The sequence below is a fragment of the Bartonella sp. AU15XJBT genome (assembly GCF_028618615.1).
Classification (GTDB): domain Bacteria; phylum Pseudomonadota; class Alphaproteobacteria; order Rhizobiales; family Rhizobiaceae; genus Bartonella.
Genome location: NZ_JAQITG010000007.1, coordinates 57,672 through 109,222 on the forward strand (window position 1 = coordinate 57,672; position 51,551 = coordinate 109,222).

The window sequence follows — 51,551 nt, forward strand, 5'->3', positions numbered from 1 at the left end:
GCGCGCATTATTGGTTCTGCTTTTCCTTTTTCAATGAGTTTAACTTTGGAGAATGCGGTGCGTGAAGCGACCATTGATGCAATGCATTGCAAGGCAAAGGAGGTGGTGGTTCTTTTGTCACCGGCTTGTGCAAGTTATGACCAATTTAAAAATTATGAGGTGCGGGGCGAAGCATTTGTCTCTTTGGTGATGCAGTTACAATAAAAAGAAACATCAATTATAAAAAAATATTTTTGCGTTAAGACTCCAGAATCTTTTTTTGTGTAATTTAGTTTTTAAAGTGTTTGTTAAACAGGTTGGGGAACCTTATCACTTTGAGATAATTTATAAAACGGATAAGGTGGATATAAATGATTACGCGTGCAGATAGAGACCCCATTGCGAATTGGTGGTGGACGATTGATCGCTCTATCTTTGCAGCTTGTTTAATTTTAATGGGAATTGGCATTATGCTGTCCTTTGCAGCCAGCCCCACTATTGCAAAAAAAATCGGAATTGCTGATAGTTTTTATTTTGTTCGGTGGCATATCATTTTTAGCATTTCAGCTTTTTTTATGATGGTTACCATTTCTTTTTTTTCGCTTCCTAATATTCGTCGTTTATGTGCTCTTTTGCTCATTGTAACGCTTGCTCTTATGGTTGTAACCTTATTTTGGGGTCCTGAATTAAAGGGAGCACGGCGGTGGATTTTGCTCTTTGGTTTTTCTGTACAAGCTTCAGAGTTTATGAAGCCAGCTTTTGTGGTGATGTCCGCTTGGCTTTTTTCAGAACAGATACGCAGGAGGGGAATTCCGGGTTACATGTTAGCAACTCTACTTTATGCCATTTGTTGTGTTCTTCTGGTGTTACAACCTGATATTGGACAAACAATTTTAATAAGTGCAACATGGGGGGGGCTGTTTTTTATTGCTGGCGTGTCTCTTACGGTTATTTTTTTCTTTCTCATTTTAGGCGTTGTAGGAATTGTTTTAGCTTATCTTTTTCTGCCTCATGTGCGTGATCGTATCAATGGTTTTTTGACAGGAGAAGGAGATACCTTTCAAGTGGATGTAGGACGTGAGGCTATTTTGAATGGTGGTTGGTTTGGACAAGGTCCCGGAGAGGGAACAGTAAAACGTATCATTCCTGATAGCCATACAGATTTTGTATTTTCTGTTGCTGCTGAAGAATATGGTATTATCCTTTGTTTGTTAATTATGATGCTTTTTGGCTTTATCGTTATGCGTTCGTTGTATATAGCTATGAATACACGTGATTCCTTTATACGTCTTGGTATTACGGGTATAGCCATGATGATAGGCTTTCAATCAGCTATTAATATGGCCGTTAATCTTCACTTAATCCCTCCCAAAGGCATGACATTGCCGTTTATTTCTTATGGTGGTTCATCAATGGTGGCAATTGCATTTTCAATGGGAATTTTACTCAGTTTAACACGCCGTTGGCCAGAAGCACGTCTTTCAGCTTTTTCTTCTTCTGTTTTGGATACCTCTTCATGAATGATAAAAAAGTTATTATTTTGGCGGCAGGTGGTACAGGTGGACATCTTTTTCCTGCTGAAGCACTTGCCGTTGAATTAAGACGGCGTGGATATGATGTCCATTTGATAACAGATGAAAGAGCGCGATCTTTTGTACGCAGCTTTGATGAAGAGCATACACATATCGTTTCATCAGCAACATTTACACGACGCCATCCTTTTGCTTTGATAAAAACGTTGTGGTCTTTGCTCAGGGGTATGGGACAATCGTTGGCGTTATTTTATAAATTACGTCCTGTTCTGGTTGGTGGTTTTGGCGGGTATCCGAGTTTTCCTCCTCTTTTTATTGCGGCCTTAATGCGGCGTGTAACATTTATTCATGAGCAAAATGCTGTTATGGGACGTGCCAATCGGGTGTTGGCGATTTTTGTGCGTGCCATCGCTGGCGGTTTGTTGTCGCCACATGGCGCTTATGCTCATAAAACGCTTTTGACGGGGAATCCTGTGCGTGAGGCTGTGTTGAAGGCGGCCAAAATTCCTTATCATTCTCCAGTGGGGGAAGAGCCATTTAATTTTTTAATTTTTGGGGGTAGCCAAGGGGCTTCTTTTTTTTCACATATTGTTCCAGAAGCGATTGCTTTACTCGATGATCAAAACCGTAGACGCTTACGAATTGTACAGCAAGTTCGTGGTGAAGCTGGAGAGTTAATCAAAACCTATCGTAATATGGGCGTACAAGCTGAGGTCGCTCCTTTCTTTGATGATATAGCTGAACGTATGGCACATGCTCATTTTATCTTGTCGCGTGCTGGGGCTTCATCGGTTTGTGAGATAGCGGTGATTGGTAGACCTGCTTTGCTTATTCCTTATCCCTATGCTTTGGATCATGATCAGGCAGCCAATGCTGCCCTTCTTGCACGTGTGGGTGGTGCGCAAATTATATCAGAAAAGGATTTGAACGCACAAAGGCTTGCTGCTCTTTTAAAGCAGGCTTGTTGTGCACCCCATTTATTGGAAAAACAAGCGCTTGCTGCAAAAAAAGTTGGGCAACCTCATGCAACTTGTTGCCTTGCTGATATGGCTGAAGCCTTAATTGCGGGGCGATTGTTGTCAGATATAAAAGAGGAGCTTTTTGATGAAAATGCCACTTGATATAGGCGTTATCCATTTTATTGGAATCGGGGGGATCGGCATGAGTGGAATTGCTGAGGTTTTTTATAATCTTGGCTATAAAGTTCAAGGGTCCGATCAAGTTGAGAGTGCAAATGTTGAACGTTTGCGGAGAAAAGGAATTAACATTCATATTGGTCATTGTGCTGAAAATTTAGGGAATGCAGAGGTTGTTGTTTTTTCTACTGCCGTTAAAAAAACAAATCCTGAGTATATTGCTGCAAAAGAAAGACATTTGCCGCTTGTTAGACGTGCTGAAATGCTTGCGGAGCTGATGCGATTTCGGCGTGCAATTGCGGTGGGTGGTACACATGGTAAAACAACGACCACCTCAATGGTTGCAGCGCTTCTTGATGCTGGTCGTTTTGATCCTGTGGTGATTAATGGTGGTATTATTAATGCTTATGGTACGAATTCTCGTACAGGTGAGGGCGATTGGATGATTGTTGAAGCCGATGAAAGCGATGGTACATTTTTAAAGCTGCCTGCTGATATTGCTGTTATTACCAATATTGATGCTGAGCATTTGGATCATTATGGAAGTTTTGATGCTGTCCGCGCAGCTTTTCGGCAATTCGTAGAAAATGTTCCTTTTTATGGCTTTGCTGTTTTGTGTCTTGATCATCCAGAGGTTCAATCATTGGCGGGTCGTATTGATGATCGTTGGGTGATTACTTATGGTGCAAATCCACAAGCGGATGTTCGTTTTCTTAATCTTTCGATGGATGGTCAAAAAACGCATTTTGATGTTCTTGTTCGTTCACGCAAGACAGGAAGAAAGATTGAGTTGAAAAATTTGCTTTTGCCCATGGCAGGACAGCATAATGTTGCCAATGCAACAGCAGCGATCGCTATTGCGCATGAACTTGGCATTTCAAATGAATTGATAAAGAAGGGCTTAGCGGAATTTGGTGGCGTAAAACGGCGTTTTACGCGAACAGGAAGTTGGCGTGGCATTGAAATATTTGATGATTATGGACATCACCCTGTTGAAATAAAGGCTGTTTTGCGTGCGGCACGTGAGAGTGCAAAAGGGCGTGTCATTGCAATTGCACAACCCCATCGTTATTCGCGTTTGTATCATTTATTTGATGATTTTGCTGCTTGTTTTAATGATGCAGATACAGTGTTGATTACCCCCGTTTATGCGGCTGGTGAAGAGCCTATCGTAGGGTTTGGTTCGCAAGAATTGGTAGAGCATATTAAAATGGCTGGTCATCGTGATGTGCGCTTGATACATGGCCTGGAAGATGTTGTGTCTCTTGTCTCAAAATTTGCTCAGGCAGAGGATTATGTTGTTTTTCTTGGTGCTGGCAATATCACACAATGGGCTTGTGCGTTGCCTCATCAGTTGTCGGGGCTTGATGGTCATGATGAATTTTCAGCACATTGATGGTGAGGCGCTATTGGCGCAATTGCAACCGCTGTTGGGTAATGTCAGAGGCAAGCTTACCCCTAATGTTGAGATGCGTAAGGTGACATGGTTTCGCACGGGCGGGTTGGCAGAGCTTTTTTATCAGCCTGTTGATGAAGAAGATTTGGCTCTCTTTCTTCAAAATTTGCCTGAATGTGTTCCTATAACAATTGTAGGTATCGGTTCTAATCTTCTGGTGCGTGATGGCGGCGTTCCTGGGATTGTGATTCGTCTTTCGCCAAAAAATTTTGGGCAAGTGCAGCAAGTTTCTTCAAAAGGCTTTTTAGTTGGTGCTGGTACGGCGGATAAACATTTAGCGGCTGCCGCTTTAAAGGCAGAAATTGCAGGGTTTCATTTTTATCATGGTGTTCCTGGTGGTCTTGGCGGGGCTCTCAAAATGAATGCGGGTGCGAATGGTGTTGAAACCGCAGCGCGTGTTGTTGAGGTCTATGCGCTGGATCGCAAAGGACAACGTCATATCTTGAGTTTGAAAGATATGCATTATTCCTATCGCCATTGTGATATTCCTAAAGATTTTATTTTTACGGCTGCTTTATTGGAAGGGGAACCCGGTAATAAAGAGGCTATTCGTGCTGCTATGGATGAAGTTGCCCTCCACAGAGAAACAGTGCAACCTATTCGCGAAAAGACAGGGGGGTCAACTTTCAAAAATCCTGCGAATACATCCGCATGGCGCGTGATTGATGAAGCTGGGTGTCGTGGTTTACGGATTGGTGGTGCTCAAATGAGTGAAATGCACTGTAATTTTATGATTAATACAGGGCAAGCAACAGGATATGATCTTGAAGCATTGGGAGAAACAGTGCGTGCGCGTGTTTTTGCACATTCAGCTCACCTTTTACAATGGGAAATAGAGCGTATTGGTCAATTTGAGCAAGGTCGAAGTGTCTCTCCTTTTGATCCATTTCATTGATTTATTGTTCACTAAAAAAGTATCAATAAAAAATTGAGTCATTTCAAATAGATAATAAAAAAATACCATTAAGAATCAATAAATTAACAAAGAATCTCTTGCATCAGGCTTTTGAGTCTGATTCATTATGCAAAATGCTAGGTTATTGATTCGCAAGGATAAACCTTGTTTTTCCTGTATGTGGTGCTGATGTCCTTTATATAGACTACATATAGTATGCGAAAGAGGGTGATTTATTATGAAAGATAAACATATAGCTGTGTTAATGGGAGGTTTTTCTTCTGAACGGTCTATTAGTTTATCTTCAGGGGCGGCTTGTGCTGATGTTCTTGAGGAGCTGGGGTATCGCGTGAGCCGCGTGGACGTTGATGCTCATATTGCTTCTGTTCTTGAACAGTTGCAGCCCGATATTGCCTTCAATGCATTGCATGGTCCATTTGGTGAAGATGGTCGGATTCAGGGAATTCTTGAATATTTAAAAATTCCTTATACCCATTCTGGCGTGATGGCATCCGCTTTGGCTATGGATAAGGGACGTGCAAAAATTATTGTTGCAAGTGTTGGGGTTTGTGTTGCTCCTTCTCGTATTATGAACCGCTTTGCTGTTGGACAAACGCATCCCATGGAGCCTCCTTATGTCATTAAACCTGTGTGTGAAGGCTCAAGTTTTGGTGTTGTCATTGTTCAGGAAAATGAAGTTGCACCGCCGCATAATATTGGGGGAGCTGAGTGGGGATATGCCGATGAGGTGATGGTTGAAAAATATATTCCTGGTCGTGAATTGACTTGTGCTGTTTTGGGTAATGAAGTTCTTGATGTATGTGAAATTCTTCCCGATCAACACTTTCCATTCTACGATTATGACTCAAAATATAAAATGGGGGGGTCTATTCACATTTGTCCTGCACAACTTTCACTAAATATTTACCAAAGTGTGCAAAGAATGTCCTTAGCAGCCCATCAGGCGATAGGGTGTCGAGGTGTTAGCCGTTCTGATTTTCGTTTCGATGAGAAAACAGGAGAATTGGTTTGGCTTGAAATTAATACGCAACCCGGTATGACATCGACGTCTCTTCTTCCTGATATTGCAAAAGCGAGCGGCCGTACTTACGGTGATATTGTTCAATGGATGGTGGAGGACGCATCATGTATGCGTTGAATGTTAATAAAACAAATGTTCCGATGGAGGTGCTTTCAGTGCCGACTTTGCCACGTCTTTATCGTCGTTTTCTTCGGTTTATGTTTGAGTTTGTTTTTGTCAATATTCATATTCCACGTCATTTCGGATCTTTTGCTGTTGTCTGGTTTTTCTTTGTTACGGCTTTTTATGGACTTTCATCAAGTGGTCAGATGGCTGTGATTGTAAACACGATCATATTGGATAGTGGTTTTGTGGTCGTCGATGTCGATATAAGCGGTAATAAGCGCTTAGCAAAGCAGGATATTTTTAAAATTTTACAACTTGATGTTGCACCCTCTATATTCACTTTTGATGTTGAAAGAGCCCGCTCTCTTTTGGAAAAACTGGCTTGGGTTCAATCGGCGAATGTTCAGAAGATTTATCCTAATAGAATGCGCATTTCCATCGTGGAGCGTGAACCTTATGCTATTTGGCAACATGATAGCGTAATGGATATTGTTGATCATACGGGGCGTGTCATTGTGCCCTTTAAAGGGGAGATTATTCGGGATTTGCCTCTTGTGGTTGGGCAGGGTGCGCAAAATGCAGCTAAAGGATTTATTGAAGCACTTTCAGTCTATCGGCAAGTGTATGATCGTGTTCGTGCTTTTGTGCGGGTGGGTGATCGGCGTTGGGATCTGGTTTTGGATAATGGAATGCGCGTTATGCTTCCTGAAAATGGTGCCCTTGAAAGGCTTTCTTCTCTTGTTTCGTCCGGTACAATGCAAGATCTTTTATCGCGCGATATCTTTAGTATTGATTTACGTCTTGCTGATCGAATTACTGTTTCTTTATCCGATGAAACGTTGGAGCGTTATAATGCTGATGTCGCAGAAGAAGAACGTATTTTAAAGGCGCGAAAGGCAGGAAACCCATGATGTTGCTCAGATCACATCATCGGGGGGGGCGTAAGACACGTTTTTTAACGGTTCTTGATGTCGGCTCAAGTAAGATTGTTTGTCTTATTGCTTGTTTGCATCCTTTAAAGCATGCACACTATTTACATGGACGTACACATTCTATGGAAATTCTAGGCTTTGGAGTACAGCGTTCACGCGGTATTAAATCTGGTGTTATCATGGATATGTTTGCAGCAGAACAATCAATAAGATTGGCTGTTGATGCGGCAGAAAAAATGGCTGGTTTGGTGGTGGATTCAGTGATTGTGAATTTTTCCTCAAGTCGATTACAAAGTGCTTTGATTCATGGAAAGGTTCATTTGAATGGTCGTGAAGTCACCAAGCGTGATATGCGTATGGCCTTTTCAGATGTTTCGCGTAAAGCTTTTGATGCTGAACGTCATGTTATGCACTCAGTTCCAGTTTCTTATGTATTGGATGGAGATAAAGGAATTTCTGATCCTGTTGGAATGGCAGGCGAAATATTTGGTGTCGACGTGCATGTGGTAACAGCAGAAACAGCCTCTTTGCGTAATTTAGAAACTTGTATTAATCGTGCACATTTGAGTGTTGAAGCAATGGTTGCTACTCCCTTTGCAAGTGGCCTTGCTGTCTTGATGAATGATGAGGCGCATTTGGGGGCTGCATGTATTGATTTTGGTGGTGGAACAACAACATTTTCAGTGTTTTTTGAGGGGAAATTTGTCCATGCGGATGCTCTTGCTGTTGGGGGGCATCATGTCACTCTTGATGTTGCGCGTGGATTTTCTATGTCTCTAACAGAGGCCGAACGCTTAAAAGTTGTTTATGGTTCAGCACTTTTAACAAGCGCTGATGAGCGGCAAATGATTAATGTTGCGGAAATTGGGAATGAAAAACGTGAAACTCAATATCCTCGCGCGGTTCTTGGGCGCATCATTCGTGCGCGTGTTGAAGAAATTTTAGAAATGGTCCGTGATTGTTTAAATCGTTCTGGTTTTGGTCACATCATTGGTAAGCGTGTTATTTTGACTGGGGGAGCAAGCCAGTTAACAGGATTGCCGGAAATGGCACGTACTATATTAGGAAGAAATGTTCGTATCGGGCGGCCTTTAGGTATTTCGAGGCTTCCTTCTCTTGCAAAAGGGGCGGCGTTTACATCTGCTGTTGGGTTGTTAATTTATCCGCAATTGGTAGGGTTTGAAGAAAAAACAATGCAGGTGGCAGGAAATCATTTATCGATGGGCACGCGTGGGTATTTTCAGCGTGTTGGTCAGTGGTTGCGTGAGAGTTTTTAGTTAAGTCTAGTTGGATAAATTTCATCGCTTTGGCTTGCGGTGTCTTATGAGAAGGAAAAGAAAATGACGATTAATCTGCATCGGCCAGATATCGCGGAATTGAAGCCACGCATTACCGTTTTTGGTGTTGGAGGTGGTGGCGGGAATGCCGTGAATAATATGATTAATGCTGGTCTTCAGGGAGTTGACTTTGTTGTTGCAAATACGGATGCACAAGCTTTGGCTATGTCAAAGGCTGAACGTGTTATCCAGCTTGGTGCAGCTGTGACAGAAGGTTTGGGTGCTGGGGCTTTACCAGAAGTTGGACAAGCGGCGGCAGAGGAATGTATTGATGAAATTATCGATCATCTTGCAGACTCTCATATGGTTTTTATTACTGCTGGTATGGGCGGAGGAACTGGAACAGGGGCTGCTCCCGTTGTTGCTCGCGCAGCGCGTGAAAAGGGTATTTTGACCGTTGGTGTTGTGACAAAGCCATTTCAGTTTGAAGGGGCTCGTCGTATGAAAACGGCAGAGGCTGGTATTGAAGAATTACAAAAGTCTGTCGATACATTGATTGTTATTCCCAATCAAAATCTTTTCCGTATTGCAAATGATAAGACAACATTTGCTGATGCTTTTGCTATGGCTGACCAAGTGCTTTATTCTGGTGTTGCTTCTATTACGGATTTGATGATTAAAGAGGGCTTGATTAACCTCGATTTTGCTGATGTTCGTTCTGTTATGCACGAAATGGGTCGAGCCATGATGGGGACGGGTGAAGCATCTGGTGAAGGGCGTGCTTTGGCGGCTGCTGAAGCTGCTATTGCCAACCCATTGTTGGATGATACCTCTATGCGTGGAGCACGTGGTTTATTGATTTCTATTACGGGGGGGCGTGATATGACTCTCTTTGAAGTTGATGAAGCTGCTAATCGTATTCGTGAAGAAGTGGATGCTGATGCGAATGTGATCTTTGGGGCTATTGATGATGAGTCATTGGAAGGTGTTATTCGTGTGTCCGTGGTTGCCACCGGTATTGATCGTGAGGTTAATGATGTGGTTCAGTCCTCTCAGCCTCAGCTTCAAAGGCCAACCTCTTCAATACGCAAGAGTGATCCTGGAACGCCACACAGCTCTTTTCATGTTCAGTCATCGCCCTTGCGTTCTGAATCAATGGTGGAAGTCATCGAATCACTTGAAATAGAAAAGAGAAAGCCAGCAGGAGAACAGTTTCGTCCCAAAAGTCAAATTTTTGCACAGCCTGTAGAAGCAATGACGACACGAAGTGCAACAAAAACTGTTGCTTATGGTTCAAATACTATGCAGGATCAGATATCAAATGGTCCACGTATGCAAGTAAGCCGTGGTTCTCAACAAGCTACTATGACGGCTCCTGTGAGTATGGAGGCAACAGCGCATGTTCTTGATGAGATGACAGGAATCGTGAAGCAAAAAGAAAAGCCAGTGCAACCAAAACAAATGCAACAGATGCAAGCACGTGCTCCAATGCGTATGCCTGAGTTAAAGGATTTTCCTCCTGTTGCTCATGCACAAAGTCAAAGAACATCTGTGACTGATCAAAATCCTCGTAATCTTTGGCAGCGTTTGAAACAGAGCTTGACACATCGTGAGGAAGCAGAGCCAGAAGCAAGGTTAGAACCTGCTGTGAGATCGTCACAGCAGCAAGAGTCTCACGTTTACAATAAAAATTCTCAGGCGCTTTCTCAAGATGCTTCTGTTTATGTTCCACGCCGTTCTGGTGAGTTGCATCCTCAGGTACCACAAGAACAGCGTACTTTTATTAGTGAAGAAGATCAGTTAGAAATACCGGCGTTTTTACGTCGTCAGGTGAATTAATTGATAAAAAATGAGGAAAAGTAAGGAATTTTACGATTTTTTTTACGATGAGTCAGAAATTATGAAGTAAAATACGCTATTATTTTGAATAAAATACTTTGTTTTTTAAAACCGCTTATATTAAGCGGTTTTTTTATTATTATTTACTATGAATATTTTTTTAATGGTTTTATAAATTTTGTTAAAAGATGTAAAAGAAATGCAATAAAATAATATGATGAACTTGGTGCCAAAATATCAGTCTACTCTTAAAAAAGCAGTGACATTTAAGGGGATTGGCGTTCACAGTGGCTGTTTGTCAGTGGTAAAGGTCTGTCCAGCCGATGTTGGGTGTGGTATTCTTTTTAAGCGTTGTAGATTAGACGGAACAGAGAAAATATTTCAAGCCCATGCATCACAAATCGGAGAAACTGAGTTATCAACCATGCTTGGAGATGGAGAGGTAAGGGTTGAAACAATTGAACATTTGATGGCAGCCATTGCTGCTTATAATTTGGATAATCTTGTCATTGAAGTGTCGCATAACGAGATCCCTATTTTAGATGGTTCTGCAGGGCAATATTGCCAAGCTTTTGAAGATGCTGGCATTGTCCAGCAAAATGCATACCGTTCTTATTTCATTATAAAAAAACCGTTGCGGGTTGAAGGAGTTCATGGTTTTGCAGAGCTTTTGCCATTTGATGGGCGTCGTTTTGATGTAACGATCTCTTTTCCTTCTTCTGCTATTGGTAAACAACATTTTAGTTTTGATCTTACTACACGAGGATTTCGAGATGATTTGTCCCGTGCACGTACTTTTGGTTTTCTCAAAGACGTGGAAAAGTTACGGGCTTTGGGAAAGGCGAGAGGCGCTTCTTTGGAAAATTCTCTTGTTATTAGCCTTAATGACAAAATTTTAAATTCCGATGGTCCTTATTGGGAAAATGAATGTGTTCGGCACAAGATGCTTGATGCGATTGGTGATACTGCTTTGCTCGGGGGCCCTTTTATCGGATTATTTCGTTCTTATTGTAGTGGACATAGAATTAATGCACAATTGGTGAAAGCTGTGTTGGCAGACGAATCATATTATGAAAAAAGCTCTTTAGAGAAAGAATAAAAGAAAATTGACAAGACTTTTTGGTCGTTTATTTGATTTTTAAGGGGATGATTGACCTAAACTGCTAAATTGGTTATGTGCATTTAAAAGTGATATGGTATAAAAACTTTTAACAAATTGTTTTTTCTACAAGGTGATATTCTCTGGAGGCCGGAAAAACTATGAAAAAATCTTATGTGTGCATTAGAAATATGGCATATAAAAAATCTAATATTGTGCGCAAGATATTGGGGGTGGTGCTTTTGGGAAGCACTTGTATGTTAGCGGGATGTCTCTTTAAAGAGAAAAATACCCTTGATCCATCTGCTTATGTTTTGAAAATAGATCCCCCCGATGTTCTCTATAACCAGGGGCTTGCTAGCCTTGAGAGTGGGCGGCTTGGGGATGCAGCGAAGAAGTTTTTGAAGATTGAAAAACAGTACGCTTATACAGATTGGGGCCGTAAATCTTTAGTCATGGGTGCTTTTACAAATTATCGACTCGGAAAGTATGATGATTCAATTAGTATGGCTCAACGCTATATTACTCTTTATCCAGGGTCTACTGACTCGGCTTATGCGTACTATATTATTGGTCTTTCTTCTTTCCGTCGGATTCCTGACGTTACGCGTGATCAACGTGATACAAAACGTGCTATTGCTGCGATGCAGCTCCTTATAGAGCGTTATCCGAATTCTGAATATGTCAAAGATGCTAAGGATAAAATACGTTTCGGGCGCGAACAGCTGGCTGGTAAAGAAATGCAGATTGGCCGTTATTATGAAGAGGGGCGGCGTTATCTTGCTGCAAGTAGACGGTTTCGTACCGTTGTTGAAGAGTATTCTGATACAAATCAAATTGAAGAAGCGCTTTTCCGTTTAACGGAAGTTAATCTTGCTCTTGGTTTAACAGCGGAAGCACAGACGGCAGCAGCTATTTTAGGACGTAATTATCCCAAAAGTGAATGGTATAAATTTTCTTATAATCTCTTACAGAAGAATAAAATATCGCCACATGAGCATAAATCTTCTTGGATCTCAAATGCTTTAGGTAGTGATAAGAAGAGAGCACGTTGATTCTCTATGCTGGTACAGCTTTCGATTCATAATATTGTTTTGATCGAAACGCTCGATATTCATTTTACGGCGGGATTGACGGTTTTAACTGGTGAAACAGGGGCGGGAAAGTCTATTCTCCTTGATGCTTTGTCCCTTGCTCTTGGAGGACGGGGGGATGCTTCGCTTGTGCGTCATGGTACTGAACGCGGGCAAGTTACAGCTGTTTTTGATGTCCCTATTTCACATCCTGCGCGTCAGCTTATTCGTGAGAATGGTCTTGATGAGGAAGGCGATATCATTTTACGGCGTGTGCAATCGAGTGATGGGCGGAGTCGTGTTTTTATCAATGATCAGGTGGCGAGTGTTGCATTGATGCGGAGTGTTGGCCGTCAGTTGGTTGAAATCCATGGACAGCATGATGATCGTGCGCTTGTTGATGTTGCTACACATCGCCAACTATTAGATGCTTTTGGCGGGCTTGAAGATGAAGTAGAAAATTTGCGCCAGTGTTATCGGGTATGGCATGAATGTGAAGAGCGTTTGCAAAAACAGCGTTTTAAAGTGGAAAATGCAATGCGTGAGATGGACTATCTTCGTGCGTGTGTGCAAGAACTTGAAAAGCTTGATTTTCAAGTTGGTGAAGAGGAGGCTCTTTCTCTTCGCCGAGCTGATATGCTTAAATTAGAAAAAATAGCGACGGATATTAAAGAAGCGGATGATCTTTTAAGTGGTCAAAAATCGCCAATTCCGGTGCTTTCTAATTTGGTGAGGCGTTTGGAGCGGAAAACTCCTGAGGCAGAAGAACTCATTGCACCAGTCGTGAAGTCTATTGATGAGGCATTGTGTGCACTTGCGACAGCACAGGAAGGGATTGAGGCGGCAATGCGGGCATTGGATTTTGAACCTGATGAATTGGAACGGATAGAAGAACGTCTTTTTACTCTTCGGGGGTTTGCTCGTAAATATCAAGTCTCTGCGGATGAATTGGTTCAGTTGCGCGATAAAATGGATGCTGAACTTACTGATTTTGAGGAGGCTCAGAACACGTTAACACGTTTTGAAGATGAGGCAAGGGAGGCACAGAAAAATTATGATACATTGGCAGAAGTCTTAACGATAAAGCGTCGAGAAACAGCAAAGCATTTATCTGAAAGTGTTATGGCTGAGTTGCCGGCATTAAAATTAGAAAAGGCAGAATTTATTGTTGAAATGCAGACTGATGTTGAAAGGCGAAGTGCAGAGGGGTGTGATCGTATTGAATATTGGGTGCGGACCAATCCTGGAACACGGGCTGGACCTATGCTGAGTGTTGCTTCTGGTGGTGAATTGTCTCGTTTTTTATTGGCATTAAAGGTTGTGTTATCTGATCGAGGATCTGCTCCCACACTGATTTTTGATGAAATTGATACAGGCGTTGGGGGCGCTGTTGCGGCGGCTATTGGACAACGGTTGCAACGTTTGTCAGAACATGTTCAGGTTTTTGCAATTACGCATGCACCGCAGGTTGCATCGAAAGCGCATAGTCATTTTCTTATTTCAAAGATTGAAAGTGATGATAAAGGACGCTTTGTTACGGCTATTCATAAAATGGAAGAGCATGAACGTGCAGAAGAAATTGCTCGTATGTTGGCAGGAGAACAGATTACTGAGGAGGCACGGGCTGCTGCTCAAAAGCTTCTTGCATAAAGGTTCAGTGATTCAGCGATCTGGCGAGCGTATGTTCATTTGAATTCTGTTTGTGACAAAGAGTTGAGATCCTTATAGCTATAGCCCATCATTTGGAATAGATTTTATGAACAAGGACGGAATTAAAAACCTCACTGCTGTTGAAGCAGAAAGTGAATTAGAGTGGCTAGCAAAAGAGATTGCACGTCATGATGTGCTTTATAATCGTGATGACCAGCCTGAAATTTCTGACGCAGAATATGATGCTCTTCGCCGGCGTAACGCAGAAATTGAAGCTCTCTTTCCAGAGCTTATTCGTGCCGATTCTCCTTCACATAAAATTGGAGCATCGGTTTCAGAAAAGTTTGAAAAATCTGTTCATGCACAGCCTATGCTTTCCCTTGATAATGCTTTTAGTGCTGCAGATGTTACTGAATTTGTTGAGCGTGTGCGTCGTTTTTTACGGCTTCCAGAAACACAAATATTGGAAATAACAGCGGAGCCAAAAATTGACGGTTTATCGTTGTCTTTGCGTTACGAAAAGGGGCGGCTTGTATGTGCGGCAACGCGGGGTGATGGGACTGTTGGTGAAAATGTGACGGCGAATGCTCGAACAATTGCTGATATTCCACAAGTTTTGCAAGGTGATGTTCCTGATATCATTGAGGTTCGCGGTGAAGTTTATATGGGGCGGGAAGATTTCCAAGCACTTAATATCAACCAACAAGAGAACGGAAAGTTAACCTTTGCTAATCCTCGAAATGCCGCTGCCGGTTCACTCCGTCAACTTGATTCACGGATAACTGCCAGCAGAAAGCTTCAATTTTTTGCTTATGCTTGTGGTGAAGTGAGTGAAATATTTGCACAAAGTCAAATGGAGATGATGAAAAAGCTAAAAGAATATGGCTTTATTATCAATCCATTAATAAAAGTTTTTAAGACAATAGAAGAAATTATTTCCTATTATCGTGATATCGAAGAACGCCGTCATTCTTTAAACTATGATATTGATGGTATTGTTTATAAGGTTAATGATTTGATGCTCCAAAAGCGCTTGGGGTTTGTTTCTCGTTCACCGCGTTGGGCAATAGCGCATAAATTTCCAGCAGAAAAAGCGATAGCGCTTTTGGAAGCTATTGACATTCAAGTCGGTCGTACGGGAGCTTTGACGCCTGTTGCACGTCTTACGCCTATTACTGTTGGTGGGGTGGTGGTGACCAATGCTAGTTTGCATAATGAGGATTATATTAAGGGAATTGGTCATAAAGGAGAACTCATTCGTGAAGGGCGCGATATTCGTATAGGGGATAGTGTGATTGTACAACGTGCTGGTGATGTCATTCCTCAAGTTATTGATGTTATCATTGAAAAGCGCTCCAAAAATGCTGCTGTTTTTATTTTTCCTCATCTCTGTCCTGCTTGTGGCAGCCATGCTGTTCGTGAAGTGGGAGAAGCAGTGCGTCGTTGTACGGGGGGGCTTATTTGTCCTGCACAGGCGATTGAGCGTATTCGTCATTTTGTTGCACGCAATGCTTTTGATATTGAGGGCTTAGGTAAAAAACAGGTAGAGTTTTTTTTTCATGCTCAAGATGAGGCGCTTTGTATTCATACACCAGCCGATATTTTTACTTTAGAACGGCGCCAAGAAAAGTCTCTGATACGTTTGGAAAGTATGGAAGGTTTTGGGACTGTTTCAGTTCGGAAATTGTATGATGCCATTAATGCTCGCCGCGAAATTCCTTTAAGCCGTTTTTTGTTTGCATTGGGAATTCGTCATGTTGGAGAGGTGAATGCACGTCGCCTTGCACGGGCTTATCAAACTTATACAGCTTTTGAAACTGCGGCGATGGAAGCACTTATGCCATGTGAGCAGGAAAATAATGAAGGCAATGAAGCTTGGCTGGAGCTTACCAATATCGAAGGAATTGGACCACAGGTGGGGAGCGCAATTGTTGATTTTTATAAGGAAGCACATAACCGTGAGGTTTTGTCTGTTTTGCTTGAAGAAGTAACCCCTCTTGATGAGGCGCCTATCATGATAGATTCTTCACCAATAGCGGAGAAGATTATTGTTTTTACAGGAACTTTAGCGCATATGTCACGCGATGAAGCAAAAGCATTGGCAGAACGATTAGGGGCAAAGACTTCAGGTTCACTTTCTAAAAAAACAGATATTCTTGTTGCAGGGCCTGGAGCGGGATCAAAATTGACTAAAGCACAAGAATTAGGTGTTGAGGTTATCGATGAAGAAACTTGGCTACAGCTGATTGAGGAACATAATGTTTAGGGAGATGACCCTCAAGCATGAAGAATACGCATGTCTTTATTTTTCTCATTAGATGCAATTTATTGGTATTGAAAGTTCATTTATAATTATTTTTTTATGCTGTAAAATCTTGTCTTATCAAGATAATAAGCTAATGAGGAGATGTTTTGAAGAGTTCCTCGTGTTCAGTGCACATTTTTGCTTGGAAAAAAGCAGGGATGTGCGTGTTAGAAAGCGTTAAAAAATATTTTTGTGCTTTTTACTTAAAGGGGCATTGTTGCTTCTTTCGCCCATTCCTTTTCTTCTTCATTAAGGTAGGGTGCATTCATCTGATAAACACGCGCATGGTAATCATTAAGCCATTGCTGCTCTTCTTGTGTCAAAAGCTCTGGGAGGATGAGCTTTCGATCAATGGGGCAATGGGTGAGTGTTTCAAATGAGAGCATTTCTATCTCTCCACCAGTAATTTTTTGTTCTGGTTTCACAATGAGTAAATTTTCAATACGAATACCAAAAGCACCTTCGCGATAATATCCAGGTTCATTAGAAACAATCATTCCAGGGATCAATTCTTGGCTCCCTCTACATGAAATATTTTGTGGTCCTTCATGAACAGAGAGATAAGAACCAACACCATGCCCCGTGCCATGGGCGTAATCAAAACCGGCTTTCCATAAGGCAATGCGTGCTAGAACATCAATATCTTGTCCGCGTGTTCCTTTTGGAAAGCAAGCGGTTGAAAGAGCAATCATGCCTTTAAGGACCAGAGTAAAACAGCGTTTTTCTTCTTCTCCAATATTCCCAATTGCTACTGTGCGTGTGACATCTGTGGTGCCATCACGGTATTGTCCACCTGAATCCACAAGATAAAGTTCTCCAGACTTGAGTTGTTTATTGGTTTCATTCGTTACACGGTAATGGATGATTGCGCCATTTGCGCCTGCTGCTGATATTGTATCAAAAGAGAGATCTTCAAGTTTTTTTCCCATATCTTTTGCTGTATTTATGCGAAATTCTTCTAATTTCTGAGCAGCAGAAATTTCACTTATTGTGCCTGATGTTTGTTTGTCTAACCAAGCAAAAAAACGGGTAAGAGCGACACCATCGCACAGATGTGCTCTCCGCGCCCCTTCTAGTTCTGTGTTATTTTTAATGGCACGGGGTAGAGCAGCAGGGTCGGTCAGTGTTATGAAAGATTTTTCATCTTCTTCAAGTACAATGCGTAACTTTTCGCATGTTAACTGTGGATCTAAGGCAAAAATCATGCCTTTTTGATTATAATCTTTGATCTTTACAATAAACTGTTCTGGTTCATATAATTTTGCATAACGTTCCAGATATTGTTTTTCTTCTATGCCAAGCTTTTTGCTGTCAATGAATAAGGCTGGTGTTTCTTCTACGGGTATTAGGGCAAAACAAAGAGAAAAAGGTGTATTGGAAACGTCATTGCCACGTATATTGAATATCCATGCAATAGAGGAGGGATCTGTAAAAATAAAAGCATCTGCACGGGCTTGTTGTACGTCTTTGCAAATTAAAGATAGCTTTTCATCACTCTCCCATCCTGCATATTGAAGAGGATGAAGTGATAAGGCAGATTGTGGTGATGGTGGTTGATCATGCCAAATAAGGTCAATGGGATTTTGTTGGACTGCTATAAGCTTTCCACCTGCTTTTATCTCTAAGGATTTTCTCAATGCATCTGTCGCGGCGACCGTGTGGAGCCATGGATCAAAACCAATAGAAAGTTGTTTTCCATTTCTTTTAAGCCATTGTGAGGGAGGACACTTTACGAGATCTTCATATTCAAAAATATGAGGATCAGTTTGTTGACGAACTTGGAGTTTATAGCGTCCATCTGTAAAAATAATGGCTTTATTCTTTAAAATGAGAGCGATCCCTGCTGAGCCAGTAAAACCAGTAAGCCAACTTAGGCGTTGAGCATGGGGGGGGACATATTCTCCTTGATGTTCATCACTTCGTGGAACAAGAAAACCATCAAGTCCAAGCCGATCGAGTTCTTTACGAAGAGAGGTAATACGTCCCAGGGCATGGGTGGGGTTTGTTGTTGCTTCAAAAGATTGATACATAACCACGTCCTTTTTATTTAAGATGTATCGTAACCCATTCTTGACGGTGGTATGTTTCAATGTGTTTCAGCCCCTGTTTTACATAAGCTTCCAAGACAAGATCATGTTGTTCTTCAAGAATTCCAGAGAGTATAAGTGATCCACCTTTTTGAAGGACTTGAACCATTTCTGCTGCAAGTTCAATAAGCGGATTGGCAAGGATATTGGCAATGATGAGATCAAAGGGCGCACGTGATGCAATTTCATCATGGGTAAAACCTGTTGCTGTAATTGCCGTAATATATTTTTCTACACCATTGAGTGCGATATTGTGTTGTGCAACGTTGATAGCGATTGGATCAATATCAGTTGCAAGTATAGTAATAGGTTTGAGCTTTGCTATGGCAATGGCTAAGATTCCACTGCCTGTTCCAAGATCAAGGGCATTTTGTGGATTTTCGTGTTTTATGGCTTTGGCAATCATTTCCAAACAACCGGCTGTTGTTCCATGATGTCCAGTGCCAAAAGCTTGATTCGCGTCAATTTCAATAGGAAAAACACCTTGTGGGATGTCATTACGGTTGTGACTTCCATGAAGGAAAAAAGGACCGGCATGTACTGGTTTTAGTCCTTCTAGACTTTTTTGTACCCAATCAATATTAGGCAAAACTTCATGGTTAATTTTATGAGGATCTATAGAAAGGATCTGTGCAAAACGTTTCGAAATACGCTCTTGATTATCTTGATCGATATACAGAGAAAGCTCATATACAGCATTTTTTTCGTCTATCTCTACAAGAGCCAAAGGATACCCTTCTTCTTCAAAAGCTGTTTCTATAAGCGTATAAAATCGTTCTGCTTCACTTTTAGGAGCAGTATAATACAGACGAATTTGCTGTGACATCTTGTTCTTTCTTTATAATCAGCTTTTTATTTAGTTTGAGACAAGTTTTTTGAGTCGTTCAATGGCGATTTCGTCTTTTAATTCATTATCGTCTTCTTTGGGTTCATAACGGATAACACCTGCTAACTTCCCACCTTTTTTGAGTAAAAAAATTGCTGCCGTATGGTCGTAAGTATAGTTTCCATCTGTCCCAGGCATTTTTTCAGCAACGATGTTGAAAGAATTGACCATTTTATGAACTTTTTCAGGATCTCCACTAATGCCAACAATTTTATTGGAAAAATTACTGAGATATTCATGAAGTATTTCCGGTGTGTCTCGTTCAGGATCAACAGTCACGAACCATTTTCCTAATTTATCACTCTCAGTTCCAAGGGCTGTAAGCCATCGATCAAGATTCATCAATGTCGTAGGACAGATTTCAGGGCACATCGTAAAACCGAAGAAAATAATTGAAGGCTTACTGCGAACATCAGCTTGGGTAACAGTTTGTCCATTTGAATCGGTGAGAGTGAAGTCATCACCTAAAGGCTTATTTATCAATGTATCATAAATAAAAATCCCCCCAAGAAATATAACTGTTAGGCTGAAGATGCGGATTACATTTTTCATCGCTTTTCTCTCTTAAAAGTGCCAAAAAATTCTAGCATTGGCTGATTTCTTTTGCAATGTTTGTTTCACGGTTGATTTTATGGGTTTGGTTGGTATGTCTTTCCATATTTCTTGATGAAACAATTGATGGAAGGCAATATGAATATTGAGAATGATCTTCGATTCCATGAAAGTAAACCGCGTATTCATACGACGGCACGGCTGCATGGTTGTAAATTAGGGCGCTATGTGGAAATTAATGAGCGGGTGATTTTGCGGGATGTAACCGTTGGGGATTTTTCTTATTTAGAACGTAACAGTGAGGCTATTTATAGCGATATTGGGCGTTTTTGTTCTATTGCATCTCATGTACGGATGAATGCATTGGAGCATCCCATGGAGCGCATTTCAACGCATAAAATAACCTATCGTCCAAACGAATATTTTCGTTATAGAGCACTCGATCGTTCTTTTCGTGAAAGGCGTTGTGCAAAACGCGTTATCATTGGGCATGATGTGTGGATTGGGCACGGAGCGGTTATTATGCCTGGGATAACAGTGGGACATGGGGCAGTTATTGGAGCTAATGCTGTTATAACAAAAAATGTGATGCCTTATACGATTGTTGTTGGAGTTCCGGCTAAACGCTTGCGGATGCGTTTTTCCACTCATCTGATAGAAGATCTTTTAGATATGGCTTGGTGGGATTGTCCGCTTGATAAAATTCACAACGCATTGCCTGATATGCAAAATTTACCCATTGAAGCTTTTGTTCGCAAATGGAAAGGACATTCAGAATAAAATAAAGTGGTCTTTTGAAAAAACTGATTGTGGTTTTTTTCGTTAAGCTTTGTCTACAAAATTATCCAGTACACGCTTTTCTCCAGCTTTTTCAAACATTATTGTCAATTTATGATCATCTATTGCAGTGATATGACCATAACCGAACTTTATATGAAAAATTCGATCATTGATTGCAAAATTTGATGGTGCGTCAGAGACTGATTGAGCGATAACTTTGCCTTCAATATTTTTGTTTTTTTGTGCACGTTTTTGTCTTGGTGTTGCATAGTCATTATAAAAGGAGTCTTGATGTTGAAAGGAGTATTTTCCATAACCACCATAAGATGTGTCCATGGCTACGGCTTCTACATGTTCTGCTGGTAATTCATCTAGAAAACGGGAAGGAAGAGCAGGTTGCCAAAGTCCGTGAACTCTGCGGTTGGATACAAACCATATATGCAGATATTTTTTTGCTCTTGTAAGCCCCACATAAGCAAGACGCCGTTCTTCTTCTAACCCTGAACGTCCACCTTCATCTAATGAGCGCTGATGGGGAAAGAGTCCTTCTTCCCAACCTGGAAGAAAAACTGTTTCAAATTCAAGCCCTTTAGCGGAATGAAGTGTCATGATGTTGACGGCATCCATGTTTTCATTATTTTCCGTTTCCATAACCAGTGCAACATGTTCTAAAAAGCTTTGAAGATTTTCAAATTGTTCCATGGAACGGATCATTTCTTTAAGGTTCTCTAGTCGTGTGGGCGCTTCTGGTGAGCGATCTTCTAACCACATGGTTGTATAACCAGAATCATCAAGAATGATCTCGGCAAGCTCTCTGTGAGGAGTGCATTGCAGCATATTTTGCCAGCGGCGGAAGTTTTCAATGAGGCTTCGTAAAGCACTGCGTGCTTTAGGTTTTAACTCGTCTGTTTCAATGATATCAGCGGCAGCGGAAAAAAGAGAAACAGCACGTGCGCGCGCACTCTCATAAAGAATGCGCAGGGTTGCATCGCCTATGCCGCGTTTAGGTGTATTAATAATACGCTCAAAAGCTAAATCATCAGCAGGGTGGACAACAACGCGTAAATAAGCCATGGCATCACGTATTTCCATTCGCTCATAAAAACGAGGACCACCAATGACGCGATAGTTAAGGCCAAGCGTTACAAAGCGATCTTCAAATTCACGCATTTGAAATGATGCACGTACCAATATAGCCATATGATTTAATGCATGACCGCTTTGTTGGGCGCGCTCGATTTCTTCTCCGATTGCTCGCGCTTCTTCTGTCGAATCCCATGCTGAATGAATTTTTACTTTTTCTTCCTCACTCTTTATTTGAGCAGAAAAAAGGACTTTGCCCAGTCTTTCTTCATTATGAGCAATCAGATGGGAGGCGGCTTTAAGAATATGGGATGTTGAGCGATAATTGCGTTCTAGACGAATAATTTTGGCAGAAGGAAAATCTTTTTCAAATCGTAATATGTTCTCGACTTTTGCACCACGCCATCCATAAATGGATTGATCATCATCGCCAACACAACAAAGATTAACATTTTGACCTTGAGGATGTTGTGCCAAAAGGCGAAGCCAAAGATATTGTGCTGTATTTGTATCTTGATATTCATCGACAAGAATATAGCGAAATTGAGAATGATATTCGCGAAGAATATCTGGATTGTGTTGGAAGATAGAGATAGAATGAAGCAGAAGATCGCCAAAATCACAAGCATTAAGATCTTTTAATCGATTTTGATAACTGCGATAAAGTTCGCGTCCCATACCGTTGCCAAAGGAATGCGCATCACTTTTTGAGATATGTTCTGGTGAAAGCCCTTGATTTTTCCAAGAATCAATCATCATGGCAAGATTTCGTGCAGGCCAACGCTTATCGTCTAAGCCTTCAGCTTGAATAAGCTGTTTTAAAAGTCGAAGAACATCATCGCTATCGAGAATTATAAAGTTTCTTTTTAAATCAACAAGCTCTGCATGGCGGCGTAAAATTTTAGCACCAGTGGAATGAAAAGTTCCAAGCCACGGCATCCCTTCAACAACTTCACCAATGAGTTCACCAATACGTATTTTCATTTCACGGGCTGCTTTGTTGGTGAAAGTGACAGCGAGTATTTGTTGAGGAGAGGAAAGCCCAGAGCGCAGAATATGAGAAATACGGGTTGTTAAAACGCGTGTTTTTCCAGTACCAGCACCTGCAAGAACTAAAAGAGGTCCCTCAGTATTTATAACAGCTTGTTGCTGTTCTGGATTGAGTTGTCCTAAATAGTCTGTGTTATATGATTTTTTTTCTCTTAGAACATGGGAAGAAATCCCAGAGTGTTTCTCATCATGGTCTGGGGGGGCATCTTCTTCAAAGAAAGGTATGTGATCGGAAAAATTATTCATTATACCTTTTTTGTAATCTTTTTTTCATTAAAGTGCTAGGTTTAAAAAACTTTTCTTTTAAAAGCTACAATAGTCTTCATTGAACGAGAGATGTTAAAACAAAAGCAAGTATTAAAGACGTTTTGTCAGAATACTTTGAAGGGCGTAAATGCGTAACGAGGCCGAAAGATTGACTTGTTGAGGTCTTTGGCTATCAATATCAGTGATAATAAAGGCTAAAGATTGTCCTTTTTTGCGGGCTATATCTTTGAGAATATCTAAAAATGGCGGTTCTAAAGAGACACTTGTTGCGTGTCCATCAACGCGAACAGATATCTTTTGTGGCGTGACTTTTGACCAATCGATAGAATTACGTTCGTTCATTTCCCCGCCTCTTTATTCGTCGTTTCGTAAACGATTTTGATCAAGAAATTTTTGCATTTTGAAAGATTTTTGTTGCTCGAAAAGTTTTTCAGTTTTTGTTCGTCCAAAACGATAGCGATTCTCCTCAGCATGAAGCGCTTTTTCTGCACGCTTTTTTTGTTTTCGAAATTGGCGAAGATTTATCGGTTCAGTCATGAGAAAATTTATTTTTTCCGAAAAGAATCTAAAGAGACAACATCAGCACTTTGTTTTGTATCGTTATTTGAAGGTTCTTTATTGGTACTGAGATTTTGTTCTTTTGTGAGTGTATTTTCTTTTTTTTGTTTGTTTGATAGGGACATGGGCGCAGAAGGGGTATTTTCTGAATTTTCACTTTCTCCAGAGGGAAGTTTTGAGGGCAGATCAAATGCTGCTTCAAATGCTGCTACAGGGTCATAAAAGACTTGAATGGAAGTAAAAGGAATCACTAGTTTTTCGGTAATTTCTCTGAAAGAGAGGGTTACTTCGAAGGCTGTTTCTGAAACACTGAGATCTCTAAACTGATGTTGCAAGACGATTGTCATTTGCTCAGGATAGCGATTTTTTAGCCGAGGAGAAATTTTAACGCCTGGGGCATTTGTAAAAAAAGTTATAAAAAAATGATGATTTCCCGGAAGTCCTGCTTTAGCAACTTCCGATAAAACTTTACGGATAACTCCACGAAGCGCATCCTGAACGAGAATATCGTAACGGATTTGATCTTTAACCATCGAAGTTTATTCCTTTTATTTCACGTAGCAGAATGATCGTATTGATATTGTGTAAGAGAATGTATTTAAAAATGAGCAGTATTTTGTCTACGAGGCACCTCTTTGAATCGAAAAAACACGAAAAATAATGTCTGATAATGTCTCAAAGATCAATCAATAACATTTTAAAAAGTGAAGGCTTCTGTTGCCAGGTGCCTTCCAACCCCGCTTAAACCTGCGACGGTTTAAGAGTCAATTTGAAGCATTCACACTACCTTAAGCAGCGAGACGTGCTTCCGCATAGTTGTCATTTGCAACTACTCATTTAGTCCGATAACGGTGGTACAATGCCGAGTAAAAGAGCGATCTTTACACCCTTGTCGATCCTATTTCGCCCCCACCAAAATATAATTTTTGTTGCTTATATTTTGGTGGAGGCGCCGGGTACCGCCCCCGGGTCCAATAGGTTTATTTCACCGTCCATTTATTACCATAGCTGGAAAGCCAGCTCTCTAAATATAGATGAAGAACAGTCTTAGGAAAAGGGGGGGTTGTTAATATTTTTAATCCTCTAATTATTTATGAAGCTATATGAGGCGGCTGTAAAGTATAGCCGCTCATTTTTGGAGAGGAGATGATGTAAAATGACAAATAATCTAGCAGATATTAAAGTATATGATTCAAACCCCGATGCAGCAGCCGTTGAACGACTTGAGCATCGTTTAGCTTTGGTGATGAAAAAGCAGGATGCAGCACTTGTTGCGACATCAGATCCAAAAGAGTTAGAACGTGTTGAAAAATGGGTTCAAGATGTTTTAGAAGCTGATGAGCAGAGTGCTAAAATGGCGGTTTCAAAAGTTGCAGAGATGATGGCTGGAGAGCGTCGAAAAAGTCGTATAACTTTTTATTATTTAGTTGCTAAGCAACTCAATGCACTTCATAAAATTTAAACAATATTAAATTTGTGATAATGATAAAAAAGCCCAATTTCTTGGGCTTTTTTGTTTATAGAGGGCGTTAATGTTTTTCATCGTCTTGGAGGTAGCCTCCTTTACGCATACTCGGGACAAAGAGAAGCGCAATGAAAGTCATGATCATCACGACGGTTATATAAAAATAAAACAGTGATTCATGACCATACTTTTTTAATCCAAGCGCAACGTATTCAGCAGAACCCCCAAATAAGGCGTTACCAATGGCATGAGAGATGCTAACGCCTAATGCACGTATGGAAGAGGGAAACATGGCTGATTTTACGACACCAGAGATGGATGTATACATGCTCATAATGAAGAGCAAGCCAATAATAACGCATACAGCAATCCATATACTATGGGTATTCCCGATTATCCAGAGTCCAGGAAAGGTAAAGATGGCAGAGAGTATACTCCAAATGATGAGTAAAGTTTTTGTTCCAATTTTATCGGCGATGATACCCGCTATGGGTTGGAAGAGGATGAAGATAAATAGTACAGCCGTCATAATCGTTGTGGCGGTATGTTTATCAAAGCCGGTGGTTGTGATCAAATATTTCTGCATATAAGTCGTAAAGGTGTAAAATGTGAGTGATCCTCCTGATGCAAAGCAGGCAATTACGACAACGGCTTTTGTATGTTTGGTGAGAAGTTCCTTAAGACTACCAGAGTGTTTGTGAGAGCGGCTTTCTTTCGTGGTCGTTTCGTGGAGCGAACGACGTAGATAAATCGCAATGAGTGCTCCACATCCACCAATCACAAAAGGAATACGCCATCCCCATGCTTTTAACTGATCTTCAGAGAGATAAGAGGCTAGAATAAATATAATAAAGCTGGCAAGAAGCTGACCTGTAATAAGGGTGGCTGATTGGAAAGAAGCAAAAAGCCCGCGATGCTTTTTGAGGGCAACTTCACTCATGTAAGTGGCTGCTGTACCATATTCTCCCCCCGCTGAAAGTCCTTGCATCATCCGAGCTAAAAGGAGAAGGATTGCTGATGTTATTCCCAATGTTTCATAGGTGGGAAGTATGGCAATGAAAAAAGAGCCACCACACATCATAAAAATGGATACAAGCATTGAGCGTTTACGTCCATAACGATCGGCGACAAATCCTAAAAACCAAGCTCCAATAGGGCGCATAAGAAAGCCAATAAAAAAGACACCGGCAGTTTTCAACAATGGCGTAATCGTATCACCATCTGAAGGAAAAAATTGTGATGCAAAATAAATCGATGCAAATGAGTAAACGTAAAAATCATACCATTCTACGAGATTTCCTGATGCGCTTGCTATAATAGCAAAAACGCGTTTCCTTGCATCTTGTGATGCTGAAATTGTTCCATTTTCCATTAATTGTTCCCCTTTTGGATTTATATCCATATTTTCTAGACTTAATTTTTTACGATTTCCAGAAAAATTCAATTGTATAATGGTTATTTTTTATGAAAAATATTTAAAATAATATTTTGTAAATTTTATCTATTTATTATATAGTATAAAGATTTTTATTAATGTTGTAAATCATATTTAACAATGTATAAAATAAATATTAAATTTATTTTAAGAAGAGTTAATGAAATTTTATTGTATTAATAATCCGACTTTATTATTATAAATTATCACTTATAAATTATTTATAAAAATAAATTCAATTTTTAATTTAAATAATTCATAAATATGCGATTTTATTAATTTATTAAAATAATTTTTACCCATAGACTAATTCTTCTTATGCGTTGCAAGAGGTATCGTTGTGAGGGTGGGAAAAAGGGTAGAAATGAGAAAATCTTGCGGTATTTAGGTTTTTTATTTGATATACAAAACGATAAACAACAATTATAACTCAATATGTTATGAAAATGATTACCTGAAGATCATAGAAAGTGTTCGATAACTTTTCCTTATTGAGAGTAAGATAATGAAATAGATTTTATAATATAAAAAATTAAGTTTTTGGGTAAATAATTATAAAAAAGCCCAATTTCTTGGGCTTTTTGATCCAGTAAATAAGTTTAATGAAGTTTGTCTTTATCGAGATATCCCCCTTTATCGATATCGGGCATCATGAGAATGGAGATGAGGGCAATGATCATCATTCCAACGATGTAAAAAAAGAAAACAGATTCGTATCCCATATTTTTTAATCCAAGCGCTACATATTCAGCAGAACCGCCAAAGAGTGCATTCCCGATGGCAAAAGCAAATCCAACACCAATTGCTCGGATTGAAGCGGGAAACAATTCTGCTTTTATGATACCGGCGATGGACGTATAAAAACTCATAATACAGAGTATGCCAATAATGATGAAGAGTGCTGTCCATGCGTTATGGGTATTTCCAATCATTTTAAGGACAGGAATGGTGCAGATAATGGATAAGACACTCCAACTGATGAGTGAAAATCGTGCTCCAACTTTGTCGGCGAAGGCACCTAAAAGGGGTTGAAATAACACAAAAATAAAGAGTGCGGCAGTCATTATCGTTGTTGCGGTTTGTTTATCAAAACCAGTGGTTGTGATCAGATATTTTTGCATGTAAGTGGTATATGTATAAAATGTGAGTGATCCGCCAGCTGTAAAGCCAACAACCAAAAAGAACGCTTTTTTATGATTGCGGAAAAGTTCTTTAAGACTACCAGCGTGTTGTTCAGAGCGACTTTTGATGGTTGTTGTTTCATGAAGCAAGCTGCGTAGATAGATTGAAACAATTGCTCCAAAGCCACCAATGGCAAAAGGAATACGCCATCCCCACGCTTTTAACTGATCTTCGTTAAGGTAAATGGCTAAAATAAATATTATAAAACTCGCGAGAAGTTGACCTGAGATCGTTGTTGCATATTGGAAAGAAGCAAAAAGCCCACGACGATTTTTGGGCGCAACTTCGCTCATATAAGTGGCTGCCGTACCATATTCACCGCCAACAGAAAGTCCTTGAAACATACGGACTAAAAGGAGAAGAAATGCTGCTGTTATTCCTAAGGTTTTATAGGTGGGAAGTATAGCAATGAGAAAAGAACCTCCACACATCATAAAAACAGAAATAAGCATTGAGCGTTTACGTCCATAGCGGTCAGCAATGAAGCCAAAGAGCCATGCTCCAATAGGACGCATAAGAAAGCCAATAAAAAAGATTCCTGCAGTTTTTAACAGTTGTGTAACAATATCTTCATCTTCAGGAAAAAATTGTGATGCAAAATAAACCGATGCAAAAGAGTAAGCATAAAAGTCATACCATTCTACCAGATTTCCTGATGCACTGGATATGATAGCAAAAATACGTTTTCTTGTATCATATGGATCTAAAGTTGTTTGGTTATTCATGAAGTATTCCCCTTTTAGATTGATAACTTTTCTGCGCGTTAAAGTTGTTGACGATGTATATCATAAAAACGCCATTGTATCATGATAATTTCTGAGAAAAATACTTTAAGATCGTTTGTTATACTTTTAGTGTTTTTAAGGGATTTTATTTGGAATTTAAATAGAATAAATAATATTTATATTAATATAGATTATGTTTATATATCTTTGATGTTATCAATAAATAAAGAAAGTAAATTTGAATTGTGGTAGGAAGTATGAATTAATTTTTACTGTTGGTAATCAATAAATAGTCTTTTATTTCATGATTATATCCTTTTGTAGAGGCTAAAAATTTGAGATAGTAAAAGAATGAGCTTACCCACTTAGCGTTCAGTGGTTTCACTGTAAGATTTTTCTAGAGCGATCAATGTTGTTTTGGGCTTATGGTGTATTGATTAAATCATGCGCTTTTGGCGATCTTTTAGGGAAATATTGTTTTTTGTTTCATCGTGAATTATTTGCATATGAGAGTGTTTGTGAGGATATGATACTCTTAGTTTATAGGCTTGATGTTGTGTCGTAAAATGGCGTTATTGGCGATTACATGCGAGGTTGGTGTGTGCGTAAAATCTTTTTATGAACTATCTTAAGTATCAAGGGAGAACGCAATATTAAGGGCTAGAGAATAGTATAGAGCTAACAAATAGTATAAATGATGGTGGCTTTCACTTTTATTAAGTGTAAAGATGGTGGTGTATAATGTTAAATGTTACGCAGCTCTTAAAACTTAAGACGGTTCATAAGAGGTATTTTTAGTTCTTTCTTGTACAGTTTTATCCGCATGGCTTTTCCCCCACTTGTAATGTGCAAGCAAGTGGTTTTGATTGATTCAACATAAAACAAACTTGAAATGAGAGAATCCTACGCTGTGCGGGGTTTTAATTCAAGTTGAATGACACTAGATATATCATTATAAATCAATATCTTGTTCAATATTTACACTTTGCGGGGGCTTTCCCTTTATGCTATTCCCAGACGCCATTGTGAAATGGACTTGGGTATATTTGAGAAATGTTTCTTAAAAAAGTGCCGGAATTCATAACATAATGGTATTTTCTATTTTTCATGGGGCTTTGTTTCGCATATGGGGTCCATTAAAGAGCGTATTAAACAATAGCATGAGACAATGTATCATTTATTATTGATAAAATTTCTTGAAAGATGATCGTTTGGCTTCGGTTTTGATGAGGAATAGAAGTATTAAAATAAATCAAACGTTTCTTATCTTCAGTGAACTAAATTCAGCTAAAGAAGCATCTCTTTGATAACAATGCAGAGCCGTTTGATAACAATGCGGAGCCGTTTGTTTTTATAAGCTACCTATGCGGGAGGAGAGAAAATTTCTTCTTTAGAGTGTTTGAAGGGATAAAAATAAAAAAGTGTAAGCTTTAAATTTCCGTAGAACAAATATAAAAAAGCCCAGAATCCTGGGCTTTTTTGTTAATATCAAGAGTTAATGAATATCGTCTCCTTGTAAATATCCCTTTTTGCGAGCATCTGGCATTAAGAAAATTGCGATGAAGGCAATGATCATCATGCCGACTATATAAAAATGGAAGTATGATTCATATCCATGCTTTTTAAATTCTAGTGCTACAGCTTCAGCAGAACCACCGAAGATCGCATTAGCAATAGCATAAGAGAGTCCAACGCCCATAGCGCGTACTGAAGCAGGAAACATCTCTGCTTTTACGATACCAGAGACGGATGTATAAAAACTCAAAATACACAGCATTCCTATAACGATTAAAAGTGCAATCCACGTGTCATGGGTGCTCCCTATGAATCTAAGCCCTGGAACGATAAAAATGATGGAAAGAGTACTCCAAATAAGCAGTGAAGTTTTTGTACCAATTTTGTCCGCTAGAGAACCAAAAAGGGGTTGGAGTAACATAAAAACGAACAGTGCAGCCGTCATTATTGTATTCGCAGTGTGTTTATCAAATTCGCTCGTTGTGATCAGATATTTTTGCATATAAGTTGTGCTGGTATAAAATATGAGCGATCCACCAGCTGTAAAACCAATAACTAAAAGGAACGCTTTTCCGTGATTGCGTAGAAGCTCTTTAAGACTGCCCGTATGTTTTTGAGAACGGCTTTCTTTTGTGGTTGTTTCATGAAGAGAACGACGCAGATAAATTGCTACAATTGCGCCACAGCCACCAATCACAAAAGGAATACGCCAGCCCCATGCCTTTAACTGATCTTCTGTGAGATAGAGGGCGAGAATAAACATAACCAGACTTGCAAGAAGCTGACCGCCAATGAGTGTGGCATATTGAAAGGAGCTAAAGAAACCACGACGTTTTTTAAGAGCAACTTCGCTCATATAAGTTGCTGTTGTGCCATATTCTCCGCCAACGGACAATCCTTGGATCATACGAAGTAAAACAAGTAAAACGGCTGCTGTTGTTCCAATTGTTTCATAGGTAGGAAGGAGGGCAATAAGGAATGAGCCGCCACACATCATAAAAACAGAAATAAGTAAAGAGCGTTTACGACCATAACGATCGGCAATAAAACCAAAGAGCCAACCACCGATTGGGCGCATAAGAAAGCCGATAAAAAAGACAATGGAAGATTTTAAAAGTTCGGTAACAACATCACCATCAGAAGGAAAAAACTGTGAGGCAAAATAAATAGATGTAAAAGAATAAACATAAAAATCATACCATTCCACCAGATTACCTGATGCGCTCGATATGATTGAAAGAACACGTTTTCTTGTGTCATGTAATGCTAAAGATTCTTGTTTTTCCATAGTCGATCCCTTCATTTTACGTTCATCCATCTTTATTCATTATCCCTCTATGTTATTTTCTTAGAAGCTGTCTATAGTATTTTATTTTTTACATCAAAATTTTAGTCAGATCATGATAATTTCTTGTGTAAGATGTTTTCGGAAAAAGATTTAAATTAAGTTTGTACGGATTTTACAGTTTTTATTTTCTATAATGAAAAGAATCGGACATAATAGTCCTATGAAATCATATCTTGCTCTTTTATCTCATGTTTTAAATCAGGGTATTGATCGGACAGATCGAACGGGTGTTGGAACACGATCTATTTTTGGGTATCAGATGCGCTTTGATTTACAAGCGGGGTTTCCGTTGTTAACAACAAAGAAATTACACTTACGTTCAATTATTTATGAGCTTTTGTGGTTTCTTAAAGGCGATACAAATATTGCATGGTTGAAAGAGCACGGTGTATCTATTTGGGACGAATGGGCTGATAAACAAGGAAATCTTGGTCCTGTGTATGGGTATCAGTGGCGTTCTTGGCCAGCGCCGGATGGACGCCATATTGATCAAATTGACAATCTTTTAACGATGATTAAGGAAAAGCCAGATTCTCGTCGCTTGATTGTATCAGCTTGGAACCCTGCATTAATAGAAGAAATGGCTTTGCCTCCGTGCCATTGTCTTTTTCAATTTTACATTGCTGAGGGTAAATTATCCTGTCAGCTTTACCAGCGTTCGGCAGATATTTTTTTAGGAGTTCCGTTTAATATTGCGTCCTATGCATTATTAACGATGATGATCGCGCAAGTTAGTGGCCTTAAAGTTGGTGATTTTATTCATACGCTGGGGGACGCTCATCTTTATGCTAATCATTTTGAACAGGCAAAATATCAATTGTCTCGTATACCGAATTCTTTGCCATGTATGCGCATAAATCCAGTGGTAACAGATCTTTTTTCTTTTAAATTTGAGGATTTTGAATTGCTTAATTATGAAGCACACCCCCATATTAAAGCGCCGGTAGCAATATGACGATTTCTATTTGTTTAATTGCTGCTGTTGCAGAAAATGGTGTTATCGGTCGTGAAGGTGCAATGCCTTGGCATTTATCGACAGATTTGCAACGCTTTAAAGCGTTGACGTTGGGTAAGCCCATTATAATGGGGCGAAAAACTTGGGATTCTATCGGAAAACCTTTACCAGGGCGCACAAATATCGTCATTACGCGCGATTGTACCTTCAGCGCTGAAGAGGCTGTTGTTGCGCACTCTTTATCACAGGCTTGTTCTCTTGCAACAAGTATTGCTTCTCAAAATAATGTAGAGGAAATTTTTATTATTGGTGGGGGTGAAATTTTTCAACAAGGATTTAGTCTTGCTGATAAAATATTCCTTACAGAAGTTTTAGCTTCTATAGAAGGTGATCGTTTTTTTCCTGTTTTTGATAAAGAAAAGTGGACTATTGTGCAAACACAAGATATTCCAAAAGGAGATAAAGATAGTCATCCGACACGTTTTGTTGTTTATGAGCGGAAATAATTTTTTGTAATATGAAGTGGAAAGGGTTTATCAGTTGCGTAATTGAGATGAGAGGAACCCTATAAGCTTTAAGTGAAGGGTTTGTATTTGAATGAATAATAGTCAGTTAAAGAGGTGACAATGCCCTGGACAAATCAAAATGGTGGTGGCCCGTGGAGTGGCGATAAAAACAAGAACAGTGGTGACAAAAAAACATCGGCTAAGAATCTTTTTGGTTCTGGTGGCAATAATGGAAATGGTCCCAATCTTGATGATATTTTGCGTAAAGGACAGGATCAGTTTAAACAATTTAGTCGAGGGGGAGTTTTTGTTTTGTTCCTTCTGCTTGCTGTGTGTTTTTTCCTTTACCAGTCACTTTATATTGTTCAACAAAATGAGCAAGCAGTAGAATTGCATTTCGGTGTGCCTAAGGCAGGAATTATCGGTGATGGTTTGCATTTTCATTTTTGGCCAATTGAGACTTATATGAAAGTGCCTTTAACAGAAAAAACAATTGCAATTGGTGGACAGCCTGGACAGAGACAACAAAGTGAAGGTTTGATGCTGTCGAGTGATCAAAATATTGTGAATGTCAATTTTTCTGTTTACTATCGCATTTCAAATCCAGGACAATTTTTATTCAATGTGAATGATCAAGAAGGAACTGTTCGTCAGGTTGCTGAAAGTGCAATGCGAGAAGTCATTGGTTCAAGACCAGTTGATGATGTTTTACGCGATAAAAAAGAAGAAGTTGCTGACGATGTGAGAAAGATTACCCAGTTGACTGTAGATAAATATCAACTCGGGGTTGAAATAAGCCGTGTATCGATCAGTGAAGCAGCTCCTCCTACCAAAGTTGCTGCAGCGTTTAATTCTGTTCAGCAGGCAGAGCAAGAACGGGGACGAATGATTGAAGAAGGAAATCGTGTGCGTTTTACGAAGATTGGTTTAGCAAATGGTGAAGCTTCACGGACACGGGAAATCGCAAAAGGTGAAAAAGCCCAAATGGTTGAAGAAGCAACAGGGCGTGCTGAACGTTTTCAGTCCATAGCCCGTGAGGCTGCAATTTCACCAGAGGCTGCGCGTTATCGTCTTTATATGGAGACGATGGGGCGTATTTTTTCTTCACCAAATAAATTGGTTCTCGATCAAATGAATTCTCCTGCGGTGCCTTATCTTCCTTTGAGTGAATTGCTGCGTGATAATTTACCAGAAAAAGCAAAAATAAAATCAGCACATTCTACTTCTACATCGCTCTTGGATTATCAGATTTCTGGAGGATGTTAATAATGCAGCAGTCACGTTTTTTGTTTGTTTTTAGTAGCATAATAATTCTTTTGATTGTTTTGGGGATGTCATTTTTTATTGTTTATCCTCGTCAACAAGTCGCCATTAAGCGTTTTGGACAAATCGTTAAGGTAGAATCTAATCCTGGAATTTATTGGAAAATGCCTTTTGTGGATAAGATGATTGTGGTGGATAATCGGTTGTTGCGTTATGATGTTCCTACGCAATCTGTGCAAGTTCGTGGGGGGGCTTATTATGAAGTGGATGCGTTCTTTATTTATCGTATTACGGATCCTAAATTATTTTTACAGCGTATTGCTTCAGGGCGCCCGCAAATTGCAGCACGTGAAAATCTTGCACCACGCTTTATTGACGCTTTGCGGGCTGTTTATGGTAAGCGAGAGTTTAAAGCAGCCTTATCGGATGAACGAGGCGCGATGATGGCTGAGGTTCAAAAGCAATTTTCTATAGATGCAGGTTCGTTGGGTATTAGGATTGTTGATGTGCGTATTCGAAAAACCGATTTAACGGATGCTGTTTCAGAAGATGTTTATCGGCAAATGGCTGCTGAACGGGAAGCAGTTGCGGAAAATATTCGGGCTCGTGGTCAACAAGAGCGAGATCGTATTGTCGCAGAGGCAAATCGTGAATATGAAGAAATTGTGGCGGCTGCAAAGCGTGATGCTGAAATTACGCGCGGTGAAGGACAGGCTGAAAGTATTCGCATTTTATTAAATGCCCGGGAAGCTAATCCTTCTTTTTACGATTTTTGGTTAGCGATGGAACAGTATAAGAATTTAGAGAGAATACCGATGGTGATTTCACCAAATGAGGATTTCTTTTTTTATTTTCGGAATTCCCTGCAAGCAAAGAAAAAACTTTCATCAACAATGAGTCCTAGTTTGAGTAAAACTGATTCAAAGACCGGTGGAGAATAGGTGAAATAATGTATAGAGGATACTATTTCGTATGAGAAGTATCCTCTATCGCTGCTTGTTTTATGATGAATGTAAGTGAATGCTAAGCCATACTGATTTTGCATAATAAATTGAGTAAGGATCTTTGCAGCTTTGATTTAAAGGCATGTCATGGGTAGAAGTGTCGTGAGTAAAAGTAAGTTTTTGAAGTCTTTTATCACAAGAGTTGTTTTTTGTGTGATTTTGTTTTTATCAGGATCCATGAGTTTGTCTTGGGGTGGTGAGACAGACAAGACATTGCTTTCTGTTCCTGATTTAGCTTCTGAACTTTTGGAGACGGTTGTGAATATTTCTACGGCACAGACTGTTGAAGGAACGGAACAGGATGAAAATACTTCAGTACCCGTTATTCCCAAAGATTCATTGCTGGAGGAATATTTTAATGATTTTTTTACCCCCAAAGAGGGGGAAAAAAATAGTCAATTTCAAAAGGTGCGTTCTTTAGGGTCTGGTTTTGTAATTGATGCGCAAAAAGGGATTATTGTTACAAATTATCATGTTATCGTTGATGCTGATGATATTGAAGTGAATTTTACGGATGGTACAAAACTCAAGGCAAAGCTCCTTGGCAAGGATAGCAAAACGGATTTAGCGTTGCTTCAAGTAGATGTGGGACGTAAAAAATTAAAAGCTGTGCGTTTTGGTGACTCAGAAAAAGCACGTATTGGTGATTGGGTTATGGCTATTGGTAACCCTTATGGCTTTGGTGGGAGTGTGACGGTTGGTATTATTTCAGCACGTAACCGTGATCTTAATGCTGGTCCCTATGATAATTTTATTCAAACAGATGCAGCGATTAATCGAGGCAATTCTGGTGGCCCGTTATTTGATAGAAATGGTGAAGTCATTGGCATTAATACAGCAATTGTTTCACCTTCGGGCGGATCTATTGGTATTGGGTTTGCTATTCCGTCGGATATGGCACTTTCTGTTATTAATCAATTGCGCGATTTTGGAGAAATAAGACGTGGTTGGTTGGCTATTCGTATTCAGCCCGTGACAGAGGATATTGCAAAAAGTTTAAAACTAGACAGTGCTGTAGGAGCGTTGGTGGCTGGTAAAATAGAACAGACGGAAGAAAATAATGTCGATAATAGCCAGTTGCAAACTGGAGATGTTATTCTTTCTTTTGGGAATTCCAAAATTAAGCATGCACGTGATTTGCCGCGTTTAGTCGCGGAGAGTTCAGAAGGAAGAGTTGTGGATGTTATTATTTTACGGAATGGGCAAGAGAAAACAGTAAGAGTTAAGCTTGGGCGTTTGATTGAAACCGATGCCAATGAAGATACAGAAGAAGAAGTTGATGATAAAAAAAATAATGATCTGCCGAAAGGTGTGACAATGCAATTGATGGGAATGACGTTATCTGAGCTGACAGAGGATTTGCGTCATCGTTATTCGATTTCAGATAAACTTCGAGGACTCGTGGTGATATCTGTTGCACAAAATAGTGCTGCGGATAAAAAACGTATTCGCGTTGGTGAAGTGATTGTTGATATTAATCAGAGTGCAGTCACAACAATTGATGAAGCTAAAAAACGTCTTCATAAATTACGTGAAGCTGGACGCAAAAATGCTCTATTCATCGTAGCACATCCAGATGGAGAGTTACGGTTTGTAACGATCCCAATGGATTGATGCCTCATGGGTTGATGTTTGAAGAATTCGTTTTTTTGTTTTTTATTAGCCTTAGTATATGGATATTTAGGTAACTTACTCATGAGGCATCTACCATTTTTAAGAGCCAATTTCAGGATGAAGAGTGTGGATTATATAACATAAAATCCATTGGACGGTTTTATTTTTGCGCTGAATAAAAGTGCAAGTTGGCAATAGTATTTGCCGGTTTTCAATATTGCAAAAGCTTTTTCTTTAAAATGTTATAGGTGAGATATTCGCCGTCTTTCTTATGGTGATTTTTATATCTTTAGATTGCGCAGCTGAATGGTATTGATATGATGCTTTATGAGAGAGGAGGCGAAATGAGTAAATCTTATAATATTGGGGGCATGCAAATTGCAAAATGCTTAACTGTTATAAATAATGTTTTATGTGAGTGGGGCTTTTAGCGCTTTGTAATTATACTTTTTGTGCTGTAGAGTTTTTTTCTCTTCAGTTTGAAAAAAGTCATTCCATATAAAAATCGTATGAGAATCAATCGCTTATCGGTATATTGATATCTTTCTTTATGATGAATGAAAAAATAGTGATAAAAAAGTGTGAAGAAGAAAGTTTCTGAGTCTCTTGTGATAAGCCAGAGCAGTATGCTATTTTTATAGAAAAAAATAAATCTATTTGATTGTATAGGTTTAGCTTAGTATTATTTTCATACATGAAGAAAAAAGGCTATTTTAAATGGCCTAATGGACAAGAATGATTATGGCTATGGTTTGTTATTGAAGTATGATAGCAAAAGATGCTTGGAAAATCCCTTTGATGTTGTTATTAAGCCCGTTTTTTCTTTTTTATAATTTTCATAAGGGTTTTCTTTATCTTGAAGGAGAATTCTTGTTCGTGTTTTTGTTTAAAGTTTTTACTTTATGATAATGGAGAGAAAATATAGGGGCTTTGCGGGCAGTTGTGCATATTGCAATAAGTTGATGCTTGGTAGGGATTGCTGTTCATGACACAGAGAACAATTACATTGATAGCAGGGCCCACAGCAAGTGGGAAATCAGAACTTGCTTTGCAAATGGCTCAAGAAAAAAATGCTCTCATTATTAATACGGATTCAATGCAGGTTTATGACGTTTTAAATATTTTAACGGCACGGCCGAGGGAGGCTGATACCGCAATTGTTCCCCATTATCTTTATGGCCATGTGAGTCCTACTTTGAATTATTCAGTAGGGCAATGGTTGTGTGATGTTGAGAAGCTGTTGAGTACTTTTACGTCGAGATCCGTTATTTTTGTTGGCGGAACAGGACTTTATTTTCGTGCTCTTTTGGAGGGAATTTCGCAAATTCCTCATGTTCCAGATGTTGTGCGACAGAAATGGCGCTTGCTGCTTGATAAAGAGGGACCTGAAAATCTTTATCGCCAGTTGTTACAGATTGATGCTGTTGTTGCTGAAAAGATTTCCTCGCAAGATGGACAGCGTATTGTCCGTGCTTTGGAAGTTTATGATGCAACTGCTGAGAAGCTCAGTTGGTGGCAGAAGCAAAAAACAACGCCTCTCATTGCGCCTCATTGTGCTGAAAAAATTCTTCTCATGCTTCCACGTCCTCTGCTTTATGAACGCATTCATAAACGCTTGGACTCTATGATTGAAAGAGGTGCTTTAGAAGAGGTGGTGGCGTTGAAGAAGCTTATGCTTTCCCCTTCGTTACCAGTGATGAAAGCGATAGGTGTATCTGAATTTATGGCTTATTTGGATGGATATAGAAGCTTTGAAAATGCTCTTGAAGCGGTGAAAACTCAAACGAGGAGATATGCAAAAAGACAAATGACTTGGTTTCGTCATCAATTTGATGAAGAATGGATGCTTACTTCTTGATGAAAAAGCTAAAGCTTTATAGAAGAATTTGCAAAAGATAATTTGTAAAGAATAAATTTTTTATTGACGAATGATATCAATGGAATTAAAAATCCTTCTATAAGGAATTTTTTTATATATTTTATGCGTTGGAATAATGGGGGGTGATCATACAATATGTGTTGTGTAATAGACTCCTTAGGGGTCTTTTTTTATAGGCTCCTTTAGGGGCTTTTTTTATTGTCCTATCAAAGTAGGTGAGTGGGAAAAATGCGAAATGATCCAAAACAGCAAGAGAGTTTAGATGGAAAAATAATGTCGGGCGCTGAAATAGTGGTTCAGGCTCTTATAGATCAAGGCGTTAAACATATTTTTGGTTATCCTGGTGGGGCTGTTTTGCCTATTTTTGATGTTCTTTATCACCAAGATACACTCCAGCATATTTTGGTGCGCCATGAACAAGCCGCAGGGCATGCGGCGGAAGGCTATGCACGCAGTACTGGAAAGGTCGGTGTTATGCTTGTGACTTCTGGTCCAGGGGCAACGAATGCTGTGACACCTTTGCAGGATGCACTCATGGATTCTATCCCTCTTGTTTGTTTTTCTGGCCAGGTAGCGACAACGCTGATTGGAACAAATGCTTTTCAAGAGGCTGATACAGTTGGAATTACAAAGCCTTGTACGAAGGGCAATTGGCTGGTTAAAAATGTTGATGAGCTTGCGGACATTATTCATGAAGCTTTCTCTCTTGCTCAATCTGGGCGCCCAGGACCGGTTTTGATTGATATTCCTAAGGATGTTCAATTTGCTTCAGGATTTTATAGAGCGCCTCAAGTTCAGAAATCATTACATTCTTTTCCATCGCTGAAAGGGAATAAAGGGAATAATTGTGAAGCTATCAAATCGGCTGTTTCTCTTTTAATGGAGGCAAAACGCCCTGTTGTTTATTCTGGTGGTGGTGTGATTTCATCGGGAGGGGAAGCTGTCCAGCTCTTGCGTAATTTAGTGCAATTGGGGGATTTTCCGATTACTTCAACACTTATGGGACTTGGTGCTTATCCTGCTTCTGGAAAAAATTGGCTCGGAATGCTGGGAATGCATGGCACTTATGAGGCGAATATGGTCATGCATGATTGTGATGTCATGTTAGCTGTTGGAGCACGATTTGATGATCGTATCACGGGGCGTCTTGATGCATTTGCGCCTCATGCGCGTATTATTCATATTGATATTGATCCTTCTTCCATCAATAAAATTGTCAAAGCAGAAGTGCCACTTATTGGCGATGTGGCACATGTTTTGGCAGATATAATGCAACATTTGCATGAGCATCAATTAAAGTTTGATCAAGAAAGTCGTAAAACATGGTGGCTGCAAATTAATTGCTGGAGATCACGCAAGTCATTGGCATATATGGAAAAAAAAGATGTTATCATGCCACAATATGCTCTTGAACGGCTTTATACTTTGACCAAAGATGCCCGTGCTTATATTACGACGGATGTCGGACAGCATCAGATGTGGGCAGCGCAGTATTATCATTTTGATGAACCAAAACATTGGATGACTTCTGGTGGTCTTGGAACGATGGGGTATGGTCTGCCTGCCGCGATTGGTGTTCAAATAGCCCATCCTGATGCACTTGTTGTATGTATTTCTGGTGATGCCTCCATTCAGATGAATATTCAAGAACTTGCAACAGCCATTCAGCATGACACACCTGTGAAAATTTTCATTTTAAATAATCAGTACATGGGGATGGTTCGCCAGTGGCAGCAATTATTGCATGGTAATCGTCTTTCTCATTCTTATACGGAATCTATGCCGGATTTTGTTAAATTGGCACAAGCTTATGGAGCGGTGGGAATTTATTGTTCAAAACCCGATGAACTTGATGATAAAATTCAGCAGATGATTGACTGTGATAAGCCTGTTCTTTTTGATTGTCGTGTTTATCATTTAGAAAATTGTTTTCCTATGATCCCATCGGGATGTGCCCATAATGAAATGTTATTACCCGATGAGGCAAGCGAGGAAGCTGTTGCAAATGCTGTTTCTTCTGAGGGGAAAATTCTTGTATAAAATAAATATGTTAGAAAAATTGTGAAGGATGGTGATGATGAAGTCTTTGGAGTCTTCATCTCCGTCTCTATCTTTGTGAAGAGTCTTTATTAGCCTTAGAGCTTATTTTATGATTTTTATTCTTTGTTTAAAGACATGGGCTATCTTATTATTTGTTCATCTAAAAATGTTATAAGTCGTGTCCAATTATGTTTGAATTTATTTGTACGCGCTGTTTGTTTTTTAAATTCATATGCTCACATTAATAGCTATTTCATTGCATTTTTTAGATAATACATTGAATTATCTTTTATAAATTAATTTATGTTGTCTCATATGTGAAAGATTCCGTCGTGCAAGAAAAAAGCCACCGTGCTTGAAGGGGGAAACCATGCAAACCGTCATGCTTGTGAAAACAATAGAAAAGTTTGTCACTATGTTTTGGTTTTGCATCATGAAATGACTCCAAAAGCGCTCTTGCAAGAGTTTGATCGGAAAATCCCCCTAGCGGCTTGAAAGGAAGGGCAAAAATAACAAAGATCAAATGCAACCATAAGAAAATCAATTGGCTACCATCGCTTATAATCAGGTCGTAACCTCACCTGATTATGCAGGAAAAATCTGTACAGATGAGATGGGTCGTTAATATGTCTAAACCAGAATAATACTCAACATCATATCATTATCAGGACATTAACATTGAAAATTAAATACCCTTCCTTTTATTTGTTCTACATATCTATGATTCCATAAATCTGTAGACACAAACACTCTTTGAATCCACCGCATTGGATTTTTATAACGATCAAATGATCCAAAAAATTTATCTCTAGAGTGTAGAGTCATTCTGTTATCAGTGTATAATAATCTTCCTGGTTGTACATCAATCCCAAAAGATACAGCTTTAATAGCTTCATAAAAATGATCTAAAGCTTCCTTGGCTTTTTCTGACTGTGGTTCTAACATGCCCGGATAAAAAACAGCGCTGATATCTGGGAATTCACCGTCTCCTTGAACGAGGGGTACTTTACTTGTAGAGGTTGTCCCATTTTTTCTCCATCTATAGGGAACATTGATTATATATAAATCATCTCTTAAGCTCCTCAAATCCTCCTCACTTAAAAGTTTTAAAGCGAGACGTGCATCAGATATTCTCGTTAACGGGCCATCAACATCATTGTGAACACCAGTTAAAAGTATCCCTTTAGGAGATAAATTTAAACCTTTTATAAATTTTAGTGCAGCATTTTCTATATGAAAATCTAACTCAACTTCAGATTCTAATCCTGTATAATCCTTTTTATTATCCTCTAAAGGAACTAGGTTATTTACTATATGTTCGCCTTCAAACTTAATTGAATAAGACTCTCCGATTAATAAAGAAAACATCATAATTAAATTTTCGCTTATATAACCGCTTTTACAAGACGAATCTAAATTATAAGGATTAGGTGACGTATTAATTTTTCTATCAATAGGAAGGTTTTCAAAGACTAAATATGGTCTAGGGGTAATAGACATCTTTTGATTCATAAGAATTGCCAAGATTCTATGGGGTAGTAGCGAAAATGCTATTTTTTAAGCTCAACCGAATATTCAATACCTAACGTATGGATCATACATAACATGGTCTAAAGCCTCTCAAAGTTTGTCGCTTTCGACATTGCTCAACTCAAAAGTATTTTCATTGATCATTATAATTTCCTCCCCAATTATATTTCCCTACTTTTTTATTAAGAAAAGTGAAAAAACAATAATTAAAATCAGCCATGTTCGTAAATAACTGTTTGTAAAATCTTGGATTAATCCAAATAATGGTGGAGCAGTAATAATTGCGATTTGATTTACAGACATGGCTAACCCCAGAGAAAAGCCAATGTTTTCTTTCGGGGAAGAGTCTACAATATAAGCAACTCACGGGCCATACTATCCCATTCCAAAAAAAACTAACCAGGCAGATAAAATAGTTAAATAAATTATGGATCCATTCATGCCCAAAATTAATATTAAAAATCCAAAAACGACTGCAATCATGCAAAACAAGGCAGGAAAAAATCGTCCTTTTTTACAATGATCACTCCACGCTGCTAAAATAATTCTTCCCAAAGCACCAGAAGCCTGTGAAACAGAAAACAAATAAGCACTTTTATCTAAAGCCAGGTGATAGATTCTATAAAAATAAATCGTTATAAAAATGGTTAAAACATATTGAACGATCACAAGTGAAACGCCTGAAAAAATAATATTCTTCATATGCGGTGCAGCCAACATTGCAAGACGAGATCTTACTTTGTATAGAACGAAACTCTTGCTGCTTTCTGGAACGATAGCGATACCTTTTGCTGGTGAGTGATAAAAAAATAATAAATATACATCCGCTTAAAAAAGAAACTATGGCTCCGACCAAAAACGCACCTTGTGTGCCATAGACAAGCACACTAGCTGGAAGAACTATCCCAGCTAATGCTTCACCTAATGGGAGTCACGCTTGCCTTATTCCCATTGCAAATCTGCGCTGCGGTTGTGAAAACCGATTGAGCGTCCCCGGGTTGAGCAGAACTATAAAATCCCTCTACAATGAGAAACAAACCAAAAGGAAAAAATAGTTATCTGCGATTGCTCCAAACAAAAGAGCGATAGAAACGCCGACCGCGCCAACGCCAACATATGACGCTCGTTAAACTTGTCTCGTAATTCACCAGCTACAAGTAACCCAATAATAGGTAAAAACTGTGCTGCTGAAGACAGCAAGCCTATCTGAGAGTGATTAAGCGAGAAATCCTTCTTAAAAAATTCAGCTAAAGGACCAATCCCTTGAACAAAGAAGCAGGCTGATGCTTGAGCGATGGTGGCAACAAGCAATACAATCCATTTATAATATTTTTCTATAAATTTATTATTGCGCGCGATGCCCCCTTCCAATTAACGTGTATTCCAATAAAGCGGCCTTTTTAAATAATGATTGCAACAATAAATGAGGGATTTTATGCTGATGACATAAAAATCTGTCAATACGATTGGTATTAATATGAAAGCTAAGAGAGATGCTTAATTTAAGGAAATAAGCTATTATGTGTCGTGCAAATTTAATACGCTAGCGCTATAAGATAAACTTTAAAAATATTGGCTCAGCCGGCATTAAGCGTTCTTCATAAAAGATGCTATATTTTGGCAAGCTTTTTCAATATAATTCTCAAAGCTTTCTCCAGTCACATAGCCCAGATGCGGTGTGCAAAGAACTCTCTCTGATTGCAATAATTTGCCCTCATATACTGGCTCGCTGTCATAAACATCCAGTGCAAAGTAAATTGAATTTTCCAAACTTAGTATTTTTTCTATCGCCCCTTTTTCAACCAAAGCTGAACGCGCTGTGTTGACAAAAATAGCATGAGGTTTCATGTTCAATAGATCATCTAATTGAATGATTTCTCTGGTTTTATCGCTTAAACGTAAATGGACGGATATAATGTCAGGACGTGTAAAAAATTCATCTTTTGAATGCGTAAAATGATAACCTAAATCTTTTGCTTCTTGCATTGCACGCTGGCTTCCATAAACCAAAATGGACATGCCAAAAGCTTGAGCATATTGAGCAACCATTTTACCAATACGCCCAAACCCGTATATTCCAAGAGTAGCCCCTTTCATTTGGTTGCCAAATGTTGTTTGCCATCGTCCTTTTTGCATATCAGATACGGATTTACACAGTTTTCTACGCGCAGACATCATTAAGAGCCACGCAAATTCAGCAGCAGAAGTTGGATCTCCACCACCATCTAATATTTCAATTCCTAAGTCTCTACACGCTTTTATATCAATATGTGAACCTATAGGGCCGGTTTGGCAGATTAATTTTAAATTTGGCAGTTTCAGGAGAAGATTTCTATCAACTCTAGTCCGCTCTCTGATTAAGATAAGAATATCGATCTCTTTGAGCTTATCTTCTAAATCACATTCTTTAGCTAAATTATTGATAACCAGCACTTCATGCGATTTCATTAATTTTGTAATAGACTGTAATGTTAGGGTGGCTTTTTGATAATCATCTGGAATTAATATTTTCAATTTAAACCTCCCGTTTCATTCATCAATATTGGCGCTCATTATTTCATTGCTAAAACAACCAAAAAGCAATCTCACCGCTGATATTTTGACATAAAGTCTATTAAAAAATTATCTCCCTTGATTCCATTATTATTTCTAGCAATAAGAATAGCATTAATCAGTTCGTTTTTATAAACTTTAAAACATTGAGACAAAAAGAAAAAGTTTGACTCAGTCGATGGAAAATTGCGCTTTTTTCATATTCTAGAGGACAAACCTGAAGTGCTACGCTGGACATGAAACCATGTCCCAGTTTTCTTATCATAGACTACCAAGAAGGCCATATTTACGAACCAGATTTTATTGTCGAAACAGAAAAAGCGACATATTTGTGCGAGATAAAGCGTGTTTCATATAAGCGTGATGTCTCTCTTTATTCGTTGAAATATAACTTATTTGTAGCATGAAGAGTAAATTTATTAAAATCATGATAAGAGGGAGATAGGATCTTTATAGGTATATTATCATAGGATTAAGTCGTTTTGTTGAGAGCTATTTCTATTTCTGCCAAAAGGTTTTTGATATATTTAATTATTATTTTTCCATAGTGGATGTACTTTATTTTTATGTGCAAGAAAGCTGATTGATTATGTAAAATAGTATTCGTAAAATTACATTATTCTTATCCTGTTAAGGACATTTTTTCTAGCGAGGGTTTTGCAATTGCAATGCTCTTTTTCTTATTCTAAATTTTGGTTAGAAAAAGCGTGTATAGGTGTTATTTTAAATTTAAGATATGCATATTCCATTGTTGGTGTTACTGTTGTAAAAATTGTTATAATAATTCGAAAAAGCAATGGGTAAATAATTGATAATTGTGCTACGAAAGTTGTTAGATGGGCGTGTGTCAGCAATTCTTAATAAAAAAGTTTTTCTTGATTGTCGTTTTTTTTCAAAATACTGCTCTTTTTATTTATGCAAATCTTAAGTTGGTAAACTATGCAGTTTTCACAGGAACAGGATAATGCATTGAAGGCTGTTGCCGCGTGGTTGAGGGAAGGGCGTTCTCCTCTTTTTCGCCTTTTTGGTTATGCGGGAACCGGTAAGACAACGCTTGCGCGCTATTTTGCAGAAACAGTTGATGGTTCTGTTCAGTTTGCTGCGTTTACGGGCAAAGCAGCGCAGGTTTTACGTTCTAAAGGTGCAAGCAATGCTTGTACGATTCATTCGTTGATTTATTGTCCCCGTGGAGAAGAGGAAATTTCCGATGAAATTACGGGAAAAAAGTCTATTGCTCCAACATTTACATTAAATCGAAGAAGTGCTGCCGCACAAGCTAAACTCATTATTGTTGATGAGTGCTCGATGGTCGATGAACAATTGGCACGTGATTTAATGAGCTTTCGGACACCAATTCTTGTTCTTGGTGATCCAGGTCAATTGCCTCCTATATCTGGTGGCGGTTTTTTTTCCAATGGAAAACCAGATTTTCTTCTTTCAGAAATTCATCGCCAAGCGCGGGATAATCCGATTATACGTCTTGCTATGGATGTGCGTGAAGGACGCGATATTACTTATGGTGATTATGGAGAAGCGCGCGTTGTGACACGTAAAGAGGTTAATCAACAATTGGTTTTGGAAGCTGATCAGGTCTTGGTAGGGATTAATCGTACACGCCACCTTTATAATCAGCGTTTACGTATGTTAAAGGGATTTACAGCAGAGTATCCGCAAGCGGGAGATAAGCTTGTGTGTTTGCGAAATGATCCTCCTAAAGGTTTGTTAAATGGCTCTTTATGGAAGGTGATGACTTCACAGAAGGAGACAGCTAAACCAAGTATTAATCTTCTTGTGAAACCAGAAGAAAGTGAGCGTGGGGTAACAAAGATTAAACTTTTAAAAGCAGCGTTTGAAAATCCTGATCAGGAAATTTCATGGCAATTAAAAAAGCGATATGATGATTTTGATTATGGGTATGCATTGACGGTTCATAAAGCGCAAGGTTCTCAATGGAATAACGTCGTTTTGTTTGATGAAAGTTTTGCATTTCGTGATATGTATGCACGCTGGCTTTATACGGGAATTACCCGCGCAGCAGAGCGTTTAACGATTGTTCGGTAGAAAAAATATGTGTATCATCCAAGTTTCAGACGGAAAATACCTTTTTTCTATCTTGTTACACACTGTAGAAAAATGGAAATGGGCATGGCGGTAAAACTTTCGGTTAATCTTAATGCTGTTGCTGTTTTGCGCAACCGACGTAATCTTCCCTGGCCAAATATCAAGAATATTGGGCATATAGCGCTTGCCGCTGGAGCGGCAGGTTTGACGGTTCATCCACGCCCTGATGAAAGGCATATTCGTTTTGCGGATTTACCAGATATATACAGTTTAATAAAGAACACTTTTTCTACTACTGAGTTTAATATTGAAGGTTATCCCAGTGATCAATTTTTGGATATAGCTGAAAACTATGCCGACCAGATTACTCTTGTTCCTGATGATCCAGATCAGTCAACGTCTGATCATGGGTGGAACTTTGCTCATGATGCAGAATTTTTAGCCCCTATTATTCAGCGTTTGAAAAAAAGAAAGATTCGTGTATCTCTTTTTGCAAATCCTACTATCGATGGTCTTGATATTGCTAAAGCAATAGGGGCTGATCGTGTGGAATTTTACACTGGACCTTACGGTGGTGCATTTCAAGACAAAACAACACAAGATCAAGAGCTCAATAAACTTGTTTTAGCCGCCAAAAGAGCGAAAGAGTTGCAGTTAGGTGTGAATGCAGGGCATGATCTGACGATTATGAATCTTCCTACTCTGGTCAAAAATGTTCCTTGGCTTGATGAAGTTTCTATTGGCCATGGGCTTATTGCTGATGCATTAGAGTATGGGATGCATGAGACTGTTCAGCGTTTTATTCGGTTGTTATCGTAATCTTTTTTTCTTTATAAAGTTGGAAGAGAAATTTTTATAAAACTTTGCCAGTTTATCTAAAAAAATAATATATGTTTAGCTCAATAACACTATTAATATGCATTATAAATATTCTATTGTCGCTCTGTTTATTGATCGCTTTCTATTTTTTATGTTTTTGAGTGCACGAGATGTTTTTTATTCGTACCGTCTATTATGAGGAAGGTTTAAAACCTTCTTTACTATAATTTCTTTGAAGCGATAAAAAATAGGGATTTTAAAGTGTTTTTATTATAAGAAGGGTGTGTAGGATTTTTAATGGATGAGTGTACAAAATTCTCTTGAGCGTAATAAAGATATTTTTCAATATGTTTGGGTTGATTTCACAATGTTATCTGCAAAGAGTATAGCACGAAATCTCCATGAATAAAAAAACTATTGTTCATCATCATTTTACGTCATAAAGATATAAGTGAGTGCCTTCATTGTTTATTTGCTTATTTAATGTTGTGCAGCTGCTTTTGCAAAATGGTTTATAAGAGATATTTGTGTGCAATTCTCCTTGTTGATGTACGAGGTTTTTTGATGATTTCATCATGAATAGATTTTTTAAAATCAGTAAATGCTTTTTATCGATAATATCAATTCAATACGCTTTGTTGCAACATTGGGAGCGAGAAAATAAAATGATGAGATCGACTGATCGCTTTATGAAGGAAAGATGGGGGGGGCGCAATAAATCTTAGACTATTACAAATCTTAAGGTAGGAATTCTTGAAAAGATCTCGAGCGCAGTGAGAAATTTCTTTAAAACAAGCGCGTGAGTAAATAACACAAGAGTGTTCTATTTTGGGCATTCTTTTTTGCGTGAGAGGCGTGGCTATTACAGAATATAAAAAGTAAAAGTTGTAAGCTAATGTATACTCTCTGTTATTTAAAAGATATTACTGTATATATATTTTTGAAGGCTGTATTAAAACAATACTTGTTATTTTGTAATTTTTCTTGCTATCCGCATTGATTTGGTTCATGTTAAAAATTGTATGTTGTATCTTAATTTTTAGGCTATAATATTTTGTGGCGCTATAGGAGAATAGAATCTTAGCAGAGATATATTTTCTTGAGAAGTCTTGTGTTTTGTAAGTATCATTTTTGTAGCACAGCAGTTGAAGTTTATTTGGGGATCCGTATATGTTTTGGGAATGTTTGGGGGCCACGTTTTTTCTATGCAATATGTAGACTTTAGAAGATTATACAATGGCTGTGTTCTTATAAGCGGTGTTTTTTATCTTTATGAGTGTGTGATGCACTGAAGATAATGTTTCTTATTTAATAAAAATAATCTGAAATCCAGTTTAAATTAGAGAAAGAAGGAAGTGTTTTTATGCGTGTTTATTATGATCGTGATGCGGATGTTAATCTCATTAAAGGAAAAAAAGTAGCCATTGTTGGTTATGGTTCTCAAGGGCGTGCGCACGCTTTAAATTTGAAAGATTCTGGTGTTCAAAATGTGCAAATAGCTTTGCGTTCAGGGTCGGAAACAGTTAAAAAGGCTACGGCCGATGGTTTTGAAGTGGTGAGTGTTGCTGAAGCAGCAAAATGGGCAGATCTCATCATGATGGCAACACCAGATGAATTGCAAGCTGATATTTATAAAGAGCATATTCATGACCATTTACGTGATGGGGCGGCGATTGCTTTTGCCCATGGTTTGAGCATTCATTTTGGCTTGATTGAACCTAAAAAAACCGTTGATATTGTGATGATTGCTCCTAAAGGTCCAGGCCATACAGTTCGTCATGAATACCAACGTGGTTGTGGTGTTCCTTGTTTAATAGCGGTGGCACAAGATGCTTCAGGGCATGCGCATAGTGTAGCATTATCTTATGCATGTGGACTTGGTGGTGGACGCGCTGGGGTGATTGAAACAACATTTAAAGAAGAGTGTGAGACTGATCTTTTTGGTGAACAAGCAGTTCTGTGTGGTGGTCTTGTTGAACTCATTCGAGCAGGGTATGAAACACTAACACAAGCAGGCTATGCACCAGAAATGGCTTATTTTGAGTGTTTACATGAGGTTAAACTGATTGTTGATCTCATGTATGAAGGGGGCATTGCAAATATGAATTATTCGATTTCTAATACAGCTGAATGGGGCGAATATATGTCTGGTCCACGTGTGATTACGGATGAAACCAGAGCAGAAATGAAACGTATATTGAAAGATATTCAAACGGGTAAATTTACATCGAATTGGATTCAAGAATATAAGGCAGGTGCTGCTCATTTTAAAAGTATGCGGCGTTTAAATGATAATCATCCTATTGAAGAGGTTGGTAAAAAGCTTCGTTCTATGATGCCTTGGATAAAATCTAATGCTTTGGTTGATAAAGAGCGTAATTAAAGCCTCTAAGAGATGTTTTTCACGTCTATAGTTTTATAAACAAATATCAAAAAAGGGTAACTTGAGTTACCCTTTTTATATGTTTTTTGCACATAGGTTTTATTTTTTAGGGGCTTTATTTTTTAAGTTTTTGCATAACTCTTTCTTCCAAAAAGAAAATATACAATGCCTAAAAATATAAACCATGCTGGTGTATATTTTAAAGCTATGGCGGTATCTGCTTCTAATGACAATAAATAAATAATGAATGCAAAGAAAACGAGAAGCGCCCAACACATCACAACACCCCCTGGCATTTTATAAGGAGAGACAGTATGCTGGAGAGGACGATTGCGACGATAAATGATATAGCTGATCAAAATGATAGACCATACAAATATAAATAAAATTGCGGCAATTGTCGTAACAATTGTAAAAGCAGCTATAAGGGTTTGAGATAACGATACAATCGCATAACCTAATAAGATACATAAACATGAAAAGAATAATGCGTTGGCTGGAACATGTTTACGAGAAAGTTTTCCTAAAAATTTAGGAGCTCCTTTTTGTGTTGCTAGTCCATATACCATACGGCTGGTAGAAAAAATTCCACTATTTGCTGAAGAGGCGGCAGCTGTGAGGACAACAAAATTCATCAAACCAGCAGCAGTTGGAATACCAATAAGTGCATACATTGTTACAAATGGGCTTTTTTCTGGACTAATTTGATCCCAAGGCATTACAGACATGATCACAAGAAGAGAGAAAATATAAAAGAATACAATGCGGACTGGTATTGAATTGACAGCCTGGGGTAAAGCTTTTTGAGGCTCTTTTACTTCAGCCGCCGCTGTTCCTGCGAGCTCAATGCCAACAAAAGCAAAAATAGCAATTTGAAATCCAGCAAAAAAGCCAGTAATCCCTCGTGGAAAAAGATTTCCACCATTCCATATATTGCTAAGGGAAGCAACTGTACCGTTTGGAGAGACAAAACCGGTGAAGATCATATAAAATCCCACAACAATTAAGACTAAAATTGCTACGATTTTGATAAAACCAAACCAGAACTCAAGTTCGCCAAAGAGTTTTACGGCGATGAGGTTAAGGATTAAAAAGGACATAAGAGCAATGATAACAGGAATCCATGGGTTTAGTTCAGTCCACCAAAAATGTGCATAAGTGACAATAGCAATAATTTCAGCAGTTCCAGTAACAATCCAACACAACCAATATGTCCAGCCGATAAAGAATCCAGCACATGGTCCTAGAAGATCGGTCGAGAAGTCAATAAAAGATCGGTATTGTGTATTAGAAAGCAATAATTCTCCCATAGCACGCATGACAAAGTATAGAGCACAACCAATAATCGCATAAACGAGGAGGATTGAGGGGCCTGCTACACTGATTGTTTTTCCTGATCCCATAAAGAGACCAGTTCCAATTGCTCCACCAAGGGCTATAAGTTGTATGTGGCGGTTATGTAGTCCACGTTGCAATTTCTTCTTAGGTTTTTTTTCTAAATTTTGTTTGTTCATTTTTGGGAAGTTCCCTTTAGTTATTTTAAGATAAAAATTACCCTAAAAAAGGTAATCCTTTCTATCGCAACATGATATGCTTAATGAGTAAAGGAATTTTTTTCTATGACTTTATATAAATAAAGAAAAAATTTTATTAATTAATGTTATAATTATTTTATCAAAAATTAATATTAT

40 protein-coding genes and 1 other RNA gene (1 of these 41 only partly in view) are annotated in these 51,551 nt (G+C 38.8%); 25 read left to right on the forward strand and 16 right to left on the reverse strand.

From position 1 onward, the window contains the following. From murD to ligA, 13 genes are all read left to right on the forward strand, one after another. Positions 1-204: the 3' end of a UDP-N-acetylmuramoyl-L-alanine--D-glutamate ligase gene (gene murD / locus PVV57_RS04845; RefSeq protein WP_273717839.1), read on the forward strand. The gene continues 1,191 nt to the left of window position 1, outside the view; only the last 204 of its 1,395 coding nucleotides appear in the window; its start codon lies off the left edge, out of view; the stop codon is at positions 202-204. Between the two features lie 146 nt (positions 205-350). Next, positions 351-1,499, forward strand: a complete 1,149-nt coding sequence (locus PVV57_RS04850) for an FtsW/RodA/SpoVE family cell cycle protein (protein ID WP_273717838.1) — start codon at positions 351-353, stop codon at positions 1,497-1,499. Then, positions 1,496-2,632 (forward strand): undecaprenyldiphospho-muramoylpentapeptide beta-N-acetylglucosaminyltransferase, encoded by a 1,137-nt coding sequence (murG, locus tag PVV57_RS04855; RefSeq protein WP_273783566.1) that lies wholly within the window; start codon positions 1,496-1,498, stop codon positions 2,630-2,632. Before PVV57_RS04850 ends, murG begins: the two co-directional genes overlap by 4 nt. Continuing rightward, positions 2,616-4,043 (forward strand): UDP-N-acetylmuramate--L-alanine ligase, encoded by a 1,428-nt coding sequence (gene murC / locus PVV57_RS04860; protein WP_273717836.1) that lies wholly within the window; start codon positions 2,616-2,618, stop codon positions 4,041-4,043. The genes murG and murC overlap by 17 nt, the downstream gene beginning before the upstream one ends. Continuing rightward, positions 4,021-4,998 carry a UDP-N-acetylmuramate dehydrogenase gene (gene murB, locus PVV57_RS04865; protein WP_273717834.1) on the forward strand — a complete coding sequence of 326 codons (978 nt, stop codon included), beginning with the start codon at positions 4,021-4,023 and terminating at the stop codon, positions 4,996-4,998. The genes murC and murB overlap by 23 nt, the downstream gene beginning before the upstream one ends. A 238-nt stretch (positions 4,999-5,236) precedes the next feature. After that, complete coding sequence (locus PVV57_RS04870; RefSeq protein WP_273717832.1) at positions 5,237-6,157, forward strand: D-alanine--D-alanine ligase; 921 nt, start codon at positions 5,237-5,239, stop codon at positions 6,155-6,157. Then, on the forward strand, positions 6,145-7,056 hold the full coding sequence (locus PVV57_RS04875) for a cell division protein FtsQ/DivIB (RefSeq protein ID WP_273783567.1): 912 nt from the start codon (positions 6,145-6,147) through the stop codon (positions 7,054-7,056). The genes PVV57_RS04870 and PVV57_RS04875 overlap by 13 nt, the downstream gene beginning before the upstream one ends. Then, a complete protein-coding gene (gene ftsA, locus PVV57_RS04880; RefSeq protein WP_273783568.1) occupies positions 7,053-8,354 on the forward strand; it encodes a cell division protein FtsA in 1,302 nt (433 codons plus the stop codon). The genes PVV57_RS04875 and ftsA overlap by 4 nt, the downstream gene beginning before the upstream one ends. A 63-nt stretch (positions 8,355-8,417) precedes the next feature. After that, positions 8,418-10,193 carry a cell division protein FtsZ gene (gene ftsZ / locus PVV57_RS04885; protein WP_273783569.1) on the forward strand — a complete coding sequence of 592 codons (1,776 nt, stop codon included), beginning with the start codon at positions 8,418-8,420 and terminating at the stop codon, positions 10,191-10,193. Positions 10,194-10,407: 214 nt separating this feature from the next. Continuing rightward, positions 10,408-11,292 (forward strand): UDP-3-O-acyl-N-acetylglucosamine deacetylase, encoded by an 885-nt coding sequence (gene lpxC, locus PVV57_RS04890; RefSeq protein WP_273783570.1) that lies wholly within the window; start codon positions 10,408-10,410, stop codon positions 11,290-11,292. 161 nt (positions 11,293-11,453) lie between these two features. Beyond that, positions 11,454-12,347: an outer membrane protein assembly factor BamD gene (locus tag PVV57_RS04895; protein ID WP_273783571.1), complete on the forward strand. Its 894-nt coding sequence runs from the start codon at positions 11,454-11,456 to the stop codon at positions 12,345-12,347. A gap of 6 nt (positions 12,348-12,353) precedes the next feature. Beyond that, positions 12,354-14,015, forward strand: coding sequence for a DNA repair protein RecN (gene recN / locus PVV57_RS04900; RefSeq protein WP_273783572.1), 1,662 nt, complete (start codon positions 12,354-12,356; stop codon positions 14,013-14,015). A 106-nt stretch (positions 14,016-14,121) separates the two neighbouring features. Further along, positions 14,122-16,281, forward strand: a complete 2,160-nt coding sequence (ligA, locus tag PVV57_RS04905) for an NAD-dependent DNA ligase LigA (RefSeq protein WP_273783574.1) — start codon at positions 14,122-14,124, stop codon at positions 16,279-16,281. A gap of 242 nt (positions 16,282-16,523) precedes the next feature. Here the strand turns inward: ligA and PVV57_RS04910 are convergent, their stop codons facing one another. The 3 genes from PVV57_RS04910 to PVV57_RS04920 are packed head-to-tail and all read right to left on the reverse strand — an operon-like array spanning position 16,524 to position 19,845. Next, positions 16,524-18,350: an aminopeptidase P family protein gene (locus tag PVV57_RS04910; RefSeq protein ID WP_273717822.1), complete on the reverse strand. Its 1,827-nt coding sequence runs from the start codon at positions 18,348-18,350 to the stop codon at positions 16,524-16,526. A 13-nt stretch (positions 18,351-18,363) separates the two neighbouring features. Then, the gene (locus PVV57_RS04915) at positions 18,364-19,233 is read right to left on the reverse strand and encodes a 50S ribosomal protein L11 methyltransferase (protein ID WP_273717821.1); all 870 of its coding nucleotides are present in this window, start codon (positions 19,231-19,233) and stop codon (positions 18,364-18,366) included. A 30-nt stretch (positions 19,234-19,263) separates the two neighbouring features. Further along, positions 19,264-19,845 (reverse strand): SCO family protein, encoded by a 582-nt coding sequence (locus PVV57_RS04920; RefSeq protein ID WP_273717820.1) that lies wholly within the window; start codon positions 19,843-19,845, stop codon positions 19,264-19,266. A gap of 138 nt (positions 19,846-19,983) precedes the next feature. On the opposite strand from PVV57_RS04920, the gene PVV57_RS04925 reads away from it, so the two are divergent. Continuing rightward, positions 19,984-20,625 carry a DapH/DapD/GlmU-related protein gene (locus PVV57_RS04925; RefSeq protein WP_273783575.1) on the forward strand — a complete coding sequence of 214 codons (642 nt, stop codon included), beginning with the start codon at positions 19,984-19,986 and terminating at the stop codon, positions 20,623-20,625. 42 nt (positions 20,626-20,667) lie between these two features. Here the strand turns inward: PVV57_RS04925 and PVV57_RS04930 are convergent, their stop codons facing one another. The 5 genes from PVV57_RS04930 to ssrA all read right to left on the reverse strand — a co-directional run bounded on the left by PVV57_RS04930 (position 20,668) and on the right by ssrA (position 24,643). Further along, complete coding sequence (locus PVV57_RS04930; protein ID WP_273717819.1) at positions 20,668-23,004, reverse strand: ATP-dependent helicase; 2,337 nt, start codon at positions 23,002-23,004, stop codon at positions 20,668-20,670. 111 nt (positions 23,005-23,115) lie between these two features. Beyond that, a complete protein-coding gene (locus PVV57_RS04935; RefSeq protein WP_273717818.1) occupies positions 23,116-23,367 on the reverse strand; it encodes a ribbon-helix-helix domain-containing protein in 252 nt (83 codons plus the stop codon). 12 nt (positions 23,368-23,379) lie between these two features. After that, entirely contained in the window at positions 23,380-23,562 is a 183-nt protein-coding gene (locus PVV57_RS04940) for a DUF4169 family protein (RefSeq protein WP_273717817.1), read from the reverse strand. Between the two features lie 8 nt (positions 23,563-23,570). Beyond that, entirely contained in the window at positions 23,571-24,116 is a 546-nt protein-coding gene (locus tag PVV57_RS04945; RefSeq protein ID WP_273717816.1) for an SspB family protein, read from the reverse strand. A 170-nt stretch (positions 24,117-24,286) separates the two neighbouring features. Then, positions 24,287-24,643: a transfer-messenger RNA gene (gene ssrA, locus PVV57_RS04950) on the reverse strand. Positions 24,644-24,739: 96 nt separating this feature from the next. Between ssrA and PVV57_RS04955 the strand changes: the two genes are divergently transcribed. Continuing rightward, complete coding sequence (locus tag PVV57_RS04955; protein WP_273717815.1) at positions 24,740-25,045, forward strand: DUF2853 family protein; 306 nt, start codon at positions 24,740-24,742, stop codon at positions 25,043-25,045. 67 nt (positions 25,046-25,112) lie between these two features. On the opposite strand, the gene PVV57_RS04960 is transcribed toward PVV57_RS04955, so the two are convergent. The 3 genes from PVV57_RS04960 to PVV57_RS04970 form a co-directional block, all read right to left on the reverse strand. Beyond that, positions 25,113-26,420, reverse strand: a complete 1,308-nt coding sequence (locus PVV57_RS04960) for an MFS transporter (protein ID WP_273783576.1) — start codon at positions 26,418-26,420, stop codon at positions 25,113-25,115. A 662-nt stretch (positions 26,421-27,082) separates the two neighbouring features. Continuing rightward, positions 27,083-28,390, reverse strand: coding sequence for an MFS family transporter (locus tag PVV57_RS04965; protein ID WP_273717812.1), 1,308 nt, complete (start codon positions 28,388-28,390; stop codon positions 27,083-27,085). Between the two features lie 1,495 nt (positions 28,391-29,885). Beyond that, the gene (locus PVV57_RS04970; protein ID WP_273717924.1) at positions 29,886-31,193 is read right to left on the reverse strand and encodes an MFS family transporter; all 1,308 of its coding nucleotides are present in this window, start codon (positions 31,191-31,193) and stop codon (positions 29,886-29,888) included. 220 nt (positions 31,194-31,413) lie between these two features. Between PVV57_RS04970 and PVV57_RS04975 the strand changes: the two genes are divergently transcribed. From PVV57_RS04975 to PVV57_RS05005, 7 genes are all read left to right on the forward strand, one after another. Beyond that, positions 31,414-32,208: a thymidylate synthase gene (locus PVV57_RS04975; RefSeq protein WP_273717810.1), complete on the forward strand. Its 795-nt coding sequence runs from the start codon at positions 31,414-31,416 to the stop codon at positions 32,206-32,208. Beyond that, entirely contained in the window at positions 32,205-32,714 is a 510-nt protein-coding gene (locus tag PVV57_RS04980) for a dihydrofolate reductase (RefSeq protein ID WP_273783578.1), read from the forward strand. Before PVV57_RS04975 ends, PVV57_RS04980 begins: the two co-directional genes overlap by 4 nt. 120 nt (positions 32,715-32,834) lie before the next feature. Then, positions 32,835-33,980: an FtsH protease activity modulator HflK gene (gene hflK / locus PVV57_RS04985; RefSeq protein ID WP_273783579.1), complete on the forward strand. Its 1,146-nt coding sequence runs from the start codon at positions 32,835-32,837 to the stop codon at positions 33,978-33,980. Positions 33,981-33,982: 2 nt separating this feature from the next. Further along, positions 33,983-34,918 carry a protease modulator HflC gene (hflC, locus tag PVV57_RS04990; protein WP_273717805.1) on the forward strand — a complete coding sequence of 312 codons (936 nt, stop codon included), beginning with the start codon at positions 33,983-33,985 and terminating at the stop codon, positions 34,916-34,918. A 150-nt stretch (positions 34,919-35,068) separates the two neighbouring features. Next, positions 35,069-36,595: a Do family serine endopeptidase gene (locus PVV57_RS04995; RefSeq protein WP_273783581.1), complete on the forward strand. Its 1,527-nt coding sequence runs from the start codon at positions 35,069-35,071 to the stop codon at positions 36,593-36,595. A gap of 985 nt (positions 36,596-37,580) precedes the next feature. Further along, positions 37,581-38,453 (forward strand): tRNA (adenosine(37)-N6)-dimethylallyltransferase MiaA, encoded by an 873-nt coding sequence (miaA, locus tag PVV57_RS05000; RefSeq protein WP_273783582.1) that lies wholly within the window; start codon positions 37,581-37,583, stop codon positions 38,451-38,453. Positions 38,454-38,702: 249 nt separating this feature from the next. Then, the gene (locus PVV57_RS05005) at positions 38,703-40,514 is read left to right on the forward strand and encodes an acetolactate synthase 3 large subunit (protein ID WP_273783584.1); all 1,812 of its coding nucleotides are present in this window, start codon (positions 38,703-38,705) and stop codon (positions 40,512-40,514) included. A 672-nt stretch (positions 40,515-41,186) separates the two neighbouring features. Here the strand turns inward: PVV57_RS05005 and PVV57_RS05010 are convergent. From PVV57_RS05010 to PVV57_RS05025, 4 genes are all read right to left on the reverse strand, one after another. Next, positions 41,187-42,026, reverse strand: a complete 840-nt coding sequence (locus PVV57_RS05010) for a TauD/TfdA family dioxygenase (RefSeq protein ID WP_273783585.1) — start codon at positions 42,024-42,026, stop codon at positions 41,187-41,189. A gap of 393 nt (positions 42,027-42,419) precedes the next feature. Beyond that, entirely contained in the window at positions 42,420-42,746 is a 327-nt protein-coding gene (locus tag PVV57_RS05015; RefSeq protein ID WP_273783587.1) for a hypothetical protein, read from the reverse strand. 306 nt (positions 42,747-43,052) lie between these two features. After that, the gene (locus PVV57_RS05020) at positions 43,053-43,415 is read right to left on the reverse strand and encodes an MFS transporter (protein ID WP_273783589.1); all 363 of its coding nucleotides are present in this window, start codon (positions 43,413-43,415) and stop codon (positions 43,053-43,055) included. 216 nt (positions 43,416-43,631) lie between these two features. Then, positions 43,632-44,558, reverse strand: a complete 927-nt coding sequence (locus tag PVV57_RS05025; protein ID WP_273783591.1) for a D-2-hydroxyacid dehydrogenase family protein — start codon at positions 44,556-44,558, stop codon at positions 43,632-43,634. Positions 44,559-45,536: 978 nt separating this feature from the next. Between PVV57_RS05025 and PVV57_RS05030 the strand changes: the two genes are divergently transcribed. From PVV57_RS05030 to ilvC, 3 genes are all read left to right on the forward strand, one after another. Continuing rightward, positions 45,537-46,658, forward strand: coding sequence for an ATP-dependent RecD-like DNA helicase (locus tag PVV57_RS05030; protein WP_273717792.1), 1,122 nt, complete (start codon positions 45,537-45,539; stop codon positions 46,656-46,658). Between the two features lie 84 nt (positions 46,659-46,742). Beyond that, the gene (locus PVV57_RS05035; RefSeq protein ID WP_273717791.1) at positions 46,743-47,477 is read left to right on the forward strand and encodes a pyridoxine 5'-phosphate synthase; all 735 of its coding nucleotides are present in this window, start codon (positions 46,743-46,745) and stop codon (positions 47,475-47,477) included. Between the two features lie 1,363 nt (positions 47,478-48,840). Further along, a complete protein-coding gene (ilvC, locus tag PVV57_RS05040) occupies positions 48,841-49,860 on the forward strand; it encodes a ketol-acid reductoisomerase (RefSeq protein WP_273717789.1) in 1,020 nt (339 codons plus the stop codon). 122 nt (positions 49,861-49,982) lie between these two features. On the opposite strand, the gene PVV57_RS05045 is transcribed toward ilvC, so the two are convergent. Next, positions 49,983-51,374, reverse strand: coding sequence for an amino acid permease (locus PVV57_RS05045; RefSeq protein WP_273783592.1), 1,392 nt, complete (start codon positions 51,372-51,374; stop codon positions 49,983-49,985). Positions 51,375-51,551: the final 177 nt, after the last annotated feature.

What these genes read in the sequence shown, in the direction of transcription:
- PVV57_RS04850 (WP_273717838.1), top strand. Translation starts at nt 351, where the DNA reads ATGATTACGCGTGCAGATAGAGACCCCATTGCGAATTGGTGGTGGACG.
- murG (WP_273783566.1), top strand. Translation starts at nt 1,496, where the DNA reads ATGAATGATAAAAAAGTTATTATTTTGGCGGCAGGTGGTACAGGTGGA.
- murC (WP_273717836.1), top strand. Translation starts at nt 2,616, where the DNA reads ATGAAAATGCCACTTGATATAGGCGTTATCCATTTTATTGGAATCGGG.
- murB (WP_273717834.1), top strand. Translation starts at nt 4,021, where the DNA reads ATGATGAATTTTCAGCACATTGATGGTGAGGCGCTATTGGCGCAATTG.
- PVV57_RS04870 (WP_273717832.1), top strand. Translation starts at nt 5,237, where the DNA reads ATGAAAGATAAACATATAGCTGTGTTAATGGGAGGTTTTTCTTCTGAA.
- PVV57_RS04875 (WP_273783567.1), top strand. Translation starts at nt 6,145, where the DNA reads ATGTATGCGTTGAATGTTAATAAAACAAATGTTCCGATGGAGGTGCTT.
- ftsA (WP_273783568.1), top strand. Translation starts at nt 7,053, where the DNA reads ATGATGTTGCTCAGATCACATCATCGGGGGGGGCGTAAGACACGTTTT.
- ftsZ (WP_273783569.1), top strand. Translation starts at nt 8,418, where the DNA reads ATGACGATTAATCTGCATCGGCCAGATATCGCGGAATTGAAGCCACGC.
- lpxC (WP_273783570.1), top strand. Translation starts at nt 10,408, where the DNA reads ATGATGAACTTGGTGCCAAAATATCAGTCTACTCTTAAAAAAGCAGTG.
- PVV57_RS04895 (WP_273783571.1), top strand. Translation starts at nt 11,454, where the DNA reads ATGAAAAAATCTTATGTGTGCATTAGAAATATGGCATATAAAAAATCT.
- recN (WP_273783572.1), top strand. Translation starts at nt 12,354, where the DNA reads ATGCTGGTACAGCTTTCGATTCATAATATTGTTTTGATCGAAACGCTC.
- ligA (WP_273783574.1), top strand. Translation starts at nt 14,122, where the DNA reads ATGAACAAGGACGGAATTAAAAACCTCACTGCTGTTGAAGCAGAAAGT.
- PVV57_RS04910 (WP_273717822.1), bottom strand. Translation starts at nt 18,350, where the DNA reads ATGTATCAATCTTTTGAAGCAACAACAAACCCCACCCATGCCCTGGGA.
- PVV57_RS04915 (WP_273717821.1), bottom strand. Translation starts at nt 19,233, where the DNA reads ATGTCACAGCAAATTCGTCTGTATTATACTGCTCCTAAAAGTGAAGCA.
- PVV57_RS04920 (WP_273717820.1), bottom strand. Translation starts at nt 19,845, where the DNA reads ATGAAAAATGTAATCCGCATCTTCAGCCTAACAGTTATATTTCTTGGG.
- PVV57_RS04925 (WP_273783575.1), top strand. Translation starts at nt 19,984, where the DNA reads ATGAATATTGAGAATGATCTTCGATTCCATGAAAGTAAACCGCGTATT.
- PVV57_RS04930 (WP_273717819.1), bottom strand. Translation starts at nt 23,004, where the DNA reads ATGAATAATTTTTCCGATCACATACCTTTCTTTGAAGAAGATGCCCCC.
- PVV57_RS04935 (WP_273717818.1), bottom strand. Translation starts at nt 23,367, where the DNA reads ATGAACGAACGTAATTCTATCGATTGGTCAAAAGTCACGCCACAAAAG.
- PVV57_RS04940 (WP_273717817.1), bottom strand. Translation starts at nt 23,562, where the DNA reads ATGACTGAACCGATAAATCTTCGCCAATTTCGAAAACAAAAAAAGCGT.
- PVV57_RS04945 (WP_273717816.1), bottom strand. Translation starts at nt 24,116, where the DNA reads ATGGTTAAAGATCAAATCCGTTACGATATTCTCGTTCAGGATGCGCTT.
- PVV57_RS04955 (WP_273717815.1), top strand. Translation starts at nt 24,740, where the DNA reads ATGACAAATAATCTAGCAGATATTAAAGTATATGATTCAAACCCCGAT.
- PVV57_RS04960 (WP_273783576.1), bottom strand. Translation starts at nt 26,420, where the DNA reads ATGGAAAATGGAACAATTTCAGCATCACAAGATGCAAGGAAACGCGTT.
- PVV57_RS04965 (WP_273717812.1), bottom strand. Translation starts at nt 28,390, where the DNA reads ATGAATAACCAAACAACTTTAGATCCATATGATACAAGAAAACGTATT.
- PVV57_RS04970 (WP_273717924.1), bottom strand. Translation starts at nt 31,193, where the DNA reads ATGGAAAAACAAGAATCTTTAGCATTACATGACACAAGAAAACGTGTT.
- PVV57_RS04975 (WP_273717810.1), top strand. Translation starts at nt 31,414, where the DNA reads ATGAAATCATATCTTGCTCTTTTATCTCATGTTTTAAATCAGGGTATT.
- PVV57_RS04980 (WP_273783578.1), top strand. Translation starts at nt 32,205, where the DNA reads ATGACGATTTCTATTTGTTTAATTGCTGCTGTTGCAGAAAATGGTGTT.
- hflK (WP_273783579.1), top strand. Translation starts at nt 32,835, where the DNA reads ATGCCCTGGACAAATCAAAATGGTGGTGGCCCGTGGAGTGGCGATAAA.
- hflC (WP_273717805.1), top strand. Translation starts at nt 33,983, where the DNA reads ATGCAGCAGTCACGTTTTTTGTTTGTTTTTAGTAGCATAATAATTCTT.
- PVV57_RS04995 (WP_273783581.1), top strand. Translation starts at nt 35,069, where the DNA reads ATGGGTAGAAGTGTCGTGAGTAAAAGTAAGTTTTTGAAGTCTTTTATC.
- miaA (WP_273783582.1), top strand. Translation starts at nt 37,581, where the DNA reads ATGACACAGAGAACAATTACATTGATAGCAGGGCCCACAGCAAGTGGG.
- PVV57_RS05005 (WP_273783584.1), top strand. Translation starts at nt 38,703, where the DNA reads ATGCGAAATGATCCAAAACAGCAAGAGAGTTTAGATGGAAAAATAATG.
- PVV57_RS05010 (WP_273783585.1), bottom strand. Translation starts at nt 42,026, where the DNA reads ATGAATCAAAAGATGTCTATTACCCCTAGACCATATTTAGTCTTTGAA.
- PVV57_RS05015 (WP_273783587.1), bottom strand. Translation starts at nt 42,746, where the DNA reads ATGAAGAATATTATTTTTTCAGGCGTTTCACTTGTGATCGTTCAATAT.
- PVV57_RS05030 (WP_273717792.1), top strand. Translation starts at nt 45,537, where the DNA reads ATGCAGTTTTCACAGGAACAGGATAATGCATTGAAGGCTGTTGCCGCG.
- PVV57_RS05035 (WP_273717791.1), top strand. Translation starts at nt 46,743, where the DNA reads ATGGCGGTAAAACTTTCGGTTAATCTTAATGCTGTTGCTGTTTTGCGC.
- ilvC (WP_273717789.1), top strand. Translation starts at nt 48,841, where the DNA reads ATGCGTGTTTATTATGATCGTGATGCGGATGTTAATCTCATTAAAGGA.
- PVV57_RS05045 (WP_273783592.1), bottom strand. Translation starts at nt 51,374, where the DNA reads ATGAACAAACAAAATTTAGAAAAAAAACCTAAGAAGAAATTGCAACGT.